This is a genomic window from Flavobacterium sp. GW823-FHT06G12 (assembly GCF_058794775.1).
This window is the reverse complement of record NZ_JBXAHE010000002.1, coordinates 1,018,631-1,076,301: the sequence shown is the minus strand read 5'-3', so window position 1 is coordinate 1,076,301 and position 57,671 is coordinate 1,018,631. Positions and strand designations below refer to the sequence as shown.

The 57,671-nt window shown below is 32.9% G+C and carries 52 protein-coding genes and 1 tRNA gene (2 of these 53 running past the window's edge); 35 read left to right on the top strand and 18 right to left on the bottom strand.

Going from position 1 to position 57,671, the window contains the following annotated elements:
• Positions 1–39: the 5' end (the start) of a type III pantothenate kinase gene (locus AC1Q5Z_RS11590; protein ID WP_343588704.1), read on the bottom strand. Its footprint begins 696 nt before the window's first position; 39 of the gene's 735 nt are visible here — the first part of the coding sequence; the start codon lies at positions 37–39; the stop codon falls past the left edge of the window.
• A 99-nt stretch (positions 40–138) separates the two neighbouring features.
• Here AC1Q5Z_RS11590 and AC1Q5Z_RS11585 point away from each other — a divergent pair.
• The 3 genes from AC1Q5Z_RS11585 (at position 139) to AC1Q5Z_RS11575 (ending at position 2,373) form a co-directional block, all read left to right on the top strand.
• Positions 139–211, top strand: a tRNA-Phe gene (locus AC1Q5Z_RS11585).
• Positions 212–629: 418 nt separating this feature from the next.
• Positions 630–2,123 (top strand): MFS transporter, encoded by a 1,494-nt coding sequence (locus AC1Q5Z_RS11580; RefSeq protein WP_492444921.1) that lies wholly within the window; start codon positions 630–632, stop codon positions 2,121–2,123.
• A gap of 13 nt (positions 2,124–2,136) precedes the next feature.
• The gene (locus AC1Q5Z_RS11575; RefSeq protein WP_198854709.1) at positions 2,137–2,373 is read left to right on the top strand and encodes a DUF6814 family protein; all 237 of its coding nucleotides are present in this window, start codon (positions 2,137–2,139) and stop codon (positions 2,371–2,373) included.
• Between the two features lie 150 nt (positions 2,374–2,523).
• Here AC1Q5Z_RS11575 and AC1Q5Z_RS11570 read toward each other — a convergent pair whose 3' ends face one another.
• The 11 genes from AC1Q5Z_RS11570 to AC1Q5Z_RS11520 all read right to left on the bottom strand — a co-directional run bounded on the left by AC1Q5Z_RS11570 (position 2,524) and on the right by AC1Q5Z_RS11520 (position 19,735).
• The gene (locus AC1Q5Z_RS11570) at positions 2,524–5,400 is read right to left on the bottom strand and encodes an alpha-amylase family glycosyl hydrolase (RefSeq protein WP_492444919.1); all 2,877 of its coding nucleotides are present in this window, start codon (positions 5,398–5,400) and stop codon (positions 2,524–2,526) included.
• Positions 5,401–5,603: 203 nt separating this feature from the next.
• On the bottom strand, positions 5,604–6,899 hold the full coding sequence (locus AC1Q5Z_RS11565; protein ID WP_492444917.1) for an HlyD family secretion protein: 1,296 nt from the start codon (positions 6,897–6,899) through the stop codon (positions 5,604–5,606).
• 25 nt (positions 6,900–6,924) lie between these two features.
• Entirely contained in the window at positions 6,925–9,114 is a 2,190-nt protein-coding gene (locus AC1Q5Z_RS11560; RefSeq protein WP_198855518.1) for a cysteine peptidase family C39 domain-containing protein, read from the bottom strand.
• A gap of 2 nt (positions 9,115–9,116) precedes the next feature.
• A complete protein-coding gene (locus AC1Q5Z_RS11555) occupies positions 9,117–10,706 on the bottom strand; it encodes a vitamin K epoxide reductase family protein (protein WP_492444915.1) in 1,590 nt (529 codons plus the stop codon).
• Positions 10,703–12,085: a DUF6734 family protein gene (locus AC1Q5Z_RS11550; RefSeq protein WP_343588699.1), complete on the bottom strand. Its 1,383-nt coding sequence runs from the start codon at positions 12,083–12,085 to the stop codon at positions 10,703–10,705. The genes AC1Q5Z_RS11555 and AC1Q5Z_RS11550 overlap by 4 nt, the downstream gene beginning before the upstream one ends.
• A gap of 5 nt (positions 12,086–12,090) precedes the next feature.
• On the bottom strand, positions 12,091–13,257 hold the full coding sequence (locus AC1Q5Z_RS11545) for a DUF6625 family protein (protein WP_492444912.1): 1,167 nt from the start codon (positions 13,255–13,257) through the stop codon (positions 12,091–12,093).
• A gap of 76 nt (positions 13,258–13,333) precedes the next feature.
• Positions 13,334–13,534, bottom strand: coding sequence for a hypothetical protein (locus AC1Q5Z_RS11540; protein WP_198854715.1), 201 nt, complete (start codon positions 13,532–13,534; stop codon positions 13,334–13,336).
• A gap of 88 nt (positions 13,535–13,622) precedes the next feature.
• Positions 13,623–13,823 (bottom strand): hypothetical protein, encoded by a 201-nt coding sequence (locus tag AC1Q5Z_RS11535; RefSeq protein ID WP_198854716.1) that lies wholly within the window; start codon positions 13,821–13,823, stop codon positions 13,623–13,625.
• A gap of 445 nt (positions 13,824–14,268) precedes the next feature.
• Positions 14,269–15,084: a SusE domain-containing protein gene (locus tag AC1Q5Z_RS11530; RefSeq protein ID WP_343588697.1), complete on the bottom strand. Its 816-nt coding sequence runs from the start codon at positions 15,082–15,084 to the stop codon at positions 14,269–14,271.
• 25 nt (positions 15,085–15,109) lie between these two features.
• Positions 15,110–16,717, bottom strand: a complete 1,608-nt coding sequence (locus AC1Q5Z_RS11525; protein WP_198854718.1) for a RagB/SusD family nutrient uptake outer membrane protein — start codon at positions 16,715–16,717, stop codon at positions 15,110–15,112.
• 36 nt (positions 16,718–16,753) lie between these two features.
• Positions 16,754–19,735: a SusC/RagA family TonB-linked outer membrane protein gene (locus tag AC1Q5Z_RS11520; RefSeq protein WP_198854719.1), complete on the bottom strand. Its 2,982-nt coding sequence runs from the start codon at positions 19,733–19,735 to the stop codon at positions 16,754–16,756.
• Between the two features lie 237 nt (positions 19,736–19,972).
• Between AC1Q5Z_RS11520 and AC1Q5Z_RS11515 the strand changes: the two genes are divergently transcribed.
• From AC1Q5Z_RS11515 to AC1Q5Z_RS11430, 18 genes are all read left to right on the top strand, one after another.
• A complete protein-coding gene (locus AC1Q5Z_RS11515; protein ID WP_198854720.1) occupies positions 19,973–21,004 on the top strand; it encodes a LacI family DNA-binding transcriptional regulator in 1,032 nt (343 codons plus the stop codon).
• Positions 21,005–21,178: 174 nt separating this feature from the next.
• Complete coding sequence (locus AC1Q5Z_RS11510) at positions 21,179–22,534, top strand: MFS transporter (protein ID WP_198854721.1); 1,356 nt, start codon at positions 21,179–21,181, stop codon at positions 22,532–22,534.
• A 23-nt stretch (positions 22,535–22,557) separates the two neighbouring features.
• Positions 22,558–23,214 carry a beta-phosphoglucomutase gene (gene pgmB, locus AC1Q5Z_RS11505; protein ID WP_492444909.1) on the top strand — a complete coding sequence of 219 codons (657 nt, stop codon included), beginning with the start codon at positions 22,558–22,560 and terminating at the stop codon, positions 23,212–23,214.
• Between the two features lie 139 nt (positions 23,215–23,353).
• Positions 23,354–25,657: a glycoside hydrolase family 65 protein gene (locus tag AC1Q5Z_RS11500; RefSeq protein ID WP_492444907.1), complete on the top strand. Its 2,304-nt coding sequence runs from the start codon at positions 23,354–23,356 to the stop codon at positions 25,655–25,657.
• Positions 25,658–25,685: 28 nt separating this feature from the next.
• Entirely contained in the window at positions 25,686–27,800 is a 2,115-nt protein-coding gene (locus AC1Q5Z_RS11495) for a glycoside hydrolase family 97 protein (protein WP_492444905.1), read from the top strand.
• A 113-nt stretch (positions 27,801–27,913) separates the two neighbouring features.
• Entirely contained in the window at positions 27,914–28,615 is a 702-nt protein-coding gene (locus AC1Q5Z_RS11490; RefSeq protein WP_492444903.1) for a carboxylesterase family protein, read from the top strand.
• Position 28,616: 1 nt separating this feature from the next.
• Positions 28,617–29,165, top strand: a complete 549-nt coding sequence (locus AC1Q5Z_RS11485) for a DUF6438 domain-containing protein (RefSeq protein WP_492444901.1) — start codon at positions 28,617–28,619, stop codon at positions 29,163–29,165.
• Between the two features lie 28 nt (positions 29,166–29,193).
• Positions 29,194–31,059: a glycoside hydrolase family 13 protein gene (locus tag AC1Q5Z_RS11480; protein ID WP_492444900.1), complete on the top strand. Its 1,866-nt coding sequence runs from the start codon at positions 29,194–29,196 to the stop codon at positions 31,057–31,059.
• A gap of 218 nt (positions 31,060–31,277) precedes the next feature.
• On the top strand, positions 31,278–32,939 hold the full coding sequence (locus AC1Q5Z_RS11475; RefSeq protein ID WP_492444898.1) for an alpha-amylase family glycosyl hydrolase: 1,662 nt from the start codon (positions 31,278–31,280) through the stop codon (positions 32,937–32,939).
• Between the two features lie 181 nt (positions 32,940–33,120).
• Positions 33,121–33,798, top strand: a complete 678-nt coding sequence (locus AC1Q5Z_RS11470) for a glycerophosphodiester phosphodiesterase (RefSeq protein WP_492444896.1) — start codon at positions 33,121–33,123, stop codon at positions 33,796–33,798.
• A 188-nt stretch (positions 33,799–33,986) separates the two neighbouring features.
• A complete protein-coding gene (locus AC1Q5Z_RS11465; RefSeq protein ID WP_492444894.1) occupies positions 33,987–35,195 on the top strand; it encodes a BaiN/RdsA family NAD(P)/FAD-dependent oxidoreductase in 1,209 nt (402 codons plus the stop codon).
• A gap of 6 nt (positions 35,196–35,201) precedes the next feature.
• Positions 35,202–35,849: an HAD family hydrolase gene (locus tag AC1Q5Z_RS11460; RefSeq protein WP_343588689.1), complete on the top strand. Its 648-nt coding sequence runs from the start codon at positions 35,202–35,204 to the stop codon at positions 35,847–35,849.
• A 60-nt stretch (positions 35,850–35,909) separates the two neighbouring features.
• Positions 35,910–36,983: a hypothetical protein gene (locus AC1Q5Z_RS11455; RefSeq protein ID WP_343588688.1), complete on the top strand. Its 1,074-nt coding sequence runs from the start codon at positions 35,910–35,912 to the stop codon at positions 36,981–36,983.
• 72 nt (positions 36,984–37,055) lie between these two features.
• The gene (locus tag AC1Q5Z_RS11450; RefSeq protein WP_343588687.1) at positions 37,056–38,420 is read left to right on the top strand and encodes a YncE family protein; all 1,365 of its coding nucleotides are present in this window, start codon (positions 37,056–37,058) and stop codon (positions 38,418–38,420) included.
• Between the two features lie 18 nt (positions 38,421–38,438).
• On the top strand, positions 38,439–39,020 hold the full coding sequence (locus tag AC1Q5Z_RS11445) for a Crp/Fnr family transcriptional regulator (protein ID WP_343588686.1): 582 nt from the start codon (positions 38,439–38,441) through the stop codon (positions 39,018–39,020).
• Positions 39,021–39,082: 62 nt separating this feature from the next.
• Positions 39,083–39,757, top strand: coding sequence for an MBL fold metallo-hydrolase (locus AC1Q5Z_RS11440; protein WP_343588685.1), 675 nt, complete (start codon positions 39,083–39,085; stop codon positions 39,755–39,757).
• 73 nt (positions 39,758–39,830) lie between these two features.
• Complete coding sequence (locus AC1Q5Z_RS11435; protein ID WP_343588684.1) at positions 39,831–40,553, top strand: BamP family beta-assembly machinery protein; 723 nt, start codon at positions 39,831–39,833, stop codon at positions 40,551–40,553.
• 9 nt (positions 40,554–40,562) lie between these two features.
• Positions 40,563–41,285: a BamP family beta-assembly machinery protein gene (locus AC1Q5Z_RS11430; protein ID WP_492444891.1), complete on the top strand. Its 723-nt coding sequence runs from the start codon at positions 40,563–40,565 to the stop codon at positions 41,283–41,285.
• Positions 41,286–41,305: 20 nt separating this feature from the next.
• Here the strand turns inward: AC1Q5Z_RS11430 and AC1Q5Z_RS11425 are convergent, their stop codons facing one another.
• Entirely contained in the window at positions 41,306–41,782 is a 477-nt protein-coding gene (locus AC1Q5Z_RS11425) for a TspO/MBR family protein (protein ID WP_343588682.1), read from the bottom strand.
• Positions 41,783–41,934: 152 nt separating this feature from the next.
• Between AC1Q5Z_RS11425 and AC1Q5Z_RS11420 the strand changes: the two genes are divergently transcribed.
• The 5 genes from AC1Q5Z_RS11420 (at position 41,935) to AC1Q5Z_RS11400 (ending at position 46,810) form a co-directional block, all read left to right on the top strand.
• Positions 41,935–43,035 (top strand): diphosphomevalonate decarboxylase, encoded by a 1,101-nt coding sequence (locus AC1Q5Z_RS11420; protein WP_343588681.1) that lies wholly within the window; start codon positions 41,935–41,937, stop codon positions 43,033–43,035.
• Positions 43,036–43,085: 50 nt separating this feature from the next.
• Positions 43,086–44,024 (top strand): mevalonate kinase family protein, encoded by a 939-nt coding sequence (locus tag AC1Q5Z_RS11415; protein ID WP_111379584.1) that lies wholly within the window; start codon positions 43,086–43,088, stop codon positions 44,022–44,024.
• Positions 44,025–44,091: 67 nt separating this feature from the next.
• Entirely contained in the window at positions 44,092–44,682 is a 591-nt protein-coding gene (locus AC1Q5Z_RS11410; protein WP_286968381.1) for a DUF502 domain-containing protein, read from the top strand.
• 60 nt (positions 44,683–44,742) lie between these two features.
• Complete coding sequence (locus tag AC1Q5Z_RS11405) at positions 44,743–45,699, top strand: geranylgeranylglycerol-phosphate geranylgeranyltransferase (protein WP_198854740.1); 957 nt, start codon at positions 44,743–44,745, stop codon at positions 45,697–45,699.
• A 202-nt stretch (positions 45,700–45,901) separates the two neighbouring features.
• Positions 45,902–46,810: a pseudouridine synthase gene (locus tag AC1Q5Z_RS11400; protein WP_198854741.1), complete on the top strand. Its 909-nt coding sequence runs from the start codon at positions 45,902–45,904 to the stop codon at positions 46,808–46,810.
• A gap of 64 nt (positions 46,811–46,874) precedes the next feature.
• Here the strand turns inward: AC1Q5Z_RS11400 and AC1Q5Z_RS11395 are convergent, their stop codons facing one another.
• Positions 46,875–47,477 (bottom strand): DUF937 domain-containing protein, encoded by a 603-nt coding sequence (locus tag AC1Q5Z_RS11395; protein ID WP_198854742.1) that lies wholly within the window; start codon positions 47,475–47,477, stop codon positions 46,875–46,877.
• A gap of 274 nt (positions 47,478–47,751) precedes the next feature.
• A complete protein-coding gene (locus tag AC1Q5Z_RS11390; protein ID WP_343589825.1) occupies positions 47,752–48,252 on the bottom strand; it encodes a DUF456 domain-containing protein in 501 nt (166 codons plus the stop codon).
• Positions 48,253–48,405: 153 nt separating this feature from the next.
• Here AC1Q5Z_RS11390 and AC1Q5Z_RS11385 point away from each other — a divergent pair, with 153 nt between their 5' ends.
• On the top strand, positions 48,406–48,891 hold the full coding sequence (locus AC1Q5Z_RS11385; protein WP_492444887.1) for a hypothetical protein: 486 nt from the start codon (positions 48,406–48,408) through the stop codon (positions 48,889–48,891).
• Positions 48,892–48,903: 12 nt separating this feature from the next.
• Here AC1Q5Z_RS11385 and AC1Q5Z_RS11380 read toward each other — a convergent pair whose 3' ends face one another.
• Together AC1Q5Z_RS11380 and AC1Q5Z_RS11375 are read right to left on the bottom strand one after the other, a co-directional pair.
• Complete coding sequence (locus tag AC1Q5Z_RS11380) at positions 48,904–50,007, bottom strand: glycosyltransferase family 2 protein (protein WP_492444885.1); 1,104 nt, start codon at positions 50,005–50,007, stop codon at positions 48,904–48,906.
• Entirely contained in the window at positions 50,004–50,948 is a 945-nt protein-coding gene (locus tag AC1Q5Z_RS11375) for a hypothetical protein (RefSeq protein ID WP_492444883.1), read from the bottom strand. The genes AC1Q5Z_RS11380 and AC1Q5Z_RS11375 overlap by 4 nt, the downstream gene beginning before the upstream one ends.
• A 104-nt stretch (positions 50,949–51,052) precedes the next feature.
• On the opposite strand from AC1Q5Z_RS11375, the gene ruvC reads away from it, so the two are divergent.
• From ruvC to AC1Q5Z_RS11335, 8 genes are all read left to right on the top strand, one after another.
• Positions 51,053–51,607 carry a crossover junction endodeoxyribonuclease RuvC gene (ruvC, locus tag AC1Q5Z_RS11370; protein WP_492444881.1) on the top strand — a complete coding sequence of 185 codons (555 nt, stop codon included), beginning with the start codon at positions 51,053–51,055 and terminating at the stop codon, positions 51,605–51,607.
• A 79-nt stretch (positions 51,608–51,686) separates the two neighbouring features.
• Positions 51,687–52,814, top strand: coding sequence for a radical SAM family heme chaperone HemW (gene hemW / locus AC1Q5Z_RS11365; RefSeq protein ID WP_492444879.1), 1,128 nt, complete (start codon positions 51,687–51,689; stop codon positions 52,812–52,814).
• A gap of 33 nt (positions 52,815–52,847) precedes the next feature.
• Complete coding sequence (locus AC1Q5Z_RS11360) at positions 52,848–53,813, top strand: D-2-hydroxyacid dehydrogenase family protein (protein ID WP_492444877.1); 966 nt, start codon at positions 52,848–52,850, stop codon at positions 53,811–53,813.
• A 27-nt stretch (positions 53,814–53,840) separates the two neighbouring features.
• Complete coding sequence (locus tag AC1Q5Z_RS11355; protein ID WP_492444875.1) at positions 53,841–54,608, top strand: cyclase family protein; 768 nt, start codon at positions 53,841–53,843, stop codon at positions 54,606–54,608.
• A 157-nt stretch (positions 54,609–54,765) separates the two neighbouring features.
• The gene (locus AC1Q5Z_RS11350; RefSeq protein ID WP_492444873.1) at positions 54,766–55,167 is read left to right on the top strand and encodes a GNAT family N-acetyltransferase; all 402 of its coding nucleotides are present in this window, start codon (positions 54,766–54,768) and stop codon (positions 55,165–55,167) included.
• Positions 55,164–55,514 (top strand): DUF4260 domain-containing protein, encoded by a 351-nt coding sequence (locus tag AC1Q5Z_RS11345; protein WP_492444871.1) that lies wholly within the window; start codon positions 55,164–55,166, stop codon positions 55,512–55,514. The genes AC1Q5Z_RS11350 and AC1Q5Z_RS11345 overlap by 4 nt, the downstream gene beginning before the upstream one ends.
• A 6-nt stretch (positions 55,515–55,520) precedes the next feature.
• Positions 55,521–55,889: an MmcQ/YjbR family DNA-binding protein gene (locus AC1Q5Z_RS11340; protein WP_198854753.1), complete on the top strand. Its 369-nt coding sequence runs from the start codon at positions 55,521–55,523 to the stop codon at positions 55,887–55,889.
• Positions 55,890–55,999: 110 nt separating this feature from the next.
• Entirely contained in the window at positions 56,000–56,704 is a 705-nt protein-coding gene (locus tag AC1Q5Z_RS11335) for a PH domain-containing protein (protein ID WP_343589811.1), read from the top strand.
• Between the two features lie 144 nt (positions 56,705–56,848).
• On the opposite strand, the gene AC1Q5Z_RS11330 is transcribed toward AC1Q5Z_RS11335, so the two are convergent.
• A protein-coding gene (locus tag AC1Q5Z_RS11330) for a DUF4407 domain-containing protein (RefSeq protein ID WP_343589809.1) crosses the window boundary here: on the bottom strand, positions 56,849–57,671 show its 3' portion. Its footprint extends 278 nt past the window's final position; 823 of the gene's 1,101 nt are visible here — the last part of the coding sequence; its start codon lies off the right edge, out of view — the gene reads right to left on this strand; the stop codon is at positions 56,849–56,851.

Genomic DNA, 57,671 nt, shown 5'->3' with positions numbered 1-57,671 from the left:
TTTAATTCTCGTATTGCCAACATCGATTGTTAAAATCATATTTCCTTTTTTGCTTTTGCGAAGATACGAATAGATTTTTTCTAAAAAATGTTTTGCACAAACCAAAAATGATTATATATTTGCACCCGCAACAAGCACGGTACCTTAGCTCAGATGGTAGAGCAATGGACTGAAAATCCATGTGTCCCTGGTTCGATCCCTGGAGGTACCACGAAACCCACTCAACCGAGTGGGTTTTTTGTTTTTTATACTTTTCTGTTTTTTAATCACAATCCCTATAGTCATGGATGATGTCATTAAGTTAATTTTTTTGTATTAATTTTTTGAATAGCCTCCAGCTTCAGCTGGAGGTATTTAACAAACGAACAATAAGGCTTTAGCCAAATCATGCATTTTCGGCTAAAGCCATTCCGATTTCTTTTTATTCAAACTCCAGCTAAAGCTGGAGCCAATTCAAAAAAACTTTGCGAACCTTTGCGGTTTTTCTTTGCATCTTTGCGGTTAAACTCAAAAGTCAACAAATTAATAGTTTTTGTTAAAAAAGTATTGACTGAATAAAAAATAACCTTCTATATTCGTAAAACTGTATTTTTATATTTGATTCACTAACAAGATCTCAAAGCAGTTTTATGAGCAAAACTTCTACTAAGGGCATTTGGAAAGTAATTTCGGCCTCTTCTATGGGTACCATGATCGAATGGTATGACTTTTACATTTTTGGCAGTTTGGCTGTCGTTATTTCAACAAAATTTTTCCCAAGTGACAATCCAACCGCTGCATTTTTATCTACTTTGGCCACATTTGCTGCCGGATTTGTAGTTCGCCCATTTGGAGCTTTATTCTTTGGAAGACTTGGTGATATCATTGGACGTAAATATACTTTTATGGCTACCTTATTATTAATGGGTGGTTCTACTTTCTTAATTGGATGTATTCCGAGTTATGAAACAATTGGCTTTTTAGCTCCTTTATTGGTTTTGATTTTACGTCTACTTCAAGGACTTGCTCTTGGAGGAGAATATGGCGGAGCAGCCACATATGTTGCAGAACATGCGCCACCAGGAGAAAAAGGATATTGGACTTCTTGGATTCAGACAACTGCTACTGTTGGTTTATTTATTTCTTTAATGGTTATTCTAGCAACCAAAAGCGCGCTTTCTGCAGAAAATTTTGACTTATGGGGATGGCGTGTTCCTTTTTGGGTTTCAATCGCTATGGTTGGAGTTTCCTACTTAATTCGAAAAAACATGGATGAATCTCCTGTTTTCGCGAAAGCTAAAAAAGAAGGAACAACAAGTACAAATCCGTTAAAGGAAAGCTTTGGAAATAGGTACAATTTAAAGTTTGTTCTTTTGGCTTTGTTCGGAGCCACAATGGGACAAGGTGTTGTTTGGTACACGGGGCAATTCTACGCTATGAGCTTTATGAAAACAGTAATGAATGTCGATTCTTCACAAGTAGACGAATTATTGGGAATTGCCCTTTTAATTGGAACACCATTTTTTATTGTTTTTGGATGGTTAAGTGATAAAGTGGGTCGCAAATATATTATGATGTTTGGAATGTTGATTGCTATTTTATCTTACAGATCTATTTACACAGCAATGTATAACACAACAGATATCAGTCAAAAAACAGAAATTGTAGAAAATCCTAGAGAAACGACTGAAAAGAAAGCTGATGGGAGTTCTGTTACAATAAGTCAAAAAAAGTACACTGACGGCACAACCATGATCGAGAAAAAAACGTACATGGATAAAAAAGATGTACAAACAAATATTTCAATCCAAATAACTTCAAGTGATAAATGGACTTTAATTTTTTTGGTTTTTATTCAGGTGCTTTTCGTAACAATGGTTTATGGTCCAATTGCAGCATTTTTAGTTGAGATGTTTCCAACCAAAATTAGATACACCTCTATGTCACTACCTTATCATGTAGGAAATGGAATTTTTGGCGGATTGCTTCCCGCTATTTCTACTTATTTTGTATCACACGCCAAAACAGCAGGCAAAACCGATTATTATTTGGACGGATTATGGTATCCGATAATTATTGCTGGAATCTGCTTTGTTATTGGAATGATTTATATTGACAACAAAAACAAAATTACTCACCTTTAAAATTTATTAAAAAATGAATGCGATTAAACAGGTTTTAGGGGCGTTATGGATTGCTTTGGCTGCAGCTGCCGCCTATTTTTGCGTGTTTGAATTTGGTTTGCCAAAACTTCTTTCAGATCAACAAGACGATTTGGTATTTGGTGTAATTATTTTATTTATACTAACTCCGCTTATCGTAATGGGATTAGGAACATTTGGATATTACTCTTTGATTGGAGAATACAACGAACCTAAAAGAAAAAACAAATAAAACAATCATAGTTAAATCATAAAATTAATGTCTAATAATTCTACAACCCCAAAAAGACATTAAAATATTAAATAAGACATTTATAGCGAAAAACTACTCAAAAAAAAGGCTGTCCATTTCTAGACAGCCCTTTTTCATTACTAACCAAACCTAATTTTTAATAAATTTCACAACGCGAACTTTATTATTCTCGTCAAACGTTTTTACAAGATATAAACCAGAAGTTAAACCACTAACTGAGAATTGATAATCTGCATTTCCGTTTGTATTGAATGTTTTTACTAATTGTCCTGTAATAGAATAGATATCTACTTTTGAAGTTGCAAAACCTAAAGTAAAATAATCGGAAACAGGATTTGGATACAGGTTGACCTGATTTCCTTTTTCAAAATCTTCTATTGCCAAATTTGCTTGTTTATTACCATAAATTCTATATTCTCCTGGAGCTAGACTAATTGGAGTATTTACATTGGTAACATTTATCGTTGAATTATCCATTAAGTTATACCAAGCCCCAGTGTATTGAAATGCTGGAATCATATTTTGTGCAGTTGTTTCAAAATTTGCCAAAATCACAACATCTTTAAGCTGAGTCGAAGCCAAGCTACTGTTTGTAATTTTGATATTTACTGTCAAAGTAGTGGTATTTGCCATTGTTGCTGTCCCTAAAAATACAGGTTCTGTCTTTTTAAGTGTGATCATTTTAGCCCAGTCATTGTATATTTTATTTCGATTTGAATCGCCAAGCCAATTTTCTGTCCATTGTGGTTGTGGTTTTGTATCTAATTTACAATCTCCTGGAGTTGTTGTTGTTTCATCATTTACAGTTCCGTTATTACAGCTAAAAATAGAATCATCCATTCCTAATTCTCCAAAATGCCAAATCATTTTAGGTCCAGGAATTAATAAAGAAACTGCTCCAATTGCAGACATTCTAGATAAAGCTGTATTTAATGTTTTTACATTATAACTTCCGTTTGAAGCTCCATACTGTACATTTTTATACATCAAACGTTCTTCATCGTGACTTTCAGCATAACCCATTAAACGATTGGCAGTAAATCCACGACTTGTGCTATTCATTCTATAAATGTTGCTTTCAGACGCATATCCCATTGACAATTGATTGTATTCTTTTGTCATTTTCCCCCACATCATCACGCCTTTACTTGGTGTTTCGCTAACACGATAATTTGCCCATTGCTGTTCTTCGGCATCAGTACCTAAATGTTCGAAAATAGTATAATGTGTCGGATCTAAACTCCATGAATAATCGGCATATTTTTTCAAAACATCTACTCTATCTTGCTGATAGCTATTTGTACAACTTTCGTTTGAAGCTGTACATGCTTGCGTAAATCCTTTTGTCAAATCCCAACGGAAACCATCAATTTTATATTCTTCAATCCATTGTTTAATAACACGATTTACATAGTATTGTGTTTTTAATGATTGGTGATTAAAATCTTCACCAACACTATAAGTATGTTTTGCTACTGTATTAAAATATGGATTTTCTGTTGTAGGAGACCCGAAACCATCTCCATCAGGATCATTCATCCACATTCTTACCATAGGATTTCTTCCAAAAGCGTGATTTAATGCAACATCCAGAATTACTGCAATTCCGTTTTGGTGGCACAGATCAATAAATTCTTTTAATTTATCCGAAGTTCCATAAAACTTATCTAAAGCCATATGAAATGAAGTATTATAACCCCAACTTTCATTGCCTTCAAATTCCATTACTGGCATTAATTCAATAGCATTGATTTTTAGATTTTTAAAATAATCTATTTTATCAATTAAACTTTGATAGCTTCTTGATGCATCAAAATCACGAACCAAAACTTCATAAACGACTAATTTTTCTTTTTGAGGTTTATCAAAATTAGTCACCTTCCAATTGTAAGAGGCTTGTCCTGTTTTTAAAACTGTAACTTCAAAATTTTGTCCTGCAGGATAAACCGGCATATTCGGATATTTTGATGCAGGAATTGAAGAATCATCATAAGGTGATAAAACTAAGGTTGAATACGGATCTGCTGTTTTTACCATTGATGGTGAATTTGCAATTGGAGTTGTATCTACAACCCAATATTGGTACGTATTATTTACACCTGAGACCAAACCTGTTAATTCTAGCCAAAATTTACCCGAAGAAGGATCTTTTTTCATAGCATAAGCCGACGTTGGCTGCCAGTTATTGAAACTTCCAGCAACATAAACAAAATCTTTAAGAGGTGCATCTAATACTAAAGTCGCTTTTGTGGCATCTGAAGCGTTATAATTAATTCCATCAACTAAGCCTGTCGGCATAGCTTGAGAAACAGTATTTGGATTTACAACTACTGCAAATTTCTTTGAGATTGTAGTTGTACCTTGAGTTGCGATTAGCTCATAGCTTTGATTGCTTGTAATATTGGTATGCGTATACGAATAGCTTGAAGTACTGGCATTTGTATTTATGGTTACTCCATTAGCTTTTAAAGTATAACTGCCTGCTCCACCAGTATTTGTTGCAGCAATATTAAAACTTGAACCTGACGAAACAATTGAAGTGCTATTTTCGGCTGGAGAAGTCAAGGTAACTTGAAAAGATCCTACGCTAACAAAAAAATCAGAACATGATGGCGCCAATTTTAAGGTCTGACTTCCATTTGCATTTCTAAATACAATTCCCATTTTTGTCGCCGCCGATTGCTGTGTAGCAGTCAACCCAAAATAAACACTCGGTGTAATGGTAATGCTCCAAGTTCCGTTTGTTTCTTTTGTCATTAGGCCAACACCGTCGTCAGCTCCCCAATTTCCTTTAACAACTTGCCAAGCATTTGCTTCGTTACCTATACCTGCATGCATATATACTTTGGTAGGACTTGTTCCCATTGTATTACATGTACCCGATGCAAATGAAGCTGTTATTTTGATCTGTTGATTAACCTGAAACACAGCTGGAGACACTGTTATCTGTTGAGCATCAGCAATAATCGACAATAAAAAGAAAATAAAAAGTAAAGTTTTTTTCATATTTAAATAATGATTAATCAAGCAAAAAATTGAGATAATTAATAAAGGTATCTTATTAAGTCGAGAACTTGGAGAAGCGCTTCTAAAATAGACTTACGACAACGTTGTAGTGTTTAAAACTTTATAATAAATCTCTGAAAATTATTATAAAAACAAAATTCAGTATGCTTCATTTTTTAAGTAAAAAAATCAGAACTCCATATTTATCTTTGAACTAATTTTCTAAATTGATAAAAAACACGTTCAATGAGGCGCATTTCATCAGTAATAATATCTGCAGATCCTGTCAATTCTTTATCAAATTTTATCTTTCTGCCATAGCTAGTTTGAAGTCCATTGGGCATGACTACTTCAATAAAATAATTTCCTTCTTTGTCTGCTATTGTCGACATAGACTGAACACGGCCTTCCAGCATTCCGTATTCTTGAAAAGGATAATTATCTAATTTTATTAGAACCTTTTGATTTTGCCTTATTTTACCTGTATTTTGCGACGGAACTTTTAGACTACTTATATATTGCCCTTGATTTTCTGGCAATACTGTCGCAAACAAGTCACCTGCTTTTATGAGCTGATTTTCTTTCCATGAATTTTGAAATTTAAAAACTCCATCATAATTGGCTTGAAATAAATAATTCTGTTTCCAGATTCGAATGCTTTTTTTTAATTCATCTAATGCTTGAAACAAAGAAGCCAAATTAGTAACGTCTGCTTTCTTTTGAGAAATTTCACTGGCTACTACTTGTTTTTTTGCTTGTTCTATTGCTTCTCTTTGTTGAGAAATGGCTGTATTTATCTGATCATAGCTTTGCTTAGCTTGTAAATTATTTGCTTTTTGAACATCTAAATCATACTTTGAAATAACTCCTTTTTCATAAAGCTGCAGCGATCTTTGATATTGAACATCGCTCAAAGAAAGCTTAACTTTCTCTAATTTTTGCTGCCCGTATAGCGATTCTAATCGGTTTTTGTTTTCTGTTTGCGAACTTTTACCTGCATTTATTTCTTCGGAATAAGGATGTAGTTTTTGGTTCAATTCGTTTTCGATATAAGCTTTATGGAATTGACTAAATGAAGATTGAATATCTCCTAGCTGTAAATTGCTCATTTCTTGAAAAGGGAAATAAAACGCTTGATAATCTAATGGAATTGAAGACACCATTTTATCTAATTTTAAAACATCTTCAAAATTGGCAGTACTTTCTAAAATTGCAAGAACATCATCTTTTTTAACCTGAGAAGAATTAGGCATGTACAATTTTACAATTCTTGAATTGACTTTTGATTCTAATCGTTCTGGCGGATAATTAGATGTTACCATTGCTTTTGCGGGTATTACATCTGGATATTTAATAAACCAGCTTCCAATAATAAATAAGAGTATCACTCCAAATACAATAGAAATACCATAACGAACAATCCATGCTGGAGGATTTGACAATACTTCCTGCACGGCCTCAGAACGCAACTCTAAATCATCTAAAACTTTTGATGCCATTTTGTTATCTTATATTAACAGGAAACTAGTTCCCTAATTCTAATTGATTTTTCACTAATTCGTAATAATTTCTTTGAGCAAGAACGAGCTCTTTGTGTGTGCCTATTTCGACTATTCTTCCTTTTTCTAAAACTACAATCTGGTCTGCGTTTTTTACAGTTGATAAACGATGAGCGATAATTACTGCTGTTTTCCCAACCAAAAACTGATTTAGATTTTCCATAATTATCTTCTCATTATTAGCATCTAGAGAAGAAGTGGCTTCATCAAAAAACAAATAATCAGGGTTTTTATAAACTGCTCTTGCAATCAAAAGCCTTTGTTTCTGTCCGCCCGAAATTCCAGTTCCTTCATTTCCTATTTTAGTATTGTACGAAAGCGGAAGAGATTCTATAAACTCTTTGATATTGGCAGTTTCAATAGCATGCAGTAATTTTTTCTTGTCGATATAATCTTCTCCAACCGCTATATTATTTGCAATTGTATCATTAAAAATGAATCCATCCTGCATTACAACACCGCATTTTCCTCTCCAAGCACTTGGAGAAATAGTACTAAACTTCATATTCCCCAAAACAATTTCTCCTGCATTTGGCTCATAAAATTTCATCAAAAGCTTTAATAAAGTTGTTTTTCCGCTTCCGCTTGTTCCTACTATTGCGGTTGTTTTTTGCTTTGGTATCAACAGATTTAAATTTTCTAGAACATAATCCTGACTTCCTGTATACTTAAAAGATATATTTTTTACAAAAACATCAGAATGTGATAAATCGTGATTTTTAGGATTTAAAGCATCCTCTTCATCTTCTTTGTCATGAATTTCGCCTAATCGTTCTAAACTTATTTTAGCATCTTGAAGAGATCGCACAAAACCTACCATCTGCATTAAAGGGCTGTTTAATTGTCCGATAATATATTGTACAGACAGCATCATCCCGAGAGTTAAATCTCCTTTAACCACAAGGGTTGCAGAAAAAAAAGTAATTAATAAATCTTTTAAGTGATTAATAAAATTTGACCCAACAGATTGCCATTGCTCCAAAGTCAGGGCTTGAATATTAACTTTAAAAAGACGAATCTGAACAAACTCCCAACCCCATCGTTTTTGCTTTTCGGCATTATGCATTTTTATTTCCTGCATTCCGTTTATAAGCTCGATTACTTTAGATTGCTCGTTTGAAACCTGAGAGAAACGTTTATAATCTAGTTCTTTTCTTTTTTTCAAAAAAAACAAAATCCAACTGAGATAAACACTACTTCCAATTAAAAAAACCAAAAACAATTGCAGATTATAAAAAGCCAGTACAAAACTAAAGACAACTAGATTTAAAAGTGAGAACATTACATTTAGCGAACTTCCTGTCAACAATTGCTCAATTCTTCTATTGTCTGCTATTCGCTGCATAATATCTCCAGTCATTCGACTATCAAAATAGCTAATCGGCAATTTCATCAGTTTAATAAAAAAATCAGAAACCAATGAAATATTTATTCTTGTACTTAAATGAAGCATAATCCAAGAACGCAACACTTCTATTGCTGTCTGACCTGCAAAAAGCATTAATTGAGCTAAAAGTATTAGATATATAAAGTTCAAATCTTGAGTCTGAATCCCGACATCGACAATACTTTGAGTAAGAAACGGAAACAGCAATGAAAACAAACTCGCCGCAGCCAATCCTATAATTAGTTGGATTACTAGGCCTTTGTAACGAAACAAATATTTTGTCAGATAACTAAAGCTCCTTTTAGAGTTTTCATCGTCCCATTCGTTTTTATAAAATTCTGGAGTTGTTTCTAAAAAAAGAGCAACTCCTTCTTCTGTTTTTTCGTGTGCATTTTTACCAATCCAAAACTTAATAAATTCTTCTTTAGAATAAATAATTAAACCGTGACTTGGATCTGAGACATAAACTTTGTCGTTTTTTATTTTGTAAACCACAACAAAATGCTGACTATTCCAATGCACAATACAAGGCAAAGGCATTTCGTTTTGCAGAGTTTCAAAATTAGTTTTTAGCCCAAGCGTCCTAAAACCTAACGCTTCTCCTGCATCGCTCAAACCTAAAAGACTGCTGCCTTCTCGAGTGGTTTCAGAAAGGTTTCGTATTTGTTGCAGTTCAATTACTTTTCCATAATATTTTGCAATAATACGTAAGCAGGTTGGGCCGCAATCTTTAGTGTCGGGCTGTTTGTAAAAAGGGAAAGAGGTAATTTTCAAAATACGGCGATTTTTTCTTCTATTAGATTATCAATAAAAAAATTGAGTTCGTGAGCTTCATATTCTTTAGGCAGTAATTGCCCATTTACGAGAATTGCCGGTGTATAAAAAATCTTGTTTTCAAGACACCATTGGTATTGCGATTGTATTTGTGCTATTCCGATTTCAGAATAGTTGTCTTGCCATTTCAATTTCCATTGTTCAAAATCCAATCGATCGATATGCCATTCATTCAATGACAAAACCGCTTTGTTGTATTCTCCTTTTATATAATAAGCAATTGCCTGTTTATAGATAATGTTATATGGATTCTGCAAATTCTCGACATTTATATTAAAGACAAGTTTTACCTTTAAGTAGTCTGGATTTTTGGTTTGCAGTTTTACTAGTTTTTCATAAACTTTATGACAATGCATACAAGACGCACTAAGGACTGCATTGATTGTAATTGGAGCGCTTTCTTCTCCAATCACAATGGCTTCTAATTTTTCTAGAACGAGTTCTTCTACACTATTTTCACGATCAATCAAAGCTTTAAAAACAGGATATTTTCTTTTAAGCTGATTGTATTTTAGCTCTATCCTATTATTGGTCAAATTGTTTTTTATAAGTCTTTTAATTTCCAGAAAAAGAAAACTTATAAAAATCAAAACAAACAAAAACACAACAGCATTTTTAGCTTCAGCAAAATTTGGATTGGCGCTAAAACCATAATTTAAAACCATCAAAACCTGAATTGCCAATGCAAGCAAGATTCCTAAACACAATATGCACCATTTTTTCACAATAAAACTTTGTACATAAACAGAATACAACATTACGGGAATACTAAAAAAAGCTAAACAGCTATAAATAAAAATATAGTCTTGAAATTTGGTAAAAATTGAAAAAACAGTCAATCCGAAAAAGTATATTAGAGAAAGATCTGTCAATTTTAAACCTCCTAAAATTTTTGCTTTTTTTGAATGAAGCACTTCTTTACAACTTGTTTTTTTAGTAGCATAGCATATTCTTGAAATTGCAGTGTCATGAAATCCTAAATCTTCTCTAACTAAAAAAATACTAATTGCCAATCCTAAAAATGATGCTATAAAGTATCCTATTGATAAAAAAGGGCTTATTATATTGTTAGTATAAACTTGAAAAAAAGCAAAACCGATTGTGATCAATAAAAACAAAGGAACACTCTTAAAAAGAATATTTTTCTCTACGTTTTCAGCATTTTCATTTTCTTCAATAGCTACAATCATTCCGTTCCATCCTGCTAAATATTCGCTTCTGGAAAGTTTTTGAACAAAGCCATTTGCAAATTGGATCTCAAAATCTTGCCCGATTTTTTTTGTATAAACAATTTCATTTCCTGTATAAGTGCAAAAAATAGAAATAAATGTATCTGGCAAATTTGGCAACTCGCTTTGATCAATTCTGGCTGCTACATTTTCGATATCATAATAATTGAACACATCAACCATAGCAATTAAGCTTGGATAATCTGGATGCGCTTCTAATTCGAGTAAAAATTTTTCTCCAAGATGACTATACTTATGCTCATGAAGGTATTTTTTTAGATAAAAAAAGTCTATCATTTTGATGAAATTAAATCTGGTTCTTCAATCATTGCTTTCAAAAAAAGTACTTTCTCTGCTAAAAAGAATCTAATTCTGTTCTGGATCAGTTCTATAAAATCGTTTTTTCCCTGCTCATCTACATCTTCTTCCAAATATGCCGTCATGTTGCGAATAAGTTGTTTGTAAAGAATAGGCTCGGCAAGTTCTTCTAGAACCAATTCGTCAATTTCATCTATACTCAAACGTGATATTTTTTGATCTAATTCTGGCAGCACTACATATCTAACATTTTCATTTAATTGCTCATCAAAAAAATCAGTAATTTCTGTTTCAGATAATTTCGACAATTCAAAAGGTTTATCATTAGCAATTAAAAAATCAAATTCCTGTGGAAACTCCAAAGACATAAAATTTCTTCCTACTAAATATTCGTTTGTAAATTCTTGTTTTACATCTAAAGCATTTTTAAGCTTAAAATCATTTTTCAAATTCCAGTTTTTAGAATGATCAAATGACATATTATATTGTGAAAAATTAAAAGGGAACAATTTTCTCAATCGCTCAAAATACTCTGGATATTCTTTAATGACATAAGTCTCTAAACTACTGCAAATACGCACGCTTTTTTTGTATGTACCTAACAAATGCAAATAGCTTTTTTGGTTTGGTACTTTATCAAAATCTCCAAATCCGATATAGTTACTATCATTTGGGGTATCAGCAAACAAGCAATTAACTTTTTTTGAAGACTCTTTTACCATATTGTAAAACAATACTTGCTCAAAAAAAATATTAAAATTAAAACCGTTAATAGAATTCCAAACCAATTTATTTTTATCTACAAACTCTGATGAAATCGCTGCATATTTTTTGAAATATTCATAATTACGACCTCCGATTATACCCATATTATAAGCGTAATTGTTATGATTATTGATGTAATCTTTCATCTCTTCTGGAACATATACTAAATGAGGATAAATGTCTTTCCACATTTCTGCATAATATTCTGTAGTAACTTCTAGATTTTGGGCAATAAATTCTCCGTTCAACAATTCATCTGAGAATTCTTTCCAAATAAATACATCTCCATCGATATGCAAAAAAGGCTCGTCTTGAAGACTATAAGTCTTAATTTTAGGCATTGCCCAAAGACTTTTATGATAATGATTGAGCTCATCTAAAACAACATGAACTTTATGATAGGGCAATTGAAGCTGATTAATCAATATTTCATACCCTTTTTGATCGGTATATAACTCAACCTTATAAAATTTAGCTAATTGATTTGCACTTAATATCCAGCTTAACCAATTGTGTGCTTCAGAAAGCCATCCGTAACTTTCAGCTAATGGATTGTCTAGATTTTGTGACCAAAATGATTGAATTATTTTCATTGATTTTATAATTTGGAGTATTTAATTAAGTTTCCATCAAGAAATACTTGCGAGAAACTATTTTTTTCATGTCTATAATAATGCTTGGTCTGTGTATTAAAAAAATACTTAGAATGAAAAATCATCTGAGTCAAATCAAACTGATTCTCCAGATTTTCATAACATAAATAATTTTGCTGTTTGGCATTTTTTCCAATAAAAACAGTCCGATTCATGTAAGAATATTGTCCTTTTTCCAAATTTCGCAATGCTGTAACATTTAACTTTTTGGACCAAAACATGTCTGTTCTAAAAAGAAAATTTTTAAAATTTGGATTTATATGATCTGTCCATTTAGCAAAAAAAATGTTTGAACTTTTTCTGACGTTGTATTTATCAATATAATAGGACTTGGGTATTTTCTTCCATCTTTTTTGAACGGCAAAAATGTTATTCTTATAACTGCTAAAATGATAGAGTAAAACTTCATACTCATTTTTATAGCTCAAAATTCCATTGTCCCATTTTATTTTTCCGGGTGTGCCCTCAATAATAAACAAATCAAAATGTACTCTAATATTGTTTTGTTCTTTTACTAAAACATGATGAATACTTTCTGTTTCTGTAGGTACATCAAGAATATTTATTCCTGAAATTACTTCATCATAAGCTCCACCGCATTCATCAAAACAATAATTGTCATTGGATGTAAAAATGAATTTATAGTCCTTACTTTTTTCAAATAGATAATTGACAATAGAATTATTTCTAAACAGTAAAAAATAACCCGACGGAAAAGAATCTTTAACCGAAATGACATCAAAATTATCCAGTAGCTCTTCGGTCATAAATTCTCTAATTCTTCCAAAAACCAAATCGATATCACAAACGCCCCAAAAGTCATATCCAGAAATTTGATTTTGAAAGATGACACCAAATGCGGGTTTAAAATCGCAAATTTTATAAGCGCTAGAGATTTGAATATCAAGATTGAGTTTTTGTGAAGCTAAAGAATTGAAATCTTCCAATGTAAATTTTATAATTTTTACATTCTTCGGAATTTCTCTTTCTTCTTCATCATCAGAAAAAATAACAAAATCGATACTTGGATTAGTCTCACAAGACTTTAGAAAAAAATCAAAATACCAAGGAAGCTTTCCTAAGTAACAGTTTAGTAATATTATTTTATTCATTTTCTCGAGCTAAAAAAACAGACTATACTATAAGATTACTTATAGCATAGTCTTTTTATAAAATTTAAAGAATCGCTTAGTAGCAAATTCCTGTATAAATGTCTCCTGGATATTGTGGTTTTGGAACACATTTTAAAGTTGGTGCGCAATTAAAAATACCATGGTTTACATAGCAGAAACTTCCTGCTGGAGATCCACATCCAGATCCTCCTTGAATCATTCTCATTTCGTCTCTTTTTAAACCTTCTGTAATATTTTTTAAACTAATCTTTTTCATTTTTAATAAATTTTAATGTTTTACTTGTCTACTCATTAGCTTTTCGACTTCCGCTTTTTGGTTGTTGTTTGAAATGCATTTTTAAAGCTTAAGAGCAAACTGCAGTAAATGTATCTCCCGGAAATAGTGGTTTAGGAATACATTTTAAAGGAGCAGCACAATTAAACACTGGACTATTAGGAATACAAGAACTACCTAGACCAGCGCCGCATCCGCAGCCACCTTTTATCATTCGCATTTCTTCTCTTTTCATTCCCTCATTAATACTTTTTAAATTAATTTTTTTCATTATTAATAAGTTAAACTAGCCTACTCGTAAGCTTTTCGGCTTCCGCTTTTTGGGTGTTACAAAATCATCTTTTAGTGACATCAATTTCAGGCTCGGTCTTAGGTTGCGCAACCTGTATTTAAGAGTCTTTTAATTTGCATTTGCAACTACAAACTAATCAGACTAATAAATCAAAAAAATGGGAATTTTTAGCAGTAAAATGCTATTGATTTTTTAAAAATATAAAAAATACCTTACCGATTAACGGTAAGGTATTTCTGAATCAAACTATAACGTTATAGTGTTAATAAATAACAATAACATTAAAAAAATAATAAAATAATTATCAGTATTTCATTTTTAACCACAAAATAATAAAAATAAAACGATTGGCTGTTTTGAGGAAATTGCATAAAAAAAGGGCTGTCTATTAAGACAGCCCTTTTGAAATATTATGCTCAAAAAATTAATCTAATGTGATCGTTTTAGCACCGTTATCGATTGTTAAAACTCTTGGTCCTGTTGGTCCAGTATATTTAAAGTTACTGTCACCATCTCCAGCGTTTACTAATTCGTCATCAATAGTATAACCTAATCCAGAGTAGTAAGTATAGTTATGACTTGCATCCCAGTTACCATTACTTGTAAAGTTATTTCCTAAGAATTCTCTAAATGCTTCTCCGCTTTTAAGAACAACAGTTACTTGGTAAACATCTGTTTTACCAACTACTAGTGGGAACTCAGTTTCAGCATCACCATCCCAAGTCCATCCTCCAGGAGTTGCAGCACCAACTAACCAGTGAGAAGTTGCTAATGGTGTATGGTAAGGAGTTGCTTTAAAAGTATAAAAATTAGAATATTGTGCTTCTGCTCCAGTACCAACTGTAGCTTTGATGCGAATATCAACACTGTTTTCTTCTTTCTCAATAAAGCCACCATTAACCAAAGCAGAGTTTAATTCAGCTACAGTTAACGCTTTATAACGCTCTGTTGTTGTAGTAACTGCAACAGGTGCAGCAAAGCTTGTACCTGCTTTTGCAATTTCGATAGTATAATTAACAACAGTAGCAGTACCGCTATATTTTGCATAATCCCAAATTACTGTAGTTGCAATTTCTTTTTCATTTTCTTTACTAAGAACAATGTTAAAGTCATTTTGTGGGCTAAGTAAAACAGGTGTTGACTCTGGCGTAATTACTGGTCTTTCTTCTACATCATCTGCATTACATGACACCGCTAATACACCAATGAATGCGATTAAAATTTTATATATATTTTTCATTTTATTTATTTTTTATAAGGGTTAGTTAGTATCCTGGATTTTGTTTTAAAGTTGGGTTTGCTTGAATAGCTCTTGACGGAATAGGCATCAAATCTCTATATGAATCTGTACCGCTACCATTTTTAATTCCGCCTTTCCATTGCCAAATTTTAGATGATCCTGTGAATTTACCAAAACGAATCAAATCTGTTCTTCTGTGACATTCCCAAAATAACTCACGTCCTCTTTCATCTAAAAGAAAATCTAATGTTAATTCAGAACTTGTAATAATACCAGCGCTTGCTCTTGCTCTAATTTTATTGATATATTCCAAAGCCGTAGTCATATTTCCTGTTGATGCTCCTCTAAGCGTAGCTTCAGCATACATTAAATATACATCTGATAATCTGTACATTGGAAAATCTGTATCTGGCATATCAGGTCTTTGTGCTTTAGAACCATCAGAATTTACATTTGTAAATTTTGTAACTGCATAACCATTAGTAAACACTCCGTAATCAGCTATATCCAAAGTCTGTCCGTCAGTAAAAAATGTTCCTCTTTTATCAGAAGCTGCATTTACGTCAGGAAATAAACTAACAAACTCTGGTCTTGTTCTGATACCAGACCAACCTCCATCCATTCCTTGATCTGCACTAACCATTTTTCCTCCAATAGAAGCGTGTAAAATAAAACTCATACCTCCACCAATTGCTCTAATTGCATTTCCATCTCCAACAACAGGGAAAATAACTTCATTTTGCGCTCCATTTCTATCATTATCTGCAGAAAATAAATAGCGGTAAGGAACATTAGCAAAAGTATATGCAGAACCTGTTACAATTTCGTTACATATTGTAGCTACATCATTATATCTTTCTGTTCCTGTATAAACTTTAGAGTTTAAATAAATTTGTGCTAATAAAAATTTAGCTGCTGTTTTATCAACTCTACCATATTCATTAGATCCAGAAGCTGCTAAAGTAGCATCCATGTCTTTTAATTCTGACTCTACAAAAGCAAAAACTTCTGCTCTTGTTTTTTGTTCTGGAAAGTAATACCCAACTGGATCTTTTTCAGTTGTAATAGGCACGTTTCCAAACAAATCCATTAAATTCACATACGAAAAAGCTCTTAAAAAACGTGCTTCTGCCCTTAAAGTAGTTACTTCTGCTTTTACTTTTGCATCAAAACCTCTTTCTTCAAGTTTTTCGTCTGTACTTTGTCTTAAAAATTCATTCGCAACACTAATTTCATAAAAAGCTCTTGAAAAAATTCCGTACAAGAACTGATTACTTGGGCTCCATTTTTGTCCATTTATAGCTGGCAAACCATCATCACTCCAAGCAACAATAGCTTCATCTGTTGGAAATTCCTGAGTAACAAACATCAACCTAAGGTAACTACTGAAATCTCCTCCAAGACCAGCAATATCTGCTTGACCATCACCATCATTTCCTCCTACATATAAACCAGCATATAATTTTGCTAATACTTGTTTGTAAGATGTTGGATCTTTAAAAAAGTCATCAGAAAGAAACTCGTCATCATCCTTTGGCGTTACATCTAAGTCGCTTGTACATGAAGCAAGTGTCATACTCACTCCCAAAATCAATAGGAGAAAGTAAGATATATATTTAAATGATATTTTCATTTTGTTTATTTTTTAAATTTAATTTTCAATGTACTATTAGAAATTCGCATTTACTCCAAACAAGAATGTTCTCGCTCTTGGATAAACATTATTATCTATTCCGTTGAATTTTTCAGGATCTAAACCATTGTATTTTGTAAGTACAAAAACATTTTGAACTCCCGCTGTAAATCGTAATGAAGCTGCTTTTAGTAATGATTTATCAAATGTATATCCTAATACAATGTTGTCTAACTTAATAAAAGAAGCATCTTTTACGTAATAATTTGAGTAATTACGTTGAGTTCCATTTGAATTACTTTCAGTTGTAAAACCTGTATTGTAATAATCTTTTGTAATATTTGCTAGATCAGAATCTCTTCTTAAACCTGCTTGTAAATATCCTTTATCAGAACTTACGTTATCAAAAATATAATTTCCTAAACTAGCTCTCCAGTTCATTGTAAAATCGAATTTTTTGTAATTCAAAGTAGAGTACAATCCAAAAGTATAATCTGCTGTTGGCTTATGATATTTATAACGGTCAGCATCTGTAATTACACCATCACCATTTCTATCTGCGTAAGCCCCTTGAATAGGTCTTTTGTTTGCATCGTATAATTGCTCAAATACAAAGAATGAATTTGGAGCATAACCTTCAGAGTGAATTAACACTTGGTTACCAGTACCTCCGGCAATTACATCTCCGGTGATATATCCCTGAAATCCTGGAGCTGTTACCCCTAAGTCAGAAATTTTTTGATCAATGTAAGTTACGTTGGCAGCAACATTCCATGTTAATTTATCATTTTTAATAATATCCGATTGAAGGCTAAATTCAACCCCTTTAGTTCTAACGCTTCCAATGTTGCTATATCCTTGGTTACGAATGTTTGCTCCATCTGGAACTGGGATATCTGCTAATAAATCACTAGATTTTTTATCAAAATAGTTAATAGAACCTGTCAATCTTTCTTTAAAGAAACCAAAATCAACACCAATGTTCATCTCGGCCAAATCTTCCCATTTAATATTCTCATTGTATCCTTCTGGTCTTGCTGCTTTGTAAATAACACCATCAAATAGATACTGCGTATTAATCGTTCCAAAAGTTACCCTTCTTAAGAAATCATATGCAGGTGGAATATCTTGCTGACCAGTAGTTCCGTATCCAACTCTTAATTTTAAACTAGATAATGTTTCATTATCTTTTAAGAATGACTCTTCAGCTACATTCCATGCAAAAGCACCTCCAGCGAAGTTACCCCATCTATTTTCTTTAGAGAAACGTGAAGTCCCATCTCTTCTGTAATTAACAGTTAATAAATATCTACTGTCATATCCTAAATTCACACGCCCAAAATACGATTGCAAATTGATGTCTGGATCAGTTGTAACGTCTGCTGGTGGATTTGGTTGTTTGATATCTCCAGAATTAAATCCTTCTCTCTGGAATAACTGATAGTTATAACCAGCTGTTGCATCAATTTTAAACTTACCGATATCTTTAGTATAGTTAAAGTATGTGTTTAAGTTTTTGTTCTGACGATTATCTGTATAGTGAGTATAACCTCCTAAGTTTACCCAATTACCTTTATCAAATGAATTAGGCTGATATCCTAAAATACTTTCAGTACTTATTGCATTGTACCCATCACTGTCAAATTTATCGATACCTGCTTCGGCAACGATTCTTAAATCTTCGAAGAAATGGAATTTATAATCTAATCTAATATTACCCCATTTTCTTGTAGAAGTTGCTCTTCTATCTTCTTGATTTAATCTTGCCACAGGGTTTCTTGCTGGCAATAACGGTACATTTCCATTTCCTTCCAACCACTCGAAGTATCCTCCGTAACGAGAACCTGCTTGATAAACTGGTTGTGTTGGATCAAATATGATTGCACTACTAATTACTGCTCCTTCATTTTGGAATTGATTTTTTCCAAAAGCTAAATTTCCTGTAATATCTATTTTTAAATGATTATCAAATAAAACTGGATTTAACGATAACGATGTCGTAGTTCTTTCAAAAGAAGTATTTCTTAAAATTCCAGGATTATCAACATTTCCAACAGATAAACGTGCTGGTAATTTATTGAATAAAGAACCGCTTACAGATATATTATTGTTGGTTGTAAGAGCAGTATGAAAAATTTCATCTTGCCAATTTGTGTTTGCTGTACCCAATAAAGCTTTTTGAGCTGAAGTACCATTTGCATTTACAATAGCACGATATTCATCTGCACTCATCACATCAACAGTGTTAGCAACAGTATTAATACCAACTTGAGAGCTAAAGTTTACTTTTACGCCACCTTTAGTTCCTTTTTTAGTAGTAATTACGATTACACCATTTGCGGCACGAGAACCGTAAATTGCTGCTGCAGATGCATCTTTCAAAACAGTAAATGATTCGATATCACTAGGATCTATTGTAGACAATATACTAGTTGCTCCACTAGGAACTGCATTACTCATTGGAAGTCCATCAATTACAATTAATGGCTCATTAGAAGCACTTAATGAAGATCCTCCACGAATTCTAATATCAGCTTTTGCTCCAGGAGCTCCACCCCCAACTACATTAACACCAGCTATACGTCCGCTGATTAATGATTCTGGAGTTACGTTAATCCCTTTATTAAAATCTTTTGCTGCAATTTGCGAAACAGATCCCGTTGCATCTTTTTTCTTCACAGTACCGTAACCAACTTGCACCACAACTTCTTTAAGCTGATTTGTATCTTCTTCTAAAGAAATGTTAAGCGTTTTTTGGCCATTGTACTCAATTGTTTCTGTCTTGTATCCAATAAAAGAAACAACGATTTTGTTACCGTTTTTAACATTTGACAGCTGGTAATTTCCATCAAATCCAGTTGATGCACCATTTGGAGCACCTTGTACATTTACATTTACTCCTGGGATTGGCTGACCAGTTGTTTTGTCAACAACAGTCCCTTTTAAAGTGTTCTGAGCCAACACTGTAAAAGGCAACAATAGGAATAAAAATAACAACTTTTTGTAAATTGTTTTCATACTTTTTGTTTAAATTAGTTTTGAGTTTTTGAATGTTAGTTAAGTTTTTAATTTTACTTCGAATTTCAAAATTATGAATTTATTAACATGCTCGACAGGAGGCTATTTTTATTGCTTTACGAAAACGTGGTAGTGTTGAAAACTTTCTATTTTTTGTAATCTTTTAGCGTTAAAATTGCAAATACCAAAAATATTATACACCTTTATTACTAATTAGATTTTTTTTCAACTAACCTCATGAAACGTAAAATAACCCTCAAACAGATTGCAAAGGAGCTTGACGTGTCTATCTCAACTGTCTCAAAATCACTAAGAAACAGTCTCGAAATTGGAGAAGAAACACGACTGAAAGTGCAGGCTTTTGCGAAGTTTTACAACTACAAACCAAACAATATTGCTCTGAGTTTAAAAAACCGAAAAACAAAGAGTATCGGGATTATTATTCCAGAAATTGTACACTACTTTTTCTCAACTGTTATCAATGGTGTAGAGCAGGTTGCAAACGAACACGGATACAGCGTAGTTATCTGTGTATCAGACGATTCTTTTGACAAAGAAGTTCTAAACATGGAAATGTTAGCCAACGGAAGTATCGATGGCTTTATCATGTCTCTTTCTAAAGAAACACAGTTTAAAGGAGACTTCCATCATATCACCGAAGTTATCAATCAAGGGATGCCTGTAGTAATGTTTGATCGTGTTACTAACGATATTTTATGCGATAAAGTAATTATTGATGATAAATCTGCTGCTTATGAAGCGGTTCAAAGCTTAATCGACAATGGTCGCAAAAAGATTGCTCTAGTTACTACAGTCGATTATGTAAGCGTTGGAAAATTGAGAACCGATGGCTACGAAAAAGCTTTATTAGATAATGGATTACCCTTTAATGAAGACCTGATCATCAAAATTGAAGATGTAGAAACTTGCGAAATAACCATCAGTCAGCTTTTGCACGAAAGAGCTTTTGATGCTGTTTTTGCTGTAAATGAGCTTTTTGCTGTAACAATTATAAAAACGGCTAATAAAATGGGGCTTAAAGTTCCTGAAGATTTAGCAGTAATTGCATTTACTGACGGAATTATTTCAAAATATTCTACTCCAACAATTACAACCGTTAGTCAAAGTGGTGAAAAAATGGGCAACAAAGCAGCTAAAATGCTTATCGAAAGACTTGAGGCCGAAGAAGATGACGACGAAGAACATACTGAAAACTATACCACAGAAGTCATAGAAACTCATTTAATAAAAAGAGAATCTACTGACTAAAAAACTTAAAATCAACACTTTCTAAAGCCATAAAAAATATTTATGGCTTTTTTATTAGCATAAATAAAAAAATAATTTATAATTTTACGCCCATCAAGGCTTTTAGTTTTACTTCGAAAAGAACAAAGTTTTGATAAGCAAGGCGCTTATCGTATAATTTTTCAAATTACGATAATGGAAAAGCGTAAATTAAGTTTCTGGGAAATCTGGAATATGAGTTTCGGTTTCTTAGGAATCCAAATGGGGTTTGCACTTCAAAATGCAAATGCCAGCAGAATTCTTCAAATTTTTGGTGCCGACGTACATGAACTTTCGTGGTTCTGGATTATTGCTCCTCTTATGGGATTAATAGTACAGCCCATCATTGGTCATTACAGCGACAAAACTTGGGGGAAATTCGGCAGACGAAAACCTTTCTTTTTAGTGGGAGCCGTTTTAGCTTCGGTAGGATTAATTCTAATGCCACAAGCTAATATTTTCATTTCTGTACTTCCTGCTTTATGGGTTGGCGCTGGAATGTTAATGATAATGGATGCCTCTTTCAACATTGCCATGGAGCCTTTTCGTGCACTTGTTGGAGATAATTTAAGAACAGATCAGCGTACTGCAGGATTTAGTATTCAAACCTCATTAATTGGTTTTGGAGCCGTGATTGGTTCAGCACTTCCATACATTTTAACGAAATATTTTGGTGTACCAAACAGCACTGTTCCGGGAAGTGTTCCATTGAATTTGACTTTGTCGTTTATCATTGGTGCAGCGGTTTTAATTGGTTCAATCTTAGTGACCTTATTCACAACCAAAGAATATTCACCAGAAGAACTGGCAAAATTTGAAGATCCTCAAAATGAAGTGATTGTTGATTCTGAGGAAAAATCAAAAATTACAGACATCTTTACTGATTTTGCAAAAATGCCAGTAACAATGCGTCAGCTTAGCTGGGTGCAATTTTTCTCTTGGTTCGGATTATTCGGAATGTGGGTTTTTACAACTCCAGCAATTGCACATCATATTTACGGTTTGCCATTAGAAGATACCTCAAGCCAGCAATATCAAGATGCTGGAGACTGGGTCGGAATTCTATTTGGTGTTTACAACTTAGTTTCTGCCATTGTTGCTTTATTTTTCTTACCATACATCGCTAAAAAAATCGGTCGAAAAGCAACACATTCACTTTCATTAATCATTGGAGGAATTGGTTTAATCTCAATTTATTTCATGCCAAATGAAGACTGGGTTGTATTGCCAATGATTTTAATTGGAGTTGCCTGGGCAAGTATTTTGGCTATGCCATATGCAATTCTTGCAGGATCTATCACACCTAAAAAAATGGGAGTTTACATGGGAATCTTCAACTTCTTTGTTGTTATTCCGCAAATTGTAAATGCATTAATTGGTGGCCCAATCGTAAAATATCTTTACAACGGAGATGCCATTTATGCTTTAGTTACAAGCGGAGTTAGTTTCCTAATTGCTGCAGCTTTAGTTTTTAAAGTAAAAGACGTAGACGACGTTTCTCAAAAATCATAATTAAGAATAATTTTTTCACTAAAATGAATAAAAAAGCATTTATATTCGACTTGGACGGTGTAATCGTTGACACCGCTAAATATCACTTTTTGGCGTGGCAAAAAATCGCTCAGTCATTAAATATAAATTTTACGCATAAAGACAATGAACTTTTAAAAGGCGTGAGCCGTGTTCGTTCTTTAGACATTATACTTGGATTAGGCAATGTTCAAGCTTCTCAGGAAGACAAAGACAAATGGCTAGTTCAAAAAAACGAAGATTATTTATCTTATTTAGTTCACATGGATGAAAGTGAGGTTCTTCCAGGAGTTTTAAAAATTCTACAACTATTAAAAGAGAAAAATCAAGGAATTGCATTGGGCTCTGCCAGCAAAAATGCAAGACCAATTTTAGAAAAAACTGGAGTTCTATCTTACTTCGATGTTATTGTTGACGGAAATGATGTTACCAATGCAAAACCAGATCCAGAAGTATTCTTAAAAGCGGCTCAATTATTACATATTGATCCAAAAAATTCAATTGTATTTGAAGATTCTGTTGCTGGAATTCAAGCGGCAAATATTGCAGAAATGGTAAGTGTTGGAATTGGTGAGGAAACAATTTTACATGAAGCTGATCATATTTTTAAAGATTTTACCCAAATCACAACAAGCTTTATTGAAGAGCTAATTGATAATTAGAAAATGTGTCAATGAGATAATGATCTCACCGACAGATATTCTAATACCTCAATTACTCAAATGAATGTAAAAAAGTTAATAAGAACCAAGGCAATTATCTAATTCCCTTAATTGCCGTATTTTCTAATTTAAAGAAAAAATGAATCAAGATTATATAAAACCAGACAATTGGTCCATAATAGAAGAAGGATTTGATGTCGAAAGAGTAAAATCGTCTGAAAGCCTTTTTAGTATCGGAAATGGTGCTATGGGACAACGTGCGAATTTTGAAGAAACATATTCTGGAGAAACTTTCCAAGGAAGTTATATTGCAGGGATTTACTACCCAGACAAAACAAAAGTGGGCTGGTGGAAAAACGGTTATCCGAAATATTTCGCTAAAGTTTTAAATGCTCCAAACTGGATTGGAATTGATATTGAAGTCAACGAAGAAAATCTTGATTTACATAATTGTAAAGAAGTTAGAAATTTCCGCAGAGAATTGAACATGAAAGAAGGATGGTACAATCGTTCTTTTGAAGCTATTCTTAAAAACGGAACTGAAATCGCAGTAAACATTCGTCGTTTTCTTTCATTAGATTTAGACGAAGCTGGAGTTATCAAATACGATATTACACCTTTAAATAAAGATGCAAAAATCGTTTACAAACCTTACGTTGACGCTGGTGTAACCAATGAAGATGCCAACTGGGAAGAAAAATTCTGGGAACCGCTTGAAGTTAAAAAGGGAACAAACGAAGCTTTTGTAACAGCTCAGACTTTCAAAACGCATTTTAAGGTTACAACTTTCATGCACAATACGATTTTTGCTAATGGTGAAAATGCAAATATTTCGCCTTCAACAATCGATTCAACTGTAGATAAAGTTCAATATACTTACGGAACTATAATTGCAAAAGGACAAACCTCAACAATTCAAAAAATTGGAGGTTATACGGTTTCTTTAAACCACGAAAATACTTTGGCTGGTGCCGAAAAAGTAATTAAATCCGCTGTTGCTCTAGGATATGACGCACTTCTTCAAAATCAAATTGAAGCTTGGGCAAAAATCTGGGAAATGTCAGATATTACTATTGAAGGCGACGTAAAAGCGCAACAGGGAATTCGTTTCAACATCTTCCAATTAAACCAAACCTATTCAGGAAAAGATTCTCGTTTGAACATTGGACCAAAAGGTTTCACTGGAGAAAAATACGGCGGATCGACTTATTGGGACACTGAGGCTTATTGTATTCCGTTTTACATGGCTACGAAAGACCAGCAGGTCGCAAGAAACTTACTGACTTATCGTTACAATCAATTAGACAAAGCGATTGAAAATGCTAAAGATAATTTAGGTTTCAAAAACGGTGCAGCGTTGTATCCAATGGTTACCATGAACGGTGAAGAATGCCACAACGAATGGGAAATCACACACGAAGAAATCCACAGAAATGGAGCGATTGCTTTTGCGATTTACAATTACAACCGTTACACGGGCGATTACTCTTATATTCCAGAAAAAGGTTTAGAAGTTTTAATCGGAATTGCGCGTTTCTGGCACCAAAGAGCTTCTTTCTCAAAAGATAAAAATCAGTACGTAATTCTTGGTGTTACAGGACCAAACGAATACGAAAACAATATCAACAATAATTTCTATACCAATTATATTGCAAAATGGTGTATTGATTTTGCTGCTGAACAAATTGAAAAAGTGGCTTCAGAATATCCTGCTGATCACAAAAGAGTAATGGATAAACTTAGCCTTTCGGCGAATGAAATTCAGGAATGGAAAAAAGTGGCAGACGATATGTACTTCCCTATTTCTGAAGAACTTGGAATCTACTTACAGCAAGACGGTTTCTTAGATAAAGATTTAGTTCCGGTAAAAGATTTAGATAAATCACAGCGCCCGATTAACCAAAAATGGTCTTGGGATCGCGTATTGCGTTCGCCATACATCAAACAGGCTGACGTTTTACAAGGTTTTTATTTCTTCGAAGATCATTTCTCTAAAGAAGAATTAAAACGCAATTTCGAGTTTTATGAATCATTTACGGTTCACGAAAGTTCGCTTTCACCTTGTGTACACTCGATTCAGGCTGCGGCTTTAGATAAAATGGACATGGCATATACATTTTATTTAAGAACTTCTCGTTTGGATTTAGATGACTATAATAAAGAAGTAGAAGAAGGTTGTCATATCACGTCAATGGCCGGTACATGGATGAGTATCGTGGAAGGCTTTGGAGGAATGCGTGTTAAAAATGACCAGCTTCATTTCTCTCCGAAAATTCCAAAAGAATGGAACGGTTACTCTTTTAAAATTAATTTCAGAAATCAAATTTTAAAAGTAGCTGTAAATCATAACGAAACAACTTTTACTGTAGACGGCGATCAAGATTTAACAATTATCGTTAATGGAAATCCTGTAATTGCAAGTAAATTTGTACAAATAAATTAAATACAATACATCTAAAAATCAAAAAAACATGAAAAACTTATTTTTCGCAAGTTTAATCTTGTTTGCTTTTAGCTCAATTGCAGAAGCACAACAATTAAAATCACCCGAAGGAAAGTTCGTAATGGAATTTTCTCTTCAAAACGACGGAACTCCAACGTACAATTTAAAATACAAAAACAAAGAAGTTGTAAAAACCAGTAAATTGGGTCTTGAACTTAAAGATGATAAAAAATCTTTATTGAACGACTTTACAATTGCTGACACTAAAACCTCAACTTTTGATGAAACTTGGAAACCGGTTTGGGGAGAAGTAGATCACATCAGAAATCATTATAATGAATTGGCTGTGACTTTAAACCAAAAAGGAACAGACAGACAAATCGTAATCCGTTTCCGTTTATTTGATGACGGTTTAGGGTTCAGATATGAGTTTCCAGCACAAAAGAATCTTACTTACTTTGTAATCAAGGAAGAAAGATCTCAATTTGCCATGACTGGAGATCATACTGCTTTCTGGATTCCAGGAGATTATGATACTCAAGAATACGATTATACAAAATCGAAATTATCTGAAATCAGAGGTTTATCTCAAAAAGCATACACTGCAAACGTTTCTCAAAAATCTTTTTCACCAACAGGAGTTCAAACTTCTTTGATGTTAAAAACTGCTGACGGAATCTACATCAACTTACACGAAGCAGCTTTGATTGACTATTCTTGTATGCACTTAAATTTAGATGATAAAAACTTGGTTTTCGAATCTTGGCTAACGCCAGATGCAAAAGGAGATAAAGGACATATGCAAGCGCCAAATCACTCTCCTTGGAGAACGATTATCGTGAGCGATGATGCTAGAGAAATCTTAGCTTCAAAAATGACTTACAACTTAAATGATCCATCAAAAATTGAAAATACTTCTTGGATTAAGCCAGTAAAATATGTTGGTGTTTGGTGGGAAATGATTACAGGAAAAAGCTCTTGGTCATATACAAACGATTACCCAACAGTTCAATTAGGCGTTACTGATTTTGCGAAAGCAAAACCAAACGGAACTCACGGAGCTAACAATGCTAACGTAAAAAAATACATTGACTTCGCTGCTGCAAATGGTTTCGACGCTGTTTTAGTGGAAGGTTGGAACGAAGGCTGGGAAGACTGGTTTGGTCATTCAAAAGACTATGTTTTTGACTTCTTAACGCCTTACCCAGATTTTGATGTAAAAGGTTTACACGAATATGCTAAATCTAAAGGCGTAAAAATCATCATGCACCATGAAACTTCAGGTTCTGTTCGTAACTACGAGCGCCACATGGACGCTGCTTACAAATTCATGAACGATAATGGATACGATGCTGTAAAAAGCGGTTATGTAGGTGATATTTTGCCAAGAGGTGAAAACCACTACAGCCAATGGATTGTAAACCACTATCAATATGCTATCGAAAAGGCAGCTGATTATAAAATTATGGTAAACGCTCACGAAGCGGTTCGTCCAACAGGAATTGCAAGAACGTATCCAAACTTAATTGGAAACGAAGCGGCAAGAGGAACAGAATACCAAGCTTTTGGAGGTTCTAAACCAAATCACGTAACTGTTTTACCATTTACACGTTTAATTGGAGGCCCAATGGATTATACTCCTGGAATCTTCGAAATGGATATCAGCAAAATGAATCCTGATAACAAATCGCATGTAAACAGTACAATCTGTAATCAATTAGCATTATACGTAACAATGTACAGCCCGTTGCAAATGGCTGCCGATACTCCAGAAAACTATAACCGTTTCCCAGATGCATTCCAGTTCATCAAAGATGTGGCTGTAGATTGGTCAGAAAGTAAATATATCGAGGCTGAACCAGGAGATTTCATTACAGTTGCTCGTAAAGCAAAAGGAACAAACAACTGGTTTGTTGGAAACGTAAACGGAGAAACGCCACGTACCTCAAACATCGATTTCAGCTTCCTTGAAAAAGGTAAAAAATATACTGCAACAATTTATGCTGATGCAAAAGATGCTCATTACAAAACAAATCCGCAAGCTTACACAATCAAGAAAATTGCTGTAACCAATAAATCAAAATTATCTCAGTTTTCTGCTCCGGGAGGAGGTTATGCGATAAGCATTATTGAAACTAAGTAATTTTTTAAAAGACAAGTAATTTTCCCCCATAGATTACTTGTCTTTTTACTATAAATTCAAATTAAGAAATTAAATTTGAGGTAACTATTTTCTTCATCTCTAGATAAATTAATATGCGCTTCAAACTTAATTTCTTGATTTTCTTTTTTACCATTTTTGGATTTAATACATATTCCCAAACCAAAACAAAGGCATCTTATGATTATCTTTTGTATTTGCCGAAAGACTATGCCAAAGGAACCAAAAAATATCCACTAGTAATTTATTTGCATGGTGGTTCGCAAAAAGGGAATGATCTGAATAAACTGAAAATCTACGGTCTTCCCTATTTAGTAGAAAAAGGTCAGGATTTTGATTTTATAATTGCTTCGCCTCAGTGTCCCGACAATAAATACTGGTCGACAGAAAATTGGTTCGAAACATTGTATGCCGATTTAGAATCAAAGTATAGAATAGATAAAAGTAGAATTTACATAACCGGCATTAGCATGGGCGGTTACGGAGCTTATATTACCGCTTTAGATTTTCCTGATACATTCGCAGCTGTTGTTGCATTTTGTGGAGGGATTAACGACAGTGATCTAACGAGAGTCTGCAATCTCAGTAAAATTCCTGTTTGGGCTTTTCATGGCACAGCCGATGATAAAATTCCATTTAGTGAAACGGAGAGAATTGCGAAAGGTTTGGAATCATGCGAAACCAAAAACAATTTCAAGTTTACCCGTTTAGAAAATGAAGGTCATGAAATTCAGTATTTATACGAAACAAAACCTGAAATCTATAAATGGATGCTCGAACAGAAGAAATCTAAATAATATGAAACAGTCAATAATAATTTTTACAAGCTTATTACTTTTTAGTTGTAGTAAAAAAGAAAATACAATTGATTTGTTAGATTATTCTTTTTCTGGGACTTTTAGTCAAGTTTATTCTTTAAAAATAAATCAAACGGATACTGTTTATATACATCAAGAATGGATGGGGCATCGTTTGAAAAATGGTATTTCTGACCCGAAAGATAAAACAAACTACTATGCAATTTTAAATAAAAAAGAAAAATTAAAACTATTCAATTATATAGAAAAAGTCAATTTATTCAAATACAAATCTGAATATTCTTTAGAACATATTATTGATGGAAGCACTTATATAATAGGCATAACAAAGGATAACAAAAACAAAATGATATCTGTTTATGGCGGTGGTGCACCTAAAGAAATTGATTCAATTGCAATATTGGTAAATAATCTAAAGCAAAAACTTATATTAAAGGAAACCAAAAAAAATCTTCACTTTGAAAGTGAAAAGATAATTTCTTTTCTAAAACCACCTCTTCCTCCTCCTGTAAAAAAGATAAATAATTAATGTTCAAATTGAACTAAAAACAAAAACTATGAACAACCTAAAAATAAACCATTATATCTATAAATTAGCTTTATTGGTTTTGTTGTTTTCCGCTTCCGCGAAAGCGCAAATCCAAAAAGTAGAACCGCCATTTTGGTACGCAGGAATGAAAAATTCGGAACTGCAGATTATGTTCTACGGAAAAAATATTGCACAATATGAAGCTTCAGTTTCGAACAATGTTGCAATTAAAAATGTAGAAAAAACAGAAAATCCAAATTACCTTTTCGTAACTATTGATACAAAAGATGTAAAAGCTTCTGAATTGGTTTTCTCTTTCAAAAACAATAATAAAATTGCCTTTAAACAAAAATATGTTCTTAAAGAAAGAAGAGCGAATTCGGCAGAAAGAAAAAGCTACGATGCTTCTGATTTGATTTACTTAATCATGCCAGATCGTTTTGCTAACGGAAATCCCAAAAACGACAGCGACGCTTCTTTAACTGAAAAAGGAAACCGTCAAGATCCAAGCGGACGTCACGGCGGAGATATCGAAGGAATCATCAAAAACTTAGATTATATTTCATCTCTTGGCGCAACTACAATTTGGAGCACGCCTTTATGCGAAGACAACGACAAAAAGCATTCGTACCATACTTATGGACAATCTGATGTTTACAAAATCGATCCGCGTTACGGAACTAATGACGATTATGCTCGTTTATCGGCAGAAATGCACAAAAAGAACATGAAACTGGTTATGGATTATGTAACCAATCACTGGGGAATTACGCATTGGATGATGAAAGATATTCCAACCAAAACATGGTTCAATCAATTTGAAACTTTCACGCAAACGCACCACAGACGAGAGGTAATAACCGATATTCACGCTTCAAAAATAGATCAGGAAGTTTGTGTTGACGGCTGGTTTGTACCTTCAATGCCGGATTTGAATCTTAGAAATCCATTAGTGGCAAAATACTTAACTCAAAACGCTATTTGGTGGATTGAATTTGCTAATCTTGATGGATTTAGAGTAGACACTTACAACTATTCAGATAAAACTGCCATGGCAAATTGGGCAAAATCTATTACAGATGAATATCCGAACTTTAATATTGTAGGTGAAATCTGGATGCACAATCAAGCGAATTTAGCTTTTTGGCAAAAAGACAGTAAAATTGGTGCGATTGAAAACTACAATTCAAACCTTCCTTCTGTAATGGATTTTACGCTTCAAAGCCAAATCACTTCTGCTTTCAGTGAAGATGAACCAAACTGGGACAGCGGATTGATTAAATTCTACAACAATTTTGCAATGGATTTTTTATATCCAAATACCAATAATATTTTGGTTTTTTCCGAAAATCACGATACAGATCGTATGAACGAAAAGTTCAAATATGATTTACCAAAATACAAACTGGCGATGACTTTGTTAGCAACAGTTCGCGGAATTCCGCAAATCTATTACGGTTCAGAAATCGGAATGGGCGGTGATAAAGGAAAAGGCGGAGATGCCGATATTCGTCAAGATTTCCCAGGCGGATGGGCTGGCGATAAAAACAATGCTTTTACTAAAGAAGGAAGAACTGCTCAACAAGCTGCTTTCTTTGATTTCAGTGCGAAATTATTCAACTGGAGAAAAACAAACGAAGCCGTTCATTTCGGAAAAATGACACATTACATTCCAGAAAATAACACGTACGTATATTTCAGATATACTGATGCTAAAACCGTAATGGTAGTTTTCAATAACAATGCAAAAGAACAGGTTGTAAAAACAAACCGTTTTAAAGAAAGCATCAAAAACTACAAATCTGGTAAAGATGTTATCACAGGAAAAACATTCGATTTAGCTTCTGAAATTACATTAGAACCAAAATCAGCTTTAGTTTTAGAATTAGAATAAAGCTTAACCGCGAAGTTCGCAGTATCTTTTTGCCACAGATTATAAAGATTAGCACAGATTTGTTTGCCACGAATTTCACTAATTTTCACAAATTTAAATATGATAAATTAATTCGTGGAGATTCGTGTAATTCGTGGCAAAAGAAAAAAATCATTTTAATCTGTGTAATCTGTGGCTATTTTTTTCAACATGATGTTTATCTAAAAAACTCTTAAATAATGAAAAAATACACTTTCCTTTATCTATCTTTAGTATACTTAATAATGAGTTGTTCTGGCTCAAAATCAGTTACAATGAATAATACTTCAAAGACACCTTTCGTTTGGGAAGGAGCAAATGTTTATTTTTTACTTACAGATCGTTTTTACAACGGAAATCCTTCAAACGATGTCAATTTTAACCGAACCAAAACTCCCGGAAAACTACGCGGATTTGAAGGCGGTGACATCATCGGAATCACTAAAAAAATCGAATCAGGATATTTTGAAAAATTAGGAATCAATGCCATTTGGCTTACGCCGATTGTCGAGCAAATTCACGATGGTGTTGATGAAGGAACTGGACTTAGCTATGGTTTTCATGGCTATTGGGCAAAAGACTGGACTGCTTTAGATCCTAACTTCGGAACAAAAGAAGATTTAGCCAATTTGGTAAAAAAAGCGCACGAAAAAGGCATCAGAATAATTCTTGATGGAGTTATCAATCATACCGGACCAGTAACTCCCGAAGATCCCGTTTGGCCTTCTGACTGGGTAAGAACCGGCGTTGTCTGCGATTATAAATCATTCGAAAATACAACGATGTGTACTTTGGTAGAAAATCTTCCAGATGTAAGAACAGAAAGTACTCAGGAAGTAGCGCTCCCTCCTTTTTTAATTGAAAAATGGAAAAAAGAAGGTCGTTACGAAAAAGAAGTATCTTCTTTGGATGAATTTTTCAAAAGAACAAATTATCCAAGAACACCAAAATATTACATCATTAAATGGCTTACAGATTACATTTTAGAATTTGGAATTGATGGTTACCGAGGAGATACTGTAAAACATACCGACGAAAACGTTTGGGCAGATTTTAAAAAAGAATGCGATTATGCATTTGAAACCTGGAAAAAACATCATCCGATGCAAGTTTTAGACCAAAACCCATTTTATACAATTGCCGAGGTTTATGGCTACGGAATCAGTGGCGGACAGGATTATGATTTTGGAGATCGAAAAGTCAATTATTTCCAAAATGGTTTCAACAGCATGATCAATTTTGAGTTTAAATGGAATGCAGCACAAAATGATTACGAAGGTTTATTTTCTAAATATTCGAATGCTTTGAATAATGACTTAAAAGGATATTCTGTCCTTAATTATATGTCTTCTCACGACGACGGACAGCCTTTTGATGCCAACAGAACAAAAAGCATTGAAACAGCAAACAAACTATTGCTTTCTCCTGGAATGTCTCAGGTTTATTATGGAGACGAATCAGCTAGATCTTTAGTTATTGAAGGAACTCAAGGCGATGCCACTTTACGTTCTAATATGAATTGGGAGGATATTCAGAATAATCCTGAAACGCAGAAAACACTTTTACATTGGCAGAAATTAGGTCAGTTTAGACGAAATCACCCTGCTGTTGGAGCTGGTGTTCACAAGTTGATTAATCCATATCCTTATACTTTTTCCAGAACGTTTACTAAAGGTTCTTTTACAGATAAAGTAGTGATGGGAGTAGATTTACCAAAAGGCAGAAAAGAACTTCCTGTTGGCGATATCTTCCCAAACGGAACAAAACTAAAAGACACTTACTCGAATCAAGAAGTTGAAGTAATTGATGGAAAAGTGATTATTGACAATGATTTTGATATTGTTCTATTAGAGATGATTTAACCGCAAGGAACGCTAAGATTTACGCGATGTTCGCAAAGGTTTTTAGCCACAGATTATTAGGATTAAAAGGATTTTTAAAAATCTGTGCTAATCTTTATAATCTGTGGCTAACTTTTTTTATAATCCTTGTGACCTTTGCGTAAAACTTTGCGACCTTTGCGGTTAGAAAAAATACTGCAAAATGCTGAAGATTGCACATCGAGGCGCCAAAGCCTACGAACCCGAAAATACTTTACAAGCTTTCCAAAAAGCATTAGACCTAAATTCTGACGGAATTGAACTTGATGTTCACTTAAGCTCTGACGGGCATATCATCGTAATTCACGATGAAACTATCGACAGAACAACCAATGGAAAAGGTTTAGTGAATGATTTTACTCTAGCAGAATTAAAATCATTTTTAATTGATGGAAAATACCAAATCCCAACTTTAATCGAAGTTTTTGATTTGGTTGACAAAAAATGCCTAATCAATATCGAATTAAAAGGCTTAGGAACTGCACCGAAAGTTGTCAGCTTAATTGAAGAATATATTCCAAAAAAAGACTGGAATTACAATCAATTTATAGTTTCAAGTTTCGAATGGAATATGTTGGAGGAAACAGCAAACCTAAATTCAAATATTCCGATTGGTGTTTTAACAGAAGAAGATATAAATACTGCTTTAGCTTTCGCCGAAAAAATAAAAGCAAAAGCCATAAATCCTGATTTTAATTTATTGAATAAAGAAAATGTGCAACAAATGCAGGAAAAAGGATTTCTGGTTTTACCTTGGACAGTAAACACAGAAGAAGACATTCAAAAAGTAAAAAGTTACAACGTAAACGGAATTATCTCTGATAATCCAGATAAAATATAAATAGCCACAGATTACGCAGATTAACACAGATTTGTTTGCCACGAATTTCACTAATTGACACAAATTTATCATCCTAAAATAATTCGTGGAAATTAGTGTAATTCGTGGCGAAAGAAAAAATCCTTTTAATCTGTGGCAAGAAAAAAAATTAGTGCCAATTCGTGTAATTTGTGGCAACTCAAAAAAATATGATCAAAAATTTCGACATAATAATTGTTGGCGGAGGCGCTGCAGGTTTTTTTACTGCAATTAATATTGCAGAGAAAAATCCGAAACTGAAAATTGCCATTTTAGAAAGAGGAAAAGAAGTCCTTTCTAAAGTCCGTGTTTCCGGAGGCGGACGATGCAATGTAACGCACGCTTGTTTTGAACCAAACGAGTTGGTTAAATTTTATCCTCGTGGCGAAAAAGAACTTCGTGGACCTTTTCATCAATTTTGTTCGGGCGATACAATTGAATGGTTTGAAAAACATGGCGTTGAATTAAAAATTGAAGAAGACGGAAGAATGTTTCCAGTTTCAAACTCTTCACAAACTATTATCGATTGCTTCTTAAAAGCAACTGAAAAATTAGGTATAAAAGTTTTGACAGGTCAAAGCGTACAATCCATTTTCAAAAAAGAAAATCATTGGAAAATTGATACACAAACGGATAATTATGCCACCGAAAAATTAGTAATGGCAACGGGAAGCAATCCCAAAATTTGGGAAATGCTTCAGGAACACGGACATGCGATTGTTAGCCCCGTTCCTTCCCTATTTACTTTCAACATCAAAGATTCCAGAATTAAAGAATTACCCGGCGTTGCGGCACAAGTAACCGTAAATGTAAAAGATACGAAACTAGAATCTATAGGACCTTTGCTAATTACACATTGGGGAATGAGCGGTCCAGCGATCTTAAAGCTTTCGGCTTGGGGCGCACGCATTCTGCACGACAAAAATTATCAATTTACCATTTTCGTGAATTGGCTAAATGATGTTGATTTTGAAGATACCGAAAAAATCCTGAAAGATTTAAAACAAGAACACGCTAAAAAAGCCGTTTCTAAAAAATCTCCTTTTGACTTTCCGAATCGTTTGTGGGAAAGTTTGGTTCTAGCTTCGGGGATTGATTCTGAAACGAAATGGGCAGATTTATCTAAAAACCAATTGCAAAACCTAGCTTCACAATTAACAAAAGCTGAATTTAAAGTAAACGGAAAAAGTACTTTTAAGGAAGAATTTGTAACGGCTGGCGGAATTGATTTAAAAGAAATCAACTTTAAAACCATGGAAAGCAAAATTCATGAAAACCTTTATTTTGCTGGTGAAATTGTAAACATCGACGCTATTACAGGCGGATTTAATTTTCAGAATGCCTGGACAAGCGGGTTCATTCTGGCTCAAAATATTTAATATAAAATGAAATTTAAAGGAGTTATTTTTGATTTAGATGGAACGCTAGTAGATTCATTACATGACATTTCAGATGCGATGAACAAAGTGCTTACCGCTCTAAGTTACCCAACACATGATTACGACACTTACCAATATTTTATCGGAAGTGGTTTACGAAATTTGGTAAGCAAAGCATTGCCAGACACAAACAATTCTGATGATGAAATCGAAAGTTGTTTTGAATGTATGGTCGATGAATACACTAAAATCTGTACGCTCAAAACAAAACCTTATGACGGAATTGTAGAGTTATTAGAAAACCTGACTTCACAAAATATCAAAATGGCTGTTTTCTCCAACAAAGCTGATGAATTAACGAAGAAAATAGCATCAGAAATATTCCCAAAACAATTTGATATTGCGGTTGGTTTAAGCACAGAAGAACTTAAAAAACCAAATCCGTTTGAGGCGATTGAGATTAGCAAAAAATGGAATTTAAAACCAGAAGAAATCCTGTTTGTAGGCGATTCTGATATTGATATGAAAACGGCAGTAAACGCTAATATGTTTCCTGTTGGCGTTACTTGGGGCTACAGAACCGAAGATGAATTGAAAAACAGTGGCGCAAAAGCGGTTATTAATAATGCCTCTGAATTAATTGCAATTCTATAGTTATTTACAAAAGACTTGTATATATTTGCCTCCAAAAACAGGGCAAAACTTACAAAAAAAATGCAAAAAATATTATTAGCAGCTATACTTTTGTTTACAATTTATAGTTGTGAAAACGACAACGATTCTCCAAAAAATAAAGAAGAAAAAATAATATTAAAGACGAATGTTATAGATGCTGAATATTCCAAAAAGACAGATCAATTAGTCTTTATCTCATCAAATCCTTCTCAAGTAAACATTTTTAACTCCAACACCGAAACATTTCAAAAAATTTCATTGGCTTATGCCCCAACATGTATTTCTATTTCGCAAGATGGCAATACAGCTGTTGTAGGTCATGATGGCCACATCACACATGTTAATTTAAAAAATCCATCCATAATCCAAACCTACAACATTTCTTGCTCTGCACTTGATATTGTTCTTGGAAAAAATAGATGGGCGTATGTTTTTCCAGAAAAAGATCAATGGACATACATAAAAAGTGTTAACATGAATTTGGAATATAATTATGAAATGCCCATAAGTATATACAATCAATTACACGCTGGAGCTAAAGGAAGATTACATCCTTCAGGTAATTATATTTACATGCAAAGTCCACTATCAAGAGGACAAGTTCAACGTCTAACAATTAAAAATGGAGATATTGATGATAGATACGAATCTAACTTTGAAGAAGAAAACTACACTATTCCAAGCATATGGTTTTCAGAAAACGGCGATAGACTTTTTACTAGAGAAAGAAGTGTTTTAAAAACCTCTGAACTTAATAGTTTAGATGGGGCATATAATGGCAGAATTCCTTCAGAAAATAATTATAAGATTGATTGGCTTGATCATTCTTCTTTAAAAGGAAAATTATATGTAATCTTTTCAAGTGGCGATCAATGGAATTTAATTAAATCGAATAGCATTTATGTTTTTAACGATGCAGATCTTAGTTATGTAAATAAACTTGAATTGGAAAAATATTCCAATCAAACGGGAAGAAATAATGTAGAAACTTTTGATGCTATGCCTTATTTTGCTTTTAGCAACTCAACTGGAAAAAATCTATTTGTAATAACAAAGGCACTTGATTCTGATTTGGTTAATGAATGGGCAATTCAAAAAATCAATATTAATTAATCACTATTTCTTTTAATTAAAACCTCTTAATTATTTCCATTATACTATAGTTCTAAAACACTATTAAAAATTATGAAAAAAATTATTTTATCATTAATAATATTGTCAACCATTGTTGGATGTTCTAATAATGATTCAAACGAAAAAAACAAAGAAGCAAATTATTCAGTACCAGACACATTAAATTTTACTATTTTCAATAACAAACTTGTCCTTAATATTGAAAATCAAGGAGAAACAGCTTTAAATTATACTATAACAAGTTCAAAAAACTATGTCGAGCTTTCTAAAAAAGAAGGAGCTGTAACTTCACTAAATCATGATGAAATTACGGTTACTGTTGATAAACAAAACTTACCAAATGGCAAATCTTATTCAAAATTATATCTAAATATCAATAATAAAAAAGATTCTATAGTTGTAAGTGTAACCAATTTTGTAGAGCAGAAAGTAACTTTAAATTCTGATGTTGTTGATGCAGAATTTTCTAAAGTTACCAATCAGCTTGTATATGTCTCCGCAAGTCCTTCTGCTGTAAATATTTTATCGACAAATACAGGTTTAATTGAAAGTATAACTTTACCATATGCCCCAACATGTGTCTCAATATCTCCAGATGGAAAAACCGCAGTTACCGGACATGATCGATATATTTCTTATATCAATCTAACCAACAAAACTATTATAAAAGCATATCCAGTATCTTGTTACGCAAATGATATTGTACTTGGAAACAATAAATGGGCGTATGTTTTCCCTGCCAAAGGTCAATCGACTTTTATAAGATCAATAAATTTAAGCTTGACAACCGATAATGAATATGAGCATGTTGGTGAAAAAATTTACGAAGGAAATAAAGCACGATTACATCCGTCAGGAAAATATATATATGGTGCAGAAAATAATTTGTCTCCAATGGATATAGAGAAATATGACATTCAAAATGGAAATGCAGAATATAGCTACGATTCCCCTTATCATGGAGATTATATTATGAACGGAAATCTATGGTTTTCTGAAGATGGGAATAGAATATTTACGAGAGGAAAAACTGTTTTTAAAACTTCCGAACTTAGAAGCCAGGATATGATATATAACGGTACAATCAATACTGAAACAAACCCATACACACCTATTGAATGGTTAGATCATTCATCAGTAAAAAACAATATCTATCTACTACTAGTATCTGATAATTGGAATCAAAAGAAACTTCCATACATTTATGTATATAATGACTTAGATCTTGCTCTTAAAAATAAAATAACATTAGAGCAATTTCTCGTTTCTAAAAATGAATCAGATAAAGTATTTTATGATGCCGAACCATTTTTTGTGTTTAGTAATTCTACAGGAAATAATTTATTTGTAATAGTAAAAGCAACGGGAGCAGGTTTAGCCAAAGAATGGGCAATAGAAAAAATAAGTATTCCATAAAAACTATTATTACTATAATTGACAAAAAAAAATTCTTCATTACAAAAACAGATTAAAGCAATTGTCTCTTTTTCTGAAAATGAAATCGAAACAATTGCTTCTTGTTTTGAATACGAAAAATTCACGGCCAAAGAATATCTTTCTTCAATGGGAAAAATCAGCAACAAGATTTTCTTTATTGTTGAAGGATTAGCAAGAGTTTATTATCTCAAAGATGGAAAAGAAATTACCACTTATTTAAGCTGTGATGAGGGTTTTATTGCTTCGTATTCCAGTTTTATAAATCAATCGGTTTCTTTTGAAAATATTCAATGTATAGAAGATTGCGAAGTGCTTTCGATTACTTTTGAAAAAATGCAGTTTTTGTATAACGAAATCCCAAATTGGGAACGCGTTGGAAGAATTCTTGCCGAGCAAAATTACCTTTGCATGGCAGATAGAGTTTTAAAACTACAAATGATTCCCGCCAAAGAAAAATACCAGACATTTTTAGCATCGGCTCCAGCCAAAATAATTCAGCGAACGCCTTTAATTTATATCGCTTCTTTTCTAGGAATTACACCCGAATCTTTAAGCAGAATCCGTCAGGATATTTCTTAACATTTATCAAGTGGATTAAAAAACGGAATTCAAATCTTTGTCAAAATAAAATTTGAGAAAGAATGAAGAATATTGCCAAAGACGTTTACCAAATCCCTTTATTTCCAAGAAATGCCATTAATTGTTATCTAATTGAAGATGTTTTAATTGATGCAGGAATTCGAACTTCAGCAAATACAATTTTAAAAACTTTAAAAAACAAAACGGTAACCAAACACGCCTTAACGCACGCACACGCCGATCATCAGGGAAGCAGTAAAGTAATCTGTGAAACCTTGAATATTCCGCTTTTATGTAGCGAACCTGAAAAAGAATTTGCTGAAAACGGAAATGTAATTACAGAATACCCAAATCCGAATCATTTTATTTCAAAATTTCAGAAGAACTTTTGGGCAGGAAAAGGACATCCAGTTTGTCAAATCTTAAAAGAAGGCGATCAAATTGGTGGATTCACAGTTATCGAAACTCCAGGACATTCAAGCGGACATATCTCTTTTTTCAGAGAAAAAGACGGTGTTTTAATTGTTGGAGATGTGATGACCAATATGAACCTTTTAACTACAAAAGTCGGTTTACATGAACCACCACATTTGTTTACTGCCGACAAAGAAACCAATAGAAAATCCATTCTAAAATTGGCTTCGCTAAAACCAAAAATACTTTGTTTTGGTCACGGGCCTGTTTTATTTAATAATGGAGAATTAGAGAAATTCAAAAATTCTATCTTATTTAATTAACAAGAATTTACAGATTCTGTAAGTTTTCATTAAGACTATTCTAATAATTTTACTCTCAACTAATTAATCCTATATGAGAGTAAAATTACTTACCACAATTTCTATTTTTACTTATCAGCTCAGCGTTTCTCAAACAGAAAAACTATTAAACGGAAAAGTTCTTGCGCAAAACATTCCGCTTAATAAAGTAGAGGTGATTAACAAAACAGCTAAAACTAGCACAAGAACAAATGAGCTAGGTGAATTTTCAATTTTAGTCCGTCCACAAGACAGCCTGCTTTTTTACTCCAAAGACTATTTCTTTAAAAGATTTAAAATTTCTCAGGAAGACATAGATCAAAACAACATGGTTGTAAATATGATTTTGAAACCTGAAGAATTGAATGAAGTTGTAATAACTAAGATCGAATTTGACAAAGTTAAGATTAGTGCTGATGACGTTGCAGATGTATTAATAAGTAAAAATGCCAAAGATTTATTCTGGAATACAGGAGTTAATGATAATACCATTAGAGAAGCTCTTCGAGTTTCATTTCCTTTAAAAGGTAAACAGAAAAAAACAATTGAAGTTGCAGACGACCGTTTTAAGAAACTGATAAAGGCTTATTGTCCATCCGATTTTTTCATTAAAAATTTAAAACTAAAGCCCGAAGAAAAAGAACTTTTCATTGATTTTTGCGACTCAGATCCGAAATCAAAAACACTTCTGGAAAATCCAAATGTTTTGAGTATTATGGATTTTTTGTATACTAAAAATGAAGAGTTTAAGAAATTGAATTCTGGAATTAAAAACTAAAATTCTTTTATGAAAGCAAAATTACTCACAACCATTTCTTTTTTTACGTATCAAATTTCTATTTCTCAAACCGAAAAATTACTTCACGGAAAAGTTGTTTCGCAAAATAACATTCTATCTAATGTTGAAGTCATAAATAAAACTGCCAAAACAAGCAGTAAAACAAATGAATTTGGCGAGTTTTCTATTTTAGTAAAAGAACAGGACAGTTTATTATTTTTTTCAAAGGATTACTTATTTACAAGATTAAAACTAACTTCTAAAGACCTAGAAAAAAGTTATCTCATTGTTAAAATGACTCCAAAAGCCGAAGAATTGGAGAATGTTATAGTTTCTAGATCTGCTTTTACTAAAACTGAAATTAAAAAAATCGCTAATAATAAGGAAGAAATAAATAAGATTATAATTCGAAAGAAATTTGATGAAGTAACTTCAAAAGTGAATGTTTATGATGGGAGAATTAAAAATGGATTAGATTTCAGTTACCCCATTTTTGATAAACCGAAGAAAAAAATTGAGCCTCGTGATGACCGTTTTAAAAAACTTGTAATCGCGACTTGTCCTCCAGATTTTTTTATCAAAAATTTAAATATAAAACCCGAAGAAAAAGAAACTTTCTTAAAATTTTGTAATGCTGATCCAAAATCGAAAACACTTTTAGAAAAATCAAATGATTTGGAATTGATAGACTTTCTACATACTAAAAATGAAGAGTTTAAGAAATTAAAATAGGCTTAAAAATCTAAAAAAAACTATTTATTCAACCACCAAATACTAGCATTCAAAACCGTCGCAAACGCAACCCAAGCCAAATATGAAATTAATAAATAACCCGCAGTTTTATTGATTTTGATGAATTTTAAATACGTTTCATAAATCATCAGCCATAAAAGCACAATTTCGATTAAAGCTAACATCGGATTTTTTAGTCCGAAGAATAAATAAGACCATATTGAATTTAAAATCAATTGAATTATAAAGAATAGCAATGCTTTTTTTACTTCTTCTGTATTTTCTTTTATTTTATCCCAAACTAATGCCGCAGCAATTGCCATAAAAATATAAAGCACTGTCCAAACTGGCATAAAAATCCAATTCGGCGGATTAAAAACTGGTTTTTCCAACGTTATGTACCAAGTCTCAATACTTGGTCTTGTAACCAAACTCGCAGAATATCCTACTGTTAAACAAATTACTAATGCTATGGCGATCTTTACGAACTTATTCATGGTATCAAATTTTGAATTCAAAAATAGTCAAAAGAAAAGTTTAAACCATATAAGTGATGTAAGTTCATTTTAGCAAATTCCGCTTATAATTTCTTATATAACTTATATGGTGGAAAAATGAAAAAGTTATCTTTGCCAAAATTTATACTTTCATGTTTACAGCAGCCGATTTTATACCAAATTCATATACTTCAACAATAGAAAAAGGAAACTTTGAATGGAGTGCGCCAAGCAACATTGCTTTGGTAAAATACTGGGGGAAAAAAGACAACCAGATTCCAGCAAATCCTTCTGTTAGTTTTACTTTAAATAACTGTAAAACAATAACAAAACTTGCCTTTTCTAAAAAAGACTCTTCGACTCCGCTTAGCGGGACAAATAGTTTTTCTTTTGATTTACTTTTTGAAGGAAAACCAAAAGAAGATTTCAAACCAAAGATTCAGAAGTTTTTGGAAAGAGTTGAGGTTTATTTGCCGTTTTTGAAAGACTATCATTTTACAATCGATACTCAAAATACATTTCCGCACAGCTCAGGAATTGCTTCTTCGGCTTCTGGAATGGCGGCTTTGGCAATGAATTTTATGAGCTTGGAAAAACAGCTGAATCCTGAAATGACTGACGAATATTTTTATCAAAAAGCTTCATTTCTAGCTCGTTTAGGCTCTGGAAGTGCCTGCCGAAGCGTAAAAGGAAATGTGGTAGTTTGGGGAAATCAGGAAAATATTGAAGGAAGTACAGATTTATTTGGAGTTGAATTTCCATATACAATTCATGAGAACTTCAAGAATTATCAAGATACTATTTTATTGGTTGACAAAGGCGAAAAACAAGTTTCCAGCACCGTTGGACATGATTTAATGCACAATCATCCATATGCTGAAAGACGTTTTGCTCAAGCGCATGAAAATCTAGATAAATTGATTGCTATTTTTGAAAGTGGAAACTTAGACGAATTCATCAAAGTTGTAGAAAGTGAAGCATTGACACTACACGCTATGATGATGACATCGATGCCATATTTCATTTTAATGAAACCAAATACGCTTCAAATCATAAATGCAATCTGGAAATTCAGAAATGAAACCCAAATTCCGGTGTGTTTTACACTTGATGCCGGTGCCAATGTGCATGTACTGTATCCTGAAAACGTTAGCGAAAAAGTACTTCAATTTATTCAGGACGAATTAGTTGTATTTTGTCAGAATAGTCAATACATTTGCGACAAAATTGGACACGGTGCAATTGCATTATAATTTTCCGTATCTTTAGTTAAATTTTTTATTAGAAAGACATAAAATAAATCATGAAAGGACCACTATTTTACTCAAAAATATTACTCTTTGGAGAATACGGAATTATCCGCGACTCTAAAGGACTTTCTATCCCTTATAACTTTTACAATGGCGCTTTAAAAAAATCTGAAGAGCCTACAGAAGAAGCGATTTCATCAAACAGAAGCTTAAGAAGTTTTGCTTCTTACCTTGAGGTATTGCATACTCAACAGCCAGAATTGGTTACTTTTGATTTAGAAACACTTCAGAACGATGTTGAAACTGGAATGTATTTCGACTCAAGTATTCCGCAAGGATATGGTGTTGGGAGTAGCGGTGCACTTGTTGCAGCTATTTACGATAAATATGCTACCAATAAAATCACTGTTCTAGAAAATCTTACTCGTGAAAAATTATTACACTTAAAAAATATATTTTCTCAAATGGAAAGCTTTTTCCACGGAAAAAGTTCTGGTTTAGATCCTTTAAACAGCTATTTGAGTATTCCAATCCTGATTAATTCTAAAGATAACATTGAAGCAACTGGAATTCCAACTCAAAGTTTTGACGGAAAAGGTGCTGTATTTTTGTTAGATTCAGGAATTGTGGGAGAAACTGCTCCAATGGTGAGCATTTTCATGGAAAACCTAAAAGACAAAGGTTTCCGTGCTATGCTTAAAAACCAGTTTGTAAAATATACAGATGCCTGCGTAGAAAACTTTTTACACGGCGATATGAAATCATTATTTACCAATACTAAAAAGCTTTCTAAAGTTGTTTTAAATCACTTTAAACCAATGATTCCGGAACAATTTCACGGAATCTGGCAACACGGAATTGACACTAACGATTATTACCTAAAACTTTGCGGTTCTGGCGGTGGCGGTTATATTCTTGGTTTTACCGAAGATTTAGAACGTGCTAAAGCTTCTTTGAAAGACTACAAATTAGAAGTTGTTTATCAATTTTAATTTCCTAAAAAACGATAATTATTTGAATAGACTTTCTTAAAAATTTAACCTAAAAAAGTTACTGAATATGAATAGTATTTTAAAGATTATCAAAGCAACTTTTTTAGGCGGAATTCTGTTTCTAGTACCATTAGTTGTACTAATAATTGTTTTAGAAAAAGGATATGGTCTTGTACAAAAAACTACACTGCCGCTTGTAAGCACTTTACCGAAAGTAAGTGTTTTAGGACTTGCGATACAGGAGCTTGTTGGAATACTAATCATAATTCTAATTTGTTTTATTGCTGGATTGCTCGCAAAAACTGCAGCAGCTGAAAAATTAGTTCAGAAATTAGAAGATGGTATTTTAAGTTTTGTTCCTGGCTATTCATTTATGAAAAGCATGAATGAAAATATATTAGGTTTTGAATCTAAAGAAGATTTAAAAGTAATTATGGTGCCAACAGATGCGGGTTGGCAATTTGCCTTTTTGATTGAACAGATAAGCGATAATGTATTTACTGTTTTTATTCCAGACGCACCAAATCCTTGGAGCGGATCGGTAGTTTTTGTAGAAAAAAAAGACATACGAGAAATTGAAATAACCCAAAAACAAGCCTTGGCCTGTATTCGAAAGTTGGGTTATGGTTCTAAAGAATTGTTAAAAAACAAACTCTAAATTTTTGAATTAAAAAATATCTTTTAACTTCCCTAACCTAATCCATCCAAAACAAACTTTATGTTAAGCAGACAGCAAAAACTTTTAATGATGAAAATTGTTAGTCTGTTCTCTGTGGTTAGAGGTTATAACATTCCAATTATTGTTTTAGCACAGTATTTATCGGCAATTTTTATACTTGCGCCAGAAATTAGAGCGTTGGATATTCTACTCGATTTTTATTTATTTCTAATTGTTTTTGCTTCGGCGATTACCATTGCTTCAGGATATATTATCAATAATTTTTACGACTCCCAAAAAGACTTAATCAATAGACCAAACAAATCGATGTTGGATCGTTTGGTTAGTCAGAAAACAAAGCTAAATGTGTACTTTAGTTTAAACTTTCTTGCTGTAATTATGGCATCGATCGTTTCTTGGCGCGCATTTTTGTTCTTTTCTGTCTATATTTTCATGATTTGGTTTTATTCTCATAAAATCAAAAAGTATCCAATTATCGGAAACCTAATGTCTGCATTGCTGGCTGTTACGCCATTTTTTGCCATTTTATTGTATTTCTACAACAAAATTTCGTTTGAAGAAATAGAAAATCATATGAGTCATTTTGTAGTGATTTCTGCGCATGCGGTTTTCTTGTTTTTACTTTTGCTAATTCGCGAAATGATTAAAGATCTGGAAAACCTAAAAGGCGATTTAGTAACCGATTATAGAACAATTCCTGTTTTGTATGGAGAAAAAATTTCTAAACAAATCATTACGGCTTTAACCATTTTAACGATCGTTCCTGTTTACGTTTTAGTAAACATACACGACGTTGGTTATATGGATATCTACTTTTATGCCTCCTTTGGAGTTTTACTTTTCTTCTTGATTTATTTATGGAAATCTGACTCTAAAGAACAATATCTAAGACTTCATAATGTCCTTAAATTCCTAATTGTATCAGGCGTTTGCTGTATTGTTCTGATTAATCCAAGCGTCTTATGGCATGGTCGTGAATTGATTTCTAATTATTAAGTTTTTTTCTTCCACAGAGATTCACAAAGTATTTCTGTGTAATTCTATGAAATTCTTTGTGAATCTCTGCGGAATAACCTATTACAAAAAAGCCAATTGTATTGCTTCTGAACATCTTAAAATAAAACGCTATTAATCTAAGAACATTGAACTTAAGATTTATTAGCAGGAAAAAACTATCTTTGCACAAATTAATGATTCTATGAACAACAAGGAAGGCAATAATAAAAGAGGCGGATCTAGACCAAATAGCTCAAGACCAAACTCTAGCAAGCCAAAACCTCCTATGGCTAAGCGCGCGCAAGGGCCTAAAAAAGTAAAACCTGAAGTTAAGGCAGCACAGGAAGCAGCAGCTGAAAAATTTAGAAAACAAAATCAGCCTGCAAAGAGACAGAAGGCTTCAGATGAAATTCGTTTGAACAAATACATCTCTAATTCTGGTGTTTGTTCTCGTCGTGATGCTGACATTTACATTCAGTCTGGAAACGTAAAAGTAAACGGTAATGTAGTTACCGAAATGGGTTATTTGGTAAAACTGAATGATGTTGTAAATTTTGACGGTGTTACACTAACTCCTGAAAAGAAAGAATATATTTTATTGAATAAGCCTAAAAACTTCACGACTGCTCTTGATGAAGGTCAGGAATACCGTAACGTTCTAGAACTTGTTCGTGGCGCTACAAATGCAAAAATTGCTCCTGTAGGAAGAATGGACAAGAATACAACTGGTTTATTATTGTTTACTAACGATACTGATATGATTCGTAAGTTTACATTACCAAATCAGAAATCTTCTAAAATCTATCAGGTTTCTTTAGACAAAAACTTGAAGTTTGAAGATTTAGAAAAAATTAGCAAAGGTTTAGTTCTTGACGGACACCGCGTTTTTGTTGAAGAAGTAAGCTATATTGATAATGAACCAAAAAGCGAAGTTGGCCTTAAATTACGTACAGCTAACGTAAAGGTGGTACGTTCTATTTTTGAATCCTTCGAATACAATGTATTACGTATTGACCGTGTTTCGTTTGCTGGACTAACCAAAAAGAATCTTCCTCGCGGAAACTGGCGCTTTTTGACCGATCAAGAAGTTATCAATTTGAAAAACGTGTAATCGCTTTTCAAATTAAGTTATAAATGAATCCTGTTTTCTTCTAGAAAATGGGATTTTTTATTTTTTAGAAACTAAAGAAATTATGTCCGAAAAGGGTAAAAATAGATCTTCCGATAGATTGGTTTTTATCTTCTACAGTTTCGTAAGATGAAAAACCTAGGATGATTTTTATTCCGGGAGGAATGCTGTTTAAAATATCTCTTTTTTGGTCTTCTAAAAGGAGTTTTAAACTTTCTATTAATTGAAGATTGTATCTTAAGTAAGACATTACTAGTAATGCTGAAAAGTTAAGTATTTCTCTAGCGGTTTCGCTTTTTATGCCAACTTCATTTGAAACCATTTCTGAAATTCTGCCTTTTTTGTTAGAGAATAGTTCTTTCAGTAAAACATTTCCCTCTAAACGGTAACAGTCGTCGACTGATAAAATTCTGCCTGCATTAAAATCTACTTCTTGATAAAAAGTGGAATCTTCTTGGATTAGTGAAACGATTTCAGAATAAAAATCAGATTCTTCGGCTTTGTTGTAGAGTCCCATTAAAATTGTACCGATCGAGACGTCTATTCCCTTTATTAAAAGTGCATCATTCTCAAAATAAAACTTGTTTAACTTGGAGACAACATTAGAAGAAATAAAGCGTCTAAGTTCAATTTGTAGGTTTGGGGTCATACTCATAACTTAAAAAATGATTATTTATACTTATTTAAAATAACCGATAAAGTGAGGCTTTTTATCGTTTATCGTGATAAAAATATAAAATATTTTAACATTTCCAAAAATTAAGTTAAAAATTTACCTTCTTAATAACCAGCCGTTAACATAAAAAACGCTTTAACACTAGTAAACTCAACCCTTTCGTACTCAAATAAAAAAGAAAAAAAATTAAGAAAAGTTTTATGTTTATTTTTTGCAACAACGCTAAAAAGCTTAAAATGTTATAAAATTAAAATAAAATGTTTCGATATTCCCACACAATATTTAAAAATATGCCCAAATAAACGACTGCAAACAGAAAATTAACAAAACTCGAAGCAATGAATCCTAATAGCGATCCAGTAGCTGCTTTTATAGCTCTTTTATGATTTTTGGAATCGTATATTAATTCTCCAATTAAAGCGCCTAGAAAGGGTCCAATTATAATCCCGAACGGAATTGGAGCTATAATTCCGATAATCAAACCAATGTTGGTTCCCCAGACGCCGTAAGAACTTCCTCCAAATTTTTTAGTCCCTTTTGCTGGAATTACATAATCTAATATAGTAATGCTGACCATTAGAACGAAAGTGATTCCTAAAACCCAATAGTTATTTTCAACAGCTTTGGTAAGATACAGCAAAAGCAATCCTACCCAAGAGCTCGATAATCCTGGAAGAACAGGAATAAAACTTCCAAAAATGCCAACAATCATACATATAAAACCCAAAATGAGCAGTAATAAATCCATATTTTTTTGATAAATTTGTTCTTACAAAGTACCATTTTATTCTTTGCTGTACAAATCCCCAAATGTATTCTCGCAAAGATTAAGATTCCAATAGTAATAAAGTTTCTCAGAAAAATAAATCGTATTTTTGTTCATTCATTCAACATCAAAATCTTGAGGCAGTTTTTTCTTCTTTTTATATGCGTAGCTTTTCATTCTTGTCAATATTTTGAGAAGCAGGTTCCGTCTGAAAAAGAGTTACTTCAGAAAGAATTAAAATCAATTAATTGGAAAGAAGTTGACGAATATCCCTCTGTTCCAGATTGTGATAAAATTGCTGATAAAAAGCTTCGCCAGCAATGTTTTTTTGAGGTAATGTCTGGCCTTATTCAAGAAAAACTAAATGTTGATACTCTTTCGATTTTATATCCAGAATTGGATACGATCGAAGTAAAAGTAACCGTTTTTCCAAACTCTACTATGAAGTTTGAACCTCAGTTCCCTAAAGATTCTGTAGCTTACGATACCATAAAAATTGACAGTATTCTGCATGCTCGTCTTGTGGATTTCCCGAAAGTAAATCCAGCCATAAAACGTGGTATTCCTGTAAAAACACAGTTTATTTTGCCTGTTATTCTAAAAACAAAAGAAGAAAAGTAGTTTGATTTAAAGCTATTTCCTAAACTGTCGGCCTTTCCATTCATAAGAACCGACCAAACTATACAAAGCCACAGCCGAGCTAAAAAAAGGATATAACAAACTGCTTAATAAAAGGCTTTTAATTCTCGTTTTCCTCAAAAATTGATTGGTTATTAAAAGCAAAACAAAATCAATAAAAAACTTAGAAAAAGCAAAAAGTAAAAAAATTGGATAGGACCAAACTCCGAAAAGAAACAGGAAAAATCCAATTACAAAACTTAAATTTCCGAAGAAAACAATCAATCCCAAGAATTTACCGAAAGAACTTTTATATGAACTGGTTTTGGCCGCCCAGCGTACTCTTTGATAAAACAATGATTTCCAATTTTCTGTTGGTCTTGTAATTACAATTGCTTCTTCAGCTTTTAAATAATGAACTTCATTTGGAAATTTTTCAATTGTTTTTTGGAGTAAAAAGACATCATCTCCACTGGCAATTTCATCATTCCCTTCAAAACCATTCAAGCTTTCAAACAATGTTTTTGTGTAAGCAAAATTGGCTCCATTACACATAAATCCATTATTCAAACCAAAACTTCCAATTGTCGCGCCTTGTAAACTTGTTAAATCCAATTGCTGAAAATGATATAAAAAAGAATTTTCGCATTTGTATGTTACAGCACCTGCAAGCATTGAAACTTTATTCTCCTGAATGTAATTATCAAATGTCAAAAGCCAATTTTCAGAAACAATACAATCAGCGTCTGTAGTAATAACCCAGTCGGCTTTTACATGTTGCATTGCCATGGTAATGGCGTCTTTTTTAGGAGAATTTGAAACCCGAATATTATCGATTATCGAAACTTGGAATTTGGAATTTAAAACTTGGAATTTTTCTATAGAATTATCATCAACCAAAATCACTTCAAATAAATCTGTCGGATAATTTAAGTTCGAAATGCTGTTTAAAAGATTTGGAAGATTTTCTTCTTCATTCCGAAACGGAACTACAATAGTAAAACTTGTTTGTGGCTTTAAATCTGTTTTTGGGTATTTTTTGACTTTGAAAAATCCATAAACAAGCAAACTGATGCTAAAAACATAAATTGCGAATATGGAAAATAATCCAGAAATCATTCTGTTGTTTTGGTTCTAAAATTAAGTACAAAATAACTTCCTAAAACTACTGGAAGAACAACATTTAAGAACCACATTAATGTACTGATGAAAATTACAATCCATTCGTTTACGCCCAAAATTCCGAAGAAATAAATAGCAACACTTCCTTTTACTGCAAAATCTAAAAATTGAAATGTTGGTAAAGAAGAAGCCAAAAAATAAACCGATGTAATCGCTGCCATCAAGGTTAAATAAGGCAAATCGACATCAAAACCTAAAAATAAAAAGTAATATTGATGCGAAAAAACCAGATAACGGCAAATGCCTAAAAAGATATTTTTCTGATGAACGGATTTAGGAATTTCATTAATTTTATGAATCAATTTTTCAATTGAATATCCTTTTACTTTTATCTTTTTAATTGAAAATAAAATAATCAAAAGCAATACAAATCCGCCAAAGAGGATTAAAACAGTTCTGGTTGTAATTACATTAAATTGTGCATTAAAATAAAGCAATCCGAAAATTCCAAAAATGATGGTTAAAATCATCTGGATTCCGTTGCAAATCAGGTTTAAGAAAACCACTCTTTTGGCTTCAGATTTTGGATAATACAACGCTTTTCCTGCATACTCCCCTACTCCATTTGGTGTAAAAATTCCTGCTGTCAAAGCAGCCAAAACCTGTTTTGTGGCTTCATAAACCGATATTTCATGAATTACTTGTGCCAGATTCTGCCATTTCAAAATCTCGAAATAACGATTCAAAACACTCAAAAGCAAGATAAACGAAATCCCTAAAACCGACTGGTTTTTCTTGAACAAAACAATAAACTTTTGCCAGTCCAATTTGTCGTTGTTAGCCAACTGATTGTAAATAAAATAAAATGCGCCGCCAACAATTAAAAGTTTGGCCAGAAGAACTAGGAATTGCTTAGCTTTGTGTGGAATTGAAATCATGCCGCAAAAGTAATCAAATGTGGCAATTAGGAAGTGAGAAAATGAGTCAATTTTCTAAACTTGAAACCTTAAACTTGAAACCTTAAACTTGAAACCACAATCTCTTGACACAAGAACGCATCATATTAGGTATTGACCCAGGAACCACAATTATGGGGTTTGGATTGATTAAAGTAATCAATAAAAAAATGGAATTTCTGCAATTGAATGAATTGCAATTGTCCAAATACGACAATCATTACCAAAAATTAAGAATCATTTTTGAAAGAACCATCGAATTAATTGAAACACATTGTCCAGACGAAATTGCGATTGAAGCACCTTTCTTTGGCAAAAACGTACAATCGATGCTGAAACTAGGCCGTGCACAAGGCGTTGCAATGGCAGCAGGACTTTCAAGAGGAATTCCGATTACGGAATACGAACCTAAAAAGATAAAAATGGCGATTACCGGAAACGGAAATGCCAGCAAAGAACAAGTTGCCAAAATGTTGCAACAGCTTTTGGGTTTAAAAGAATTACCAAAAAATCTCGATTCTACAGATGGTTTGGCAACTGCGGTTTGTCATCACTTCAATTCAGGAAAAGTTGTCGCTGGAAAAAGTTATTCTGGTTGGGATGCTTTTGTGAAACAAAACGAGGATCGGGTGAAAAAATAAGTCAATGTGCCAATTAGATAATTCTGTAGACAACAAATAAATTATCTAATTGACACATTCTCTAATTATCTAATTAAAAATGTCAGGAATTTACATTCACATACCTTTTTGCAAGCAAGCTTGTCACTATTGCGACTTTCATTTTTCGACTTCGATGAAAAAGAAAGACGATATGGTTTTGGCTTTGGCTAAAGAAATTGCTATGCGCAAAACCGAAAGTGATGGTGAAATTGAAACTATTTACTTTGGCGGCGGAACCCCTTCCGTTTTATCAAATGACGAAATCAACTTTTTAATTTCTGAAGTTTATAAAAATTATAATGTTACAGAAAATCCAGAAATTACGCTTGAAGCCAATCCAGACGATTTGTCTGCTGAAAGAATTTTAGAATTATCTAAAAGCCCAATAAATAGGTTAAGCATCGGAATTCAGTCTTTTTACGAAGAAGATTTAAAGATGATGAATCGCGCTCATAATTCGGCGGAAGCCAAAAAATGTTTGGAAGAAGCAACAAAATATTTTGACAATATTTCGCTCGATTTGATTTATGGAATTCCAGGAATGAGTGACGAAATGTGGAAACAGAATATTCAGACTGCTTTGGATTTTGGCATTCCGCATATTTCAAGTTATGCTTTAACAGTTGAACCCAAAACAGCTTTAAGTAAATTAATTCAAACTGGAAAAATTGCTGAACCGCAAGATGAAGTGGCGTCTAATCATTTTGCGATTTTGGTCGAAATGCTTCAAAAAAATGGTTTTATACATTACGAATTATCCAATTTCGGGAAAGAGAATTATTTCTCTAAAAACAATTCGGCGTATTGGCTGGGCAAAAAATATATCGGAATTGGACCTTCAGCACATAGTTATGATGGCGAAAAAAGAGGCTGGAATATTGCGAATAATTCATTGTATTTAAAAGCGATTCAAAAAGACGAACTTCCTATTGAAACAGAAATTCTAACCATTTCAGATCGTTATAACGAATATATCATGACAGGATTACGAACGATTTGGGGCGTTTCTTTGGACAGAATTGAAAAGGAATTCGGATCAGAATATTTGAATTATTTATTAGAACAATCTCAAAAGTTCCTAAATGACGGTTTGCTATCGATCGAAAACAACATTCTTAAACCAACTCCAAAAGGAAAGTTTTTAACAGATGGTATCGCGAGTGATCTATTTTATTTAGATTTGTAGTAAAAAACTTTCTTGCTTTAAAATTACAATATCATGAAAATTACAATTCTGGATGATTATCAAAATGCTGTTGAAAAGCTTGGGGCCTTTAAAATTCTAAAAGGATTAGACGTTACAATCCTAAATTACACAGAAAAAAATACTTCTAAATTAGCCGAACTTCTAAACGATTCTGAAATAATAGTTTTAATTCGAGAAAGAACAGAAATTACAGAGGAACTTCTTTCAAAACTTCCGAAATTAAAATTAATAAGCCAAACAGGTAAAAAATCAAATCATCTTGACATAAGTGCCTGCACAAAACATAAAGTCGCTGTGGCAGAAGGAATTGGATCTCCTGTAGCTCCTTCAGAACTTACTTGGGCATTAATTCTAAATACGGTTCGTCAGATTCCGCAAGCCATTCAGGGTATGCAAGATGGAAAATGGCAAGTTAATATCGGGTCAACAATTCGTGGCAAGAAAATAGGAATTTGGGGTTATGGAAAAATTGGACAGCAAATTGCAAAATATGCGCAAGTATTTGGTGCCAATATTTTGGTCTGGGGAAGCGAATCTTCCAGAAATCAGGCTGTTTTAGATGGTTTTGAAAAAGCAGAATCTAAAGAGCAATTTTTCTCAACAAGCGATGTCATTACTTTACATCTCAGATTAAACGAAAGCACTTTAGGAATTGTAAAAGAAACCGATTTACGTTTAATGAAATCTGATTCTGTTTTGATTAATACTGCCCGTGCCGAATTAATTGAAAAAGGAGCTTTGCTTAAATGCTTAAAAAATGGTAGACCTGGATTTGCAGGCTTAGACGTTTATGAAGAAGAGCCTATTTATGATATCAATTATGAATTGCTGAAAATGCCAAATGTTGTTTGCACTCCGCATATTGGTTATGTTGAAAAGAACAGTTATGAACTTTATTTTGAGAAAGCATTCGAAAATGTTATAAATTATATCAATAGAAATCCAACAAACATTGCAAATCCAGAAGCATTGTTATAATTTTATTCGATATTAATTCAGCATTCAATGATCGCTAAAATCAACAACTTCGAAATTGACTTATCAAAACCCATTGATATTTCTATTCCTTTAACCAATACAGATAAAAATCCGATTGCTTGGTATATTGAAAAACCAATCATTGAACCAGTAGTTTTAGGCGACTGGATTGGTAAAGTTTCAGAAGGAAAATCATCTACTAATTTCAATAATATTTTCTTCAATCCGCATGGGCATGGAACTCATACGGAATGTTTAGGGCATATTACGAATGATTTTTATAGCATTAATCAATCTTTAAAACAGTTTTTCTTTTTTACTAAACTGATTACTATTGAGCCTGAAAAGATTGGAGATGATTTTGTGATTACGAAAGAACAGGTTCAAAAAGCTTTAAGCGCTTCGACTTCGCTCAGCGTGACAAATGAGGCTTTAATTATAAGAACAGTTCCAAATCAAAAAGAAAAGAAATCAAGAAAATACTCTAATACAAATCCGCCCTATTTGTCTGAAGAGGCTGCGATTTTCATCCGCGAAAGCGAAATTCAGCATTTATTGATCGATTTGCCAAGTGTTGACAAAGAACACGATGAAGGAAAATTATTAGCGCACAAAGCGTTTTGGAATGTAAAAGACACGCACAAGGTAAATCCAGATGCAAGATTTAATGCTACAATTACCGAAATGATTTATGTTTCAGACGAAATTGAAGACGGAAATTATATCCTAAATCTCCAAATCGCTTCGTTTGAAAATGATGCTAGCCCATCAAAACCAATTTTATATACGATTTAAGGTTTGCCACGAATTACACTAATTTTCGCTAATTTCTTTTTTTTGTTTTGCCACAGATTAAAGGATTAAAAATGATTTAATCTGTGAAAATCTCTTTAATCTGTGGCAAAAAAATTAGTGCAAATTCGTGTAATTAGTGACAAAAAAACTAAACAATATGATTACTGTTTCTACAGATAAAACAAAACTCGACGTTCCGTTTATACAGAACTTTTTAAAAGACATTTATTGGGCTGCAGGGCGAACCATGGAAGAAGTCCAGCGTACGATTGATGCTTCTGTCTGTTTTGGAATTTATTTAGATGGCAAACAAATTGGTTTCGCACGTGTGATAACCGATTATGTCGTTTTTGCTTATTTAATGGATGTTTTTATTACTGAAGAGCATCGCGGAAAAGGGTTTTCATCCATTTTAATTGAAGCTTTGATGAACGATCCTCAATTGCAAGAAGTTAAAATCTGGCGATTAGCAACTACCGACGCTCACTTTTTATACGAGAAGTTCGGATTTACAAAACTGAATCATCCTGAAAAGATGATGGAAAAAATAATAAAATGAAAACAGTTTTAAAACTTGAGGAAGTCGCTTTATTTGTTCTCGGAATATTTTTATTCAACCGTTTAAATTATGAATGGTGGTGGTTTTTGGCTTTAATTTTGACTCCCGATTTATCTATGATTGGATATGCTTTTGGAAACAAAGCAGGTGCATTTGCTTATAATTTATTTCATCATAAAGGAATTGCGCTTTTAATTTATGCTTTAGGATGTTATTTAAGCATTGAGAGTATTCAATTAGCTGGAATTATATTATTTTCACATTCAGCAATGGATCGTATTTTTGGTTATGGACTGAAATATGAAAAAGGTTTTAAATACACACATTTAGGTGAAATTGGTAAATAAACAATTATGAATTTAGAAACGTTTTACGAATATTGTTTGTCGAAAAAAGGTGTCAGCGAGCACTTTCCTTTTGATGAAGATACGCTGGTTTTTAAAGTGGGCGGAAAAATGTTTGCTTTGTCTTCTCTTTCGCAATGGGAAAAAAATGAGCAATCGACAAATTTAAAATGTGATCCAGAACGCGCACAGGAACTCAGAGCAGAATATGACGAGATACAGCCGGGTTTTCATATGAGCAAAGTACATTGGAATACTGTGGCCTTAAATGGAGGTTTGCCTGATAAATTTGTGAAAGAACTTATAGATCATTCGTACGAATTAGTTTTCAAAAGTTTGACAAAGAAAATTCAAATTGAAATAACCGACTCGAGATAAAATTTTTATCGAACAGGCGAAGCAATTAGAAAATTAGGCATTACATTTGCATCGTTAGAAAAAAATCTTAGCAACTTAGTTACAGTGTGACTTAGCAACTTATAACAATCATGAAAGAACAATTTAAAAAATTTCTGAACGAAGAACAAGATCCAAAAGCGATTGAAAAAATCACTTCGAAACTTACAGATTTATTAATGAAAGGCGAAGAGGTTGGATATATCGCAGTGCAGAAAAAACCCGCTATTACTGTTTTTCCAGATAGTATAATCTTAACTAATAAACGTATTATTATTTGCACGCCTAAAAACTTAGGCCTTTCAATGAATTTTACAGATTATACTTGGGATGATATTACAAGCTCATTTGTAAAAGAAAATATTTTAGGTTCTGAATTTTCATTTAGCACTAATACTGACCTGATTCTTTCTATAGATTATATTCCGAAAATTCAGGCTAGAAAAATGTATACCTATGCTAAAGAACAATTAGATTTATTAAAAAATCCTGTTCAAGCAGCGGCTCCGGTTCAAGAAATTGTGGAAGAAGCAGAAGTTGAAGACGAAATAGAAGAAATAGAAACTGAAGAAGTAACTAGCTTTGCTGAAATTTTACCAGCTGCGCCAGCTGTTACAGAAACTTACGAACCACTTCCAACTCAGCCAACTCAACCAGCTGGAGAACGCAGATTAAGTGATTTATCTAAAGAAGAACTTTTTGATAAATTACAGAATTACAAAAAACTTCTTGACAATGGTCTAATCATGCAAGGAGAATATGATGCTTATAAAAAAGAGATATTAAGTTACATGTAGGTTAGTCTTAAAGTCAAAAGTCGAAAGTCTTAAAGTTTTTGACTTTGTCTAAATAATAAAAGCCAGAAATAGAATTTCTATTTCTGGCTTGTTCTTTTTAAATCTGCAATTCGACTTTGAGACTTTCGACTTTCGACTTTAAGACTAAAGCGTAGCCTTCTGCTTTTCTACAAATTTATGCGATTGCAGTTCCAGTAACTCTTTTGCATTTTTTCGCTGCAGATCAAATAAACCTTTATCTTCAGCAATGTCAGCATAAACTTTATCGTGCATTTCGGCACTAGTTTTAACTAATAATTCACGTTGGTATTTGTTTTGTGCCAAAGTCGCTTTCATGGCTGTTTCGGCTTCTTCTTGCTTGAAGTCGAATTCTCCTTTTGGTGCTAATAATTTAGCAATAATAGGCGATGTTTCAATTGCCAGAAACAACAGCATAATAAAAAATGATGGCAGCCAAGGCAGTTTATTCAATGCATTAATACGCGCCATTAATCCATCGAAACCTTCAATGATTGGCTGTGTTTGCGAAACCTTTTTGTCTAAATCGGCTTGAAGCTGTACGCCTGCTTTTTCTTTTTCGGCAATTTTAGCTTCGTTGGTCTTTTTCAGCGTTTCGAATTCTTTCAGAGCCGCATCATGCTTTTCTCTCTTTTCTTTATAAACTGGGCCTTTTCCTAATTTCTTAGTTCCCGCAGTTCCTTCGGCTTCGGTAATATAAACCGAATACAAATCGTTTACTTCTTTTTCTTTCTTTACAATATCAGCTTTTAATGCCGCAATCTCAGCTTTATTTTTATCTAAATCTGTTTTGAAATACGTTCCAATTTGTTTCTTGTTGGCCAATTCCATTTCGTTTTTCTCTTTAAGCAAAACGGTATTGATTTCTTTTTCGAAGATTTTAATCTCCAAAGGTTTCGAAATTACAATAGCAATAATAATAGCCAAAGCAATACGCGGAGTTGCTTGC

What these genes read in the sequence shown, in the direction of transcription:
- AC1Q5Z_RS11545 (WP_492444912.1), bottom strand. Translation starts at nt 13,257, where the DNA reads ATGAATAAAATAATATTACTAAACTGTTACTTAGGAAAGCTTCCTTGG.
- AC1Q5Z_RS11430 (WP_492444891.1), top strand. Translation starts at nt 40,563, where the DNA reads ATGAAAGCAAAATTACTCACAACCATTTCTTTTTTTACGTATCAAATT.
- AC1Q5Z_RS11555 (WP_492444915.1), bottom strand. Translation starts at nt 10,706, where the DNA reads ATGATAGACTTTTTTTATCTAAAAAAATACCTTCATGAGCATAAGTAT.
- AC1Q5Z_RS11580 (WP_492444921.1), top strand. Translation starts at nt 630, where the DNA reads ATGAGCAAAACTTCTACTAAGGGCATTTGGAAAGTAATTTCGGCCTCT.
- AC1Q5Z_RS11530 (WP_343588697.1), bottom strand. Translation starts at nt 15,084, where the DNA reads ATGAAAAATATATATAAAATTTTAATCGCATTCATTGGTGTATTAGCG.
- AC1Q5Z_RS11420 (WP_343588681.1), top strand. Translation starts at nt 41,935, where the DNA reads ATGTTTACAGCAGCCGATTTTATACCAAATTCATATACTTCAACAATA.
- AC1Q5Z_RS11510 (WP_198854721.1), top strand. Translation starts at nt 21,179, where the DNA reads ATGGAAAAGCGTAAATTAAGTTTCTGGGAAATCTGGAATATGAGTTTC.
- AC1Q5Z_RS11490 (WP_492444903.1), top strand. Translation starts at nt 27,914, where the DNA reads ATGCGCTTCAAACTTAATTTCTTGATTTTCTTTTTTACCATTTTTGGA.
- AC1Q5Z_RS11425 (WP_343588682.1), bottom strand. Translation starts at nt 41,782, where the DNA reads ATGAATAAGTTCGTAAAGATCGCCATAGCATTAGTAATTTGTTTAACA.
- AC1Q5Z_RS11350 (WP_492444873.1), top strand. Translation starts at nt 54,766, where the DNA reads ATGATTACTGTTTCTACAGATAAAACAAAACTCGACGTTCCGTTTATA.
- AC1Q5Z_RS11380 (WP_492444885.1), bottom strand. Translation starts at nt 50,007, where the DNA reads ATGATTTCTGGATTATTTTCCATATTCGCAATTTATGTTTTTAGCATC.
- AC1Q5Z_RS11460 (WP_343588689.1), top strand. Translation starts at nt 35,202, where the DNA reads ATGAAATTTAAAGGAGTTATTTTTGATTTAGATGGAACGCTAGTAGAT.
- AC1Q5Z_RS11570 (WP_492444919.1), bottom strand. Translation starts at nt 5,400, where the DNA reads ATGAAAAAAACTTTACTTTTTATTTTCTTTTTATTGTCGATTATTGCT.
- AC1Q5Z_RS11375 (WP_492444883.1), bottom strand. Translation starts at nt 50,948, where the DNA reads ATGATTTCAATTCCACACAAAGCTAAGCAATTCCTAGTTCTTCTGGCC.
- AC1Q5Z_RS11550 (WP_343588699.1), bottom strand. Translation starts at nt 12,085, where the DNA reads ATGAAAATAATTCAATCATTTTGGTCACAAAATCTAGACAATCCATTA.
- AC1Q5Z_RS11465 (WP_492444894.1), top strand. Translation starts at nt 33,987, where the DNA reads ATGATCAAAAATTTCGACATAATAATTGTTGGCGGAGGCGCTGCAGGT.
- AC1Q5Z_RS11525 (WP_198854718.1), bottom strand. Translation starts at nt 16,717, where the DNA reads ATGAAAATATCATTTAAATATATATCTTACTTTCTCCTATTGATTTTG.
- AC1Q5Z_RS11390 (WP_343589825.1), bottom strand. Translation starts at nt 48,252, where the DNA reads ATGGATTTATTACTGCTCATTTTGGGTTTTATATGTATGATTGTTGGC.
- AC1Q5Z_RS11540 (WP_198854715.1), bottom strand. Translation starts at nt 13,534, where the DNA reads ATGAAAAAGATTAGTTTAAAAAATATTACAGAAGGTTTAAAAAGAGAC.
- AC1Q5Z_RS11485 (WP_492444901.1), top strand. Translation starts at nt 28,617, where the DNA reads ATGAAACAGTCAATAATAATTTTTACAAGCTTATTACTTTTTAGTTGT.
- AC1Q5Z_RS11410 (WP_286968381.1), top strand. Translation starts at nt 44,092, where the DNA reads ATGAATAGTATTTTAAAGATTATCAAAGCAACTTTTTTAGGCGGAATT.
- AC1Q5Z_RS11455 (WP_343588688.1), top strand. Translation starts at nt 35,910, where the DNA reads ATGCAAAAAATATTATTAGCAGCTATACTTTTGTTTACAATTTATAGT.
- AC1Q5Z_RS11500 (WP_492444907.1), top strand. Translation starts at nt 23,354, where the DNA reads ATGAATCAAGATTATATAAAACCAGACAATTGGTCCATAATAGAAGAA.
- AC1Q5Z_RS11565 (WP_492444917.1), bottom strand. Translation starts at nt 6,899, where the DNA reads ATGGCATCAAAAGTTTTAGATGATTTAGAGTTGCGTTCTGAGGCCGTG.
- AC1Q5Z_RS11535 (WP_198854716.1), bottom strand. Translation starts at nt 13,823, where the DNA reads ATGAAAAAAATTAATTTAAAAAGTATTAATGAGGGAATGAAAAGAGAA.
- AC1Q5Z_RS11520 (WP_198854719.1), bottom strand. Translation starts at nt 19,735, where the DNA reads ATGAAAACAATTTACAAAAAGTTGTTATTTTTATTCCTATTGTTGCCT.
- AC1Q5Z_RS11480 (WP_492444900.1), top strand. Translation starts at nt 29,194, where the DNA reads ATGAACAACCTAAAAATAAACCATTATATCTATAAATTAGCTTTATTG.
- AC1Q5Z_RS11440 (WP_343588685.1), top strand. Translation starts at nt 39,083, where the DNA reads ATGAAGAATATTGCCAAAGACGTTTACCAAATCCCTTTATTTCCAAGA.
- AC1Q5Z_RS11435 (WP_343588684.1), top strand. Translation starts at nt 39,831, where the DNA reads ATGAGAGTAAAATTACTTACCACAATTTCTATTTTTACTTATCAGCTC.
- AC1Q5Z_RS11495 (WP_492444905.1), top strand. Translation starts at nt 25,686, where the DNA reads ATGAAAAACTTATTTTTCGCAAGTTTAATCTTGTTTGCTTTTAGCTCA.
- AC1Q5Z_RS11450 (WP_343588687.1), top strand. Translation starts at nt 37,056, where the DNA reads ATGAAAAAAATTATTTTATCATTAATAATATTGTCAACCATTGTTGGA.
- AC1Q5Z_RS11355 (WP_492444875.1), top strand. Translation starts at nt 53,841, where the DNA reads ATGATCGCTAAAATCAACAACTTCGAAATTGACTTATCAAAACCCATT.
- AC1Q5Z_RS11575 (WP_198854709.1), top strand. Translation starts at nt 2,137, where the DNA reads ATGAATGCGATTAAACAGGTTTTAGGGGCGTTATGGATTGCTTTGGCT.
- AC1Q5Z_RS11340 (WP_198854753.1), top strand. Translation starts at nt 55,521, where the DNA reads ATGAATTTAGAAACGTTTTACGAATATTGTTTGTCGAAAAAAGGTGTC.
- pgmB (WP_492444909.1), top strand. Translation starts at nt 22,558, where the DNA reads ATGAATAAAAAAGCATTTATATTCGACTTGGACGGTGTAATCGTTGAC.
- AC1Q5Z_RS11515 (WP_198854720.1), top strand. Translation starts at nt 19,973, where the DNA reads ATGAAACGTAAAATAACCCTCAAACAGATTGCAAAGGAGCTTGACGTG.
- AC1Q5Z_RS11475 (WP_492444898.1), top strand. Translation starts at nt 31,278, where the DNA reads ATGAAAAAATACACTTTCCTTTATCTATCTTTAGTATACTTAATAATG.
- AC1Q5Z_RS11395 (WP_198854742.1), bottom strand. Translation starts at nt 47,477, where the DNA reads ATGACCCCAAACCTACAAATTGAACTTAGACGCTTTATTTCTTCTAAT.
- AC1Q5Z_RS11335 (WP_343589811.1), top strand. Translation starts at nt 56,000, where the DNA reads ATGAAAGAACAATTTAAAAAATTTCTGAACGAAGAACAAGATCCAAAA.
- AC1Q5Z_RS11415 (WP_111379584.1), top strand. Translation starts at nt 43,086, where the DNA reads ATGAAAGGACCACTATTTTACTCAAAAATATTACTCTTTGGAGAATAC.
- hemW (WP_492444879.1), top strand. Translation starts at nt 51,687, where the DNA reads ATGTCAGGAATTTACATTCACATACCTTTTTGCAAGCAAGCTTGTCAC.
- AC1Q5Z_RS11470 (WP_492444896.1), top strand. Translation starts at nt 33,121, where the DNA reads ATGCTGAAGATTGCACATCGAGGCGCCAAAGCCTACGAACCCGAAAAT.
- AC1Q5Z_RS11405 (WP_198854740.1), top strand. Translation starts at nt 44,743, where the DNA reads ATGTTAAGCAGACAGCAAAAACTTTTAATGATGAAAATTGTTAGTCTG.
- AC1Q5Z_RS11360 (WP_492444877.1), top strand. Translation starts at nt 52,848, where the DNA reads ATGAAAATTACAATTCTGGATGATTATCAAAATGCTGTTGAAAAGCTT.
- AC1Q5Z_RS11345 (WP_492444871.1), top strand. Translation starts at nt 55,164, where the DNA reads ATGAAAACAGTTTTAAAACTTGAGGAAGTCGCTTTATTTGTTCTCGGA.
- AC1Q5Z_RS11400 (WP_198854741.1), top strand. Translation starts at nt 45,902, where the DNA reads ATGAACAACAAGGAAGGCAATAATAAAAGAGGCGGATCTAGACCAAAT.